The sequence below is a fragment of the Streptomyces sp. NPDC037203 genome (assembly GCF_055605065.1).
In genome coordinates this window covers 347,266-403,144 of record NZ_JBVJUC010000006.1, presented here as the reverse complement: position 1 = coordinate 403,144, position 55,879 = coordinate 347,266, and the positions used below count along the sequence as shown (strand labels likewise).

The window sequence follows — 55,879 nt, the reverse complement described above, 5'->3', positions numbered from 1 at the left end:
ACCCGCGCCCGCTCGCGCACCTCGTCGGTGAGCAGCAGCTCGCGGCAGGGCGGCGCCCACAGTCCGTGCTCGGCGATTTCGAGGGAGCGCTGGTCGGCGACCTTGAAGTAGCGGATCTCCTCGACGTCGTCGCCCCAGAACTCGATGCGCAGAGGGTGTTCCTCGGTGGGCGGGAACACGTCCAGGATGCCGCCGCGCACCGCGAACTCCCCGCGCTTCTCCACCAGCTCCACCCGCGCGTAGGCCGCCGCCGCGAGAGCTTGGACGACCTCGTTCAGATCGGCGTTCTGACCGGTGCGCAGGGCCACCGGCTCCAGGTCGCCGAGGCCCTTGACCTGCGGCTGGAGCACGGAGCGCACGGGCGCGACGACCACGGAGACCGGGCCGGTCTCGGGGTCGTCCGGGCGGGGGTGGGCGAGACGGCGCAGCACCGCGAGGCGCCGGCCGACGGTGTCGCTGCGGGGGCTGAGGCGCTCGTGCGGCAGCGTCTCCCAGGAGGGGTACTCCACGACGCCCTCGGGGGGCAGCAGCGAGCGCAGCGCCGCCGCCAGGTCCTCCGCCTCACGGCCGGTCGCCGTGACCGCGAGCACCGTACGGCCGCTGTCGCGGGCGAGGCCGGCGAGAGCGAAGGGGCGGGCCGCAGGGGGGCCGACGAGGTCGACGTGCGTACGGTTGCCGTCCGCGGCCGCCGTGATCGCTTCGGCGAGGGCGGGGTCCTTGACGACGGCGTCGAGCAGACCGTGCAGGCTCATGGGGGCTTTCCGTCCGGGGTGGGCAACGCAAGCAGCCCGGCGCGGGGCGCGGCCGGGGGTGTCCAGCGTACGACGCCGCCGGGGTCGGCGCCGGTGCCTGTGGACAACCCCACCATCCCGGACGGACGGACACCCGGTACCGGGAAGTCCTCAGGACTCCTCGGTACCGGGTGCTCCCCCGCAACCCCCGTATGCGGTGGTCGTCGGACCGGCCGGTGGCGGCTAGTCCGTGGCGATGGCGTTCAGCACGTTCATACGGCCCGCGCGGAAGGCCGGGACGAGGGCGGCGAACAGGCCCACGAAGGCGGAGCCGATGAAGACGGCGATGATCGTCGGCCAGGGGATGTCCAGCACGTCGAGCCCCTGGAGGGCGAGGAGCTGCTGGGCGGTCGCGCCCCAGCCCATGCCGAGGCCCAGGCCGAGCAGGGCGCCGAAGACGGCGATCACCACGGACTCCAGGCGGATCATGCGCCGCAGCTGGCGGCGGGAGAGACCGATGGCCCGCATCAGGCCGATCTCCCGTGTCCGCTCCACCACCGACAGGGCCAGGGTGTTCACCACGCCGAGGACCGCGACGATGATCGCCAGGGCCAGCAGGCCGTAGATCATGTTGAGCAGCTGGCCTATCTGGTCCTTGAGCGCCTTCTTGTAGTCGGTCTGGTCACGCACGGTCAGCGCCGGGTCGGCGTGCACCGTCCGCTTCAGCGACGCGTAGGCGGCCGCCTCCTGCCCGCCCTTGGCGGTGGCGAACACGAGCTGGTCCAGCGGCATCCGGTCGGCCGGCACGTACTTCGCGACGGTCGGGATGGACGCGTACATCGCGCCCTTGTCGATCACCGCGTCGTCGCTGGTGATGGCGCGGACCGTCAGCCTGGCGGCCCTGCCGTCCTTGAAACCGACCGTGACCGTGGAGCCCACCCTGATCCCGTGCGCCTTGGCGAAGCCCTCGAAGACGGACATGGAGTCGGGCCGGTAGGCATCGGCGAGATCACCGGCGACCGTCTTGGTGCGCACGTCCTTCGCGTAGGTGGCGTCGGCCGCGTTGATCGTCTCCCCCTTGGAGACCTTGCCGTCCGGCGTGCTCAGCGTCGCGTCGAGCAGCTTGTACTCGGTGACCCGCTCCAGGCCGGGCGTCGCCTCGATCTGCCGCACCATCTGCGGCTTGACGAAGCTGAATTCCTGGTCGCCCTGGACGATGAAGTCCGCGCCGACGGTCTTGTCCAGCTGGTCGGTGGCCGAGGCCACCATCGAGGAGCCCACCACGGACAGGCAGGCCACCAGGGCGAGGCCGATCATCAGGGCGGCGCCGGTGGCACCGGTGCGGCGCGGGTTGCGCAGCGCGTTGCGCTCCGCCATCCGGCCGACCGGACCGAAGACCCGCAGGATGATCGCGCCGAGGACCCGGACCACACCGCCGGCGAGCAGCGGGCCGATCACCACGAAGCCGACCAGGGTGAGCAGCACACCCAGGCCCAGCAGCCCCGAGCCGGGCTTGGCCTCGTCGGTGGTCGCGGCGGCGTACAGGCTCCAGCCGCCGGCGCCGGTGAGCACCAGACCGAGCACGGCGCGCACCGCACCGGACCTGCCGTCGGCCGGGGTGCCGGCGTCGCGCAGGGCCGCCATCGGCGAGACCTTCCCGGCTCGGCGGGCGGGCAGATAGGCCGCGAGAACGGTGACCACGACACCTAGCAGCAGGCCGAGCGCGGGCGTGGTCCAGGCGACCGTCAGGTCGTCGGTGGACAGCTCCATGCCCATGCCGCTCATGAGCTTCATCAGACCGACCGCGATCCCGACGCCCGCGCCGACGCCGAGCGCGGAGCCGATCACACCGAGCAGCAGCGCCTCGACCAGCACGGAGCGGTTCACCTGCTTGCGGGAGGAACCGATGGCGCGCATCAGGCCGATCTCGCGGGTGCGCTGGGCGACCAGCATGGAGAAGGTGTTGATGATCAGGAAGATGCCGACCAGGAAGGCGATTCCGGCGAAGCCGAGCATCGCGTACTTCATGACGTTCAGGAAGCTCTCGACGCTCTTCTGGTTGGCGTCGGCGACCTCCTTGGCGGTACGCACCTTGTAGCCGTGGCCGAGGGCGGCCGTCACGTTCTTCTTCAGCTGGTCGTTCGTCACGCCGCGGGCGGCGGTGACATTGACGTCCGTGTAGACACCGGTGCGCCCGATCAGGGTCCGCTGGGCGGTCCTGGTGTCCAGGTAGAAGACGGCCGCGCCGGGATTGGTCACCTTGAAGGCGACGATGCCGGACACGCGGGCGTGGTGCGTGCCCACGACCGAGATCATGCCGATGTCGTCGCCCAGCCTCAGATGGTGCTTGGCGGCGGTGTCCTTGTCGACCATCACCTGGCCGGGGCCCTTGGGCGCCGCGCCCGTGGTGATCTCCATGGTGCGGGCGTCGTTGCCGTTCCAGCTGCCCACGATGGTCGGGCCGCCGCTGGTCGGCGACAGCTTGTCCTTCCGGCCGTCGATCACGGTCACCGAGGTGGAGAAGACCGTGCCCTCGGCCGACCGCACGCCGCGCGCCCCCTGGACGGTGGAGACGACGGAGGCCGGCATGACCGGCGGCTTGCCGGTGCGGGAGGTGGTCTGGCCGGTGTCGGAGGCGCCCTGAGCGCTGACCGTGACATCCGAGGAGGTCGCCTGGAACAGCTTGTCGAAGGTGGTGTTCATGGTGTCGGTGAACACCAGCGTGCCGCACACGAAGGCGACCGACAGCAGGACCGCGACCGCCGAGAGCGCCATGCGGCCCTTGTGCGCGAAGAAGTTGCGCATCGAGGTTCTCAGCACGGTCATGACGTGCGCCCCCGCGCGTCGAAGTCCTTCATGCGGTCCAGGACCTGATCGGCCGTCGGCTGGTGCATCTCGTCCACGATGCGGCCGTCGGCCAGGTACAGCACCCGGTCCGCGTACGAGGCGGCCACCGGGTCGTGGGTCACCATGACGATGGTCTGGCCGAGTTCGTCCACCGAGCGGCGCAGGAAGCCCAGCACCTCGGCGCCCGCGCGCGAGTCCAGGTTTCCGGTCGGTTCGTCACCGAAGATGATCTCCGGGCGGGCGGCGAGCGCGCGGGCCACGGCGACGCGCTGCTGCTGGCCGCCGGACAGCTGCGTCGGCCGGTGCTTGAGCCGCCCGGCGAGGCCGACGGTCTCCACGACCCGGTCCAGCCACGCGCGGTCGGGCTTGCGGCCGGCTATGTCCATCGGCAGCGTGATGTTCTCCAGCGCGTTCAGCGTCGGCAGCAGGTTGAACGCCTGGAAGATGAAGCCGATCCGGTCCCGGCGCAGCTGGGTGAGCTTCTTGTCCTTCAGGCCGGTGATCTCGGTGTCGGCCAGATGGATCCGACCGCTCGTCACCGTGTCGAGGCCCGCGAGGCAGTGCATGAGCGTGGACTTGCCGGACCCCGAGGGGCCCATGATCGCGGTGAACTGACCGCCGGCGATGTCCACGTCGACGTGGTCCAGCGCGACGACACGGGTCTCCCCGGATCCGTACGCCTTCACGACCTGCCGCGCCCGCGCGGCAACGGCCGTCAGCCCTCCAGTGCCCCCGTGCCTGGGAATGGTCACAGCCGATGTCACGGTATGTCTCCTATATCGGTCGGCAAGTGCGTGTGCGACGCCCCGGAGTTCCGATGCGTGCGGTTCCGGCCACGCGCCGAGCGGTGCTGCCCGCGTCATCGGCGGGCTGCTGCCCCGCCTCCTCCACGGTGCGGTCCGCGTCATGCGTGGTCGCGGCTACGTCCATGAGTCTCGCGCCCGACGAGGGTGCGGCGCGCTGGTGCACAGCCCCCTCTTCGGCAGGGGGAAAACCCCACCCCTCCGTTCGGGCCGGCCACCCCCCAGCGGCGTAAAGCCAGCTTAAGGAAGTCTCCTGCCGCGGCTCGTCCTCCGCCGGGACGAGCCCTCCCCGAGCCCTGATACGGAGATACCCCTAGGGGATCCCCGCCCCCGGACGGACCCCTTCTCGGGGTTCGCCTCCACCCACGGGCGGGCCCGTCTCCACCCCGGCCGCTACTCCACGACCGCCTGACCGGTCAGCGCCGTCAGCTTGCTGCGCACATGGTCCATGTGGGCCTGCACGTCGTCCCAGGTCGCGCTGTGTTCGCGCAGGACCCGTTCGGTCTCGTGGGCGATCCGGTCGGCGCGGGCACGGGCCTCGGCGGCGATCGAGGCCGCGCGGGCGTGCGCCTCCTCCTCGCACCGGCGGCCGTACTCCTCCGCCTCCCCCAACGCGCGCCTCGCGGCGGCCACTTCCTCCTCCGCGAGGGCCACAAGCCCGGCCTCGTGCGCGTCCGCGGCCGCCACCGCCTCGGCCTCCGCGCGCTCCGCCGCGGCCAAGCGCTCGGCCTGATCGCGGGACTGCCCGGCCAGCAGGTCGCCGGTGCGGCGGCGTACCGTGCGCAGCTCCTCCAGTGCCTCCTTGCGGGCCGCTTTCACCGCCCGCCGCGCGCCGACGCGCAGCTCGTCGGCCTCCGCGCGGGCGGCGAGCAGGACCCGGCAGGCGTCTTCGTCGGCCGCCGCGCGCACCGCGTCCGCCGCCTCCTGCGCGGCCAGGCGCACGCCCTCCGCGTCCGCCGCCGCCCGCGCGACCAGCTCACGCGCCTCGCACCGCGCACGCTCCCGCAGCTGCCGCGCCTCCTCCAGCGCGAGCTGGAACAACCTGCGCGCGCCCTCGTCGAGCGAGTCGTACTCCTGCGGCCCGAGCCCGGAGACCACCTCGCGCAGCCGCGCGGCCTCCGCCGCCATGTCCTTGGCCAGCACGGTCAGCCGCGCCGCGCGCTCCCACGCGGCGTCCCGCTCCCCGGACAGCGCCTCCAGGTACGCATGGACCTGCTCGGGCCGGTAACCGCGCCCCCGGACGGTCGTGAAGCCGTTCGGCGGCATCCATGCGCAGCTCACCTCGGGAACCCCTCTCCGACCGACATGTACGACAGCAGAGTTCGCGCACATCGTGACGGATCGGGCTCACCTGTTCATAACGCGACACTCCGCCGCCGTGTCACAGGCGGAGTGCCGCGGTCCGCCACCCCGGAGTGTTCCCGCGGGCCCGGCTACAGCAGCCCGTCCCACATCTGCTCCAGCAGCACCGACCACCAGCTCTCCGGCGAACCCAGCGCCGCCGGGTCCAACGCGGCCAGCTGCGCCTGGAAATCGACGGTCCAGCGGCCCGCCTGCTCCTGGTTCAGCCCGTACCGCAGCCGCCACATCCGGCCCAGCAGCGCAAGGCAGCGCACGAACTCCGGCAGCCCGGTGTTCACGAACTGCGGCGGCACCGGCGCACCACCCGGACCGGCCTCCACCGGCACGGCCACGATGTTCGCCGTCCCGTACTGCACACACAGCGCCTTGCCGAAGTCCGTGCCCATCACCAGGTACGACCCCGCGTCCGCCGCCGGCTGCACCCCGCGCTCCGCCGCCAGCTCCGCCAGCGTCGGCACCGGACGGCCCGGCTGCGCCTGCGCCCAGAAGAACGGGCCCATGTCCACCGGCAGCCCGGCCACCACCAGGGTGTGCGCCACGATCGGCGGCACCCCCTGCCGGGACACCGCCTGCTGCTCGAACCGGAAGACCCCCGGCCCGAACGCCGCCGCCAGCTCCTGCCCGGCGGCCTCCGGCGGCACCGGCGGCGCGGCCTGCACCGGCGGCAACGGCGCACGCACCGGCGCGGGCCGCGCGGGACCGTCCGCCACCTGGTGCAACTCGCCCTGATGCGCCAGAAGTTGCGCCATCCCCTGCTGCCGGCTCGCATGGTCGGTGCCGTACGGCGCGATGCTCGTGATCCGCGCCTGCGGCCACTGCTCCCGGATCATCCGCGCACAGTAGGCACCCGGCAGCTCGCACGACTCCAGCTCCGTGTGCAGCTCCAGCACCTGGCCCGGCGGCACGTTCATCGACCGCAGCTCATGGAAGATCTGCCACTCCGGATGCGGCGTACCCGGCGCCGAACGCCGGATCAGCTGCTGCTCCGAACCGTCCTGCGCCCGATACCGCAGCACGGCCTGGTAACCGGGGCCCACCGTCGGCTGCCCGGCCTGCGGATACCCGTACGCCGCGGGCTGCCCCGGCACGGGGGCGCCCATCTGCGGCGGGGCCATCGGCGGCGGGCCACCGGGCACCCCCGCGGGCATGCCCGGAACACCGGGCGCGGCCGGCGGCGGGGGCGGGGGCACACCGGGGCCGCCCACGGGAGGCGCCGCCAGCATGGTCTCCGCCTGGTGTACGGCACCACGCGCACCCGGCGCCGCGGGGGCACCGGGCATACCGGGAGCGCCGGGAGGCTGCGGGGCGCCGGGAACCGGGGGCATGCCGGGGGCCGCGGGTGGCTGGGGCGCGCCGGGGACGGGGGGCATGCCGGGGGCACCCGGACCGCCCTGCGCACCCGGAGCACCGGGCATACCCGGCGCGTGCGGAACACCCGGCGCACCCGGCATCCCCGGAGCCGCCGGAGGCTGCGGAGCACCGGGGCCCACCGGACCGGGGGCGGCCAGCATCGTGGCCGCGTGGTGCACGCCGCCCGCGGGGGGCGCGGGCGGCCTGGGCGCACCCGCCGTACCGTCCTGCCCCTCCGCCCGCTCCGCGTTCTCAGCGTTCTCCGCGCTCTCCGGGACGACCGCGGACACGAGACGCGTCGGCACGTAACCGCCGCCCGGCGACGCACCCGGCGCACCCGGCGGCGGAGGCGGCGCGCCCACCTCGCCGCGCGCCCTCTTCGGCGGCGCGGCCTTGCTCGTCGCGGCGTCCGCGATGTCCCCGGCGTTCGGCGCACCCGGATGCGGGATGCCGCCCGGCACCGGGGCCTCGGGGCCTGCCGGGGCCTGCGGATAGCCGTAGGCCCCGGCGCCCGGAGAAGGCGGCGGGGGCGGCGTACTGCCCAGCGGCGCGCCCGGCGCACCACCCGGCGCGCCCGGCTCGTTCGGCAGGTCCAGCGCCGGTGCGACCGCCGTGCGCGGCAACTGACTGCCGCCCGACATCAGCGCCGTCTTCGCGTCCGGTACGGAGACCGGCGGCGCGTCCTCGCCGGAACCGCTCAGCGGCGGCGCGAACACCGTGGCGGGCAACGGCACCGAACGGTCGTCGTCCTCGCCCGCGCCCCCGTTCGTGTCCGTACCCGCCCACGGGGTCGCCCCCGCCGGCACGTCCGCGGGAGCGGGAACCGGAGCGGGAGGAGGAGTGGGAGCACCCACCGAAGGAGCCGAAGGAGCCGAAGTCACCGAAGAGTCCGCGGAAGCCGCCACCGGCACCCCGGCACCCTCCGACGCACCGGAACCGTCCGACGCACCGGAATCCGCCGACGCCTGCCGCCGCTCCCCTATCCCCAGCTTGTCCGCCGCCTCCTGCAACCACTCCGGCGGAGTCAGCAGGAACGACGTCTGATTCAGATCCAACCGCGCCGCCGGCGCCGGCGCCGCGTCCACGGGACCGTCGGAACCGCCGTACTCCTCCTCGTACCGGCGGATCACCTCACCCACCGGCAGCGCCGGCCACAACGTGGCCTCACCGCTGTCCCGCGCGATCACCAGCCGCTGCGCGCCCGCGTCCGACCGCGGCCCCTCCGCCCGGTCCTCGCCCCACACCACGAACCCCAGCTCGAACTCCCGCACCCGCACCTCACGGTGCTGGTACGCGGGCACATCGCCGTTGATCCACTCCTCGGCGCGCTCCTGCGCCTGCGCGTACGTCACCATCGCCGTCAGCTCACTCCCCCACCGGACCGGACACCGGGACGACACGCGCGAAACCGCCGTCCACCATCAGATTCGCCACCGTCTCCAACTCCGGCGGATTGCCCGCCAGACGGGACAGGAACGCGTCGAAGTCGTCACCGCACGGCAGCAGCAGACGCTCCACCCGCTCCGCCGGCGGCCACGAGGGATCCGCGTCCCGCACATCGTCGTACGCGCAGAACCACACCGAACCGAGCCGCTCGCCGCGCACCTTCACCGCGAGCAACCCGCCCTGCACGAACGACACCCCGAGATAGTCCTTCGTCAGATGGTCACGCAGGCACTTGTTCACATAGACCAGGTCGTTGACCGCGGCCTCGTCCCGCACCGTGAAGAACGGCTGGTCCAGCAGCAGCCCCAGCTCGGCGAGGAGCGCCGTACCCACCGGAGCACAACCGCCCGCCGCCTTCAGGAAGTCACGGTAGGCACCCGGCAGCCGGTACCCCAGATCCTCCTCGACCCCCTGCACCTGCGCCTCGGTCACCGCCACCCCCGACTTCGGCAGACCGAAATGCGCGGGCCGCGTCTCCTGCAACGGGCGCGTCCCCCGCTTTCCGTGGTCCACCGGAGCCGTCGCCACCCCGCCGTGATGCCGCAGCAGCGCCTTCACATCGACCGGCACCAGTTCGAGACGCCGCGTGCCCGCCACGTGATGCCACGTCCAGCCATGCGGCGTCGCCACATCCGGCACCGTGTCCCACCACTCGTGCCCCGCCGCCGCCAGCGCCGCGTTCGCCGACACGTAGTCCGTCAGCCGCAACTCGTCGACGCCGAAACCCTCCGGCGGCTCCGCGATCTCCACCGCCACCCGCGCGTACGGCGAGAAATCCGGGAAACCACGCTCGTCGACCCGCACCCCGCCGGGATGCCGCGCCGCCCGCACCGGATCCGGGAAATGCACGACCTGCCCCGCGTACGCCGCGTTCGGCGGTACGGCCTGTCCCCCCTGGCGGCCGGGAGGAGCCCCCAGCCCGAGCCGACCTGTCGTCATGGCGGTTGCCCCCTGGGCGTTCTCTTGGGCCTGAACGGCGATGTCGATCGCGGATGCCGACAGCCTAAGCGGTACCCGCACCCCGGTCACCGGCCCACCGCACCCCCCGCGGCCCGCGCCCGCCGCCCCCACCCCCACCTCCGTGACCAGCCGTCACCCCACCGTGACCGACCCCACCCATCACGGGCGTGTCGCACCGCCCCAGCTTCCGCACCACCCACGGCATTTGGCACCCTGTGTCCTTCGGGGGACAGCACGGGGAGGGAAAACCGATATGAACACCTTGCAGACCGGAGGTACCGACGTGCGCGCCGGCGACCCGCGCATCGACTGGAGCGGCACCGACACACCCCCCGCACCCACCCTCCGGCAACGCCGCGACGGCATCCTGCCCACCGTCGCCGCCGCCCTCTCCGTCCACGGCACCACCCTCACCGGCACCGCCGCCCGCGGCGAGGAACCCCCCACCCTGCACCCCCTCGTCCAGGACTTCCTCGACACCCTCCCCAGCGCCCAGCGCGACCGCTTCACCGGACGCTGCGCCGAAACCATCCTCATCTCCCGGCACCTCGCCGCCGCCGACGCCACCCGCAGCAAACGCGCCTCCCGCAGGCCCATGACCAACGGCGAAGCCCGCAAGGCCCTCAAACACGCCAAGCTCACCGCCCGCCGCATACGCGAGGACGGCGACCCCCTGCACGGCAGCTTCGCCACCCCCTGCCGCGCGTGCACCGCCCTCACCTCCCACTTCGGCGTCCGCGTCGTCGACCCCACCACCAAGGACTGACCACCCGGCCGCCGCGGGCCACCCCGCACCACCCGTCAACACGACGAACGACACGACGAACAAAGGGCAGATGCACCCCGACCGCACCTCCACCACGCGCTTTTCCGTCCCCGTCGACGCCGCCCTGCGCGCCGCCGGCTGGCAACCCGGACGCTGGGACATAAAGCAGGCCGAGATCTGGGCCGACACCCTGCGCGAACACACCTCACCGGCCGGCCACCGGCACACCGTCTTCCCCGCCGCCGTCGAAGCCTGGGCCGAATTCGGCGGCCTGCACATCGCCCCCGGCGGCAGCGGACGCCAGATCGCCCCCGCCACCCTCCACCTCGACCCCCTGCACGGCCGCCACCTCGCCCGCACCCTCGGCGACCTCGGCCGCGCCCTCGGCACCGAACTCTGCCCCCTGGGCATCGAGACCGACACCGCCGCCGCCCTCGCCATCGACACCGAAGGCCGCGTCTACGCCCTCGACCACACCGGCGACTGGTACCTCGGCCCCGACATCGACCACGCCCTGGCCACCCTCGTCACCGGAATAGAACCGGTACGGCTCACTGCAGGCTGACACGGGAAAGACCGGGAAGGATCAGGGGGGGGCCGGGGAGGGGCGGGGCCCGCGGGACGGGCAGAGGAAACCCCCGGCCCGCCCGCCCCCCTTACGCCTCCTCCCCCACGACCTACCCCTACGCCGCCGGAATCACCGCCGACACCCGGAAGCCCCCCTCCTCCGTCGGACCCGACACGAACACCCCGCCCAGCGCCAGCACCCGCTCCCGCATCCCCACCAGACCATTGCCACCCGACGGCAACCCCGCCGCCGACGCCGAACCCGGCTCCCCCGGCGGCTCGTTCTCCACCTGCATCGCGATCTCCGACACCCGGTGCGCCAACCGCACATGCGTCTTCGCCCCCGCCGCATGCTTGTGCACGTTCGTCAGCGCCTCCTGCACCACCCGGTACGCCGTCTGCTCCACCTCCGCCGGGTACGACCGCGCCTCCCCCTGAACCGACAGCTCCACCACCATCCCCGCGGCCGCCGACTGCCCCACCAACTCCTCCAGCTCCGACAGACACGGCCCCTCAGCGGACTCCTCGGCCACCCGCGAAGCCGCCGCCGCGGCAGCCGCGGCCGCCTCGCCCACCGCCGCCAACGGCACCCCCGCCGCCGCACGGCCCGCGCCCTGGTCCGCCTCGCCCGCCCGCAGCACCCCGAGCATCTCCCGCAACTCCGTCAACGCCTGCCGGCCCATGTCCCCCACCAGCGCGGCATTGCGCACCGCCTTCTCCGGATCCTTCCGCGCCACCGCCTGCACCGCCGCCGCGTGCACCACCATCAGACTCACCCGGTGCGCGACCACGTCATGCATCTCCCGCGCGATCCGCGTCCGCTCCTCGCTGCGCGCCCACTCGGCCCGCTCCTCCGCCCGCTCCGCGAGCAGCTGAAGCTCCCGCTCCAGACTGTCCGCCCGCTCCCGCAGGCTCTCCATCAACCGTCGCCGCGCCCCCACATACAGCCCCAGCAGCACCGGCGGAGCCGTCAGTCCCAGCGCCGTCGCCACCGCGGCGAACGGCACGAACCAGTCACCGAGCGTGAGATCGCCCCGCGCCATGTCCTGCCGGACCCGCACGAACGTCACCACCGCCGTACCCGCCAGCGACATCCCCGCCAGCGCGCCGATCACCCGCCGCGGCACCTCCGCCGCGGCCAGCGTGTACAGGCCGACGATGCCCAGCAGGAAACCCATCTGCGCCGGGGTCACCGCGATCGCCACCAGCACGACGGCGACCGGCCACTTGCGCCGCACCAGCAGCACCACGCCGGCCACCACACCGAACAGGACACCCGCCCAGACCGGGATCCCCGCGTCGCGGGCGAAACCGATCCCCTCCGCGCCGCACTCCAGCGCGGACGCCAGCGCCAGCGCGCCGTCGAACACCGCGCTGCGCCGGCGCGGCCACCACCAAGGGCCGGTCAGCGCCCTGGCGTGCTCTTCCCCCGTCATGGTCATGCGTCCAGCCTACGGGCGGCAGGTGCGGCTTTTCCGGTGACTTTCGCCTACCTCCACACACCACGCTGCGTAATCGATCGGCATCGAAACCTCCCCCTTTCCCTCGAACTGGTGAACCCTCCGCGTTCGGTCCCGGAATCTCTCATTCCGCCCGGACGGTATGCCCATGGCACACACCCACGGCAAATACGCCGACTTCGAGGACCTACGGAAACAGGCGGTGGCGCTGCGGCGAGCGGGCCACAGCCTCCGCCAGATCCGCGACCGGCTGAAGATCTTCAACAGCGACCTCCTCAGCCAACTGGTCAAAGACGAACCCCCACCCGCCTGGACCCAACGCCCGAACGCCAAGGACGACCTCCGCGAACGGGCCAGGGAGCTTCGACTCCAGGGCTGGACCTACAACGAGATCCAAGCCGAGCTCGGCTGCTCCAAGAGTTCGGTCTCCCTGTGGGTACGAGACCTGCCGCATCCCGAGCCGAGGTGCACGCCGGAAGAACAGCGGGCCCGGATGAACGCGGGGCTGGCGAGACTGCGGGCGTCCCAGGAAGAAAAGAGGGCGGCGACGAGGCAAGCGGCGGCGGCCGCGATCGGCGACCTGTCGGACCGGGAGCTGTTCATCGCGGGCGTCGCTCTCTATTGGGCGGAGGGCGCCAAGTCCAAGCCCCACCGCCGCGCCGAGGTCCTTCAGTTCATCAACAGCGACCCAGATGTGATCAAGCTCTTTCTGCGCTGGCTGGACCTACTGGGGGTGACGCGGGACCGTCTCACCCTTCGCGTCCGCATCCACGAAACCGCGGCCGTCGAAGCCGCCGAGAAGTACTGGGCAGACATCGTCGGCATCGACGTGTCCGCATTCAGCAGGGCCACGCTGAAGAAGCACAACCCGCGAACCGTCCGGAAGAACACGGGTGACAGCTACCGCGGTTGCCTCGCGATCCATGTCAGGCAGAGCGCCGCCTTGTACCGTCGCATGGAAGGCGCTTGGTACGGCATAGTAGGAGGCGCCGTTCGGCAGCCGGACTAAATGTCCGGTTTAGTCGAATATGTTCCCCCGTGGTGTAATTGGCAGCACTGTGGCTTTTGGTGCCATCTGTCCGGGTTCGAGTCCTGGCGGGGGAGCAACTGCCAAGTTTGGGTCCTGACCGGCCGACGCCCCCTCAGGCCCCGCCCCCATATCCCCCAAACCCTGCCCCGGTATCCTGCGGCTGTTCCCACCCTCAGAGCCGAAGGGCAAACCGTGAGTGCCATCCGCCCGGCAGCCGTCGTCGTTCTCGCAGCGGGTGAGGGCACCCGTATGAAGTCGGCCACACCCAAGGTGCTGCACCAGATCTGCGGCCGCTCCCTCGTGGGCCATGTGCTCGCCGCCGCACGCGAGTTGAAGCCCGAGAACCTGGTCGTCGTCGTCGGCCACGCCCGCGAGCAGGTCACCGCGCACCTCGCGGAGACCGACCCGGCCGCGCGCACCGCCGTGCAGGAGCGGCAGAACGGCACCGGACACGCCGTGCGGATGGGTCTGGAGGAACTGGGCGGGGCCGTGACCGGGACCGTCGTCGTGGTCTGCGGGGACACCCCGCTGCTCACCGCCGAGACCCTCCAGCGGCTCGCCGAGACCCATCGCGCCGACGGCAACGCCGTGACCGTGCTGACCGCCGAGGTCCCGGACGCCACCGGGTACGGGCGGATCGTGCGGGACGAGGCGACGGGCGCGGTGACCGCGATCGTGGAACACAAGGACGCGAGCGCGGCCCAGCGGGCGATCCGGGAGATCAACAGCGGGGTGTTCGCGTTCGACGGCCCGCTGCTGGCGGACGCGCTGACGAAGGTGCGCAAGAACAACAGCCAGGGCGAGGAGTACCTGACCGACGTGCTGGGGATCCTGCGCGAGGCGGGGCACCGGGTCGGGGCGTCGGTGGCGGCCGATCACCGGGAGATCGCGGGGATCAACAACCGGGTCCAGCTGGCCGAGGCGCGCCGGATCCTGAACGACCGGCTGCTGACGCGGGCGATGCTGGACGGCGTGACCGTGGTGGACCCGGCGACCACGTGGGTGGACGTGACCGTGACGTTCGAGCAGGACGCGGTGGTGCATCCGGGCACGCAGCTGACCGGTGCCACGCATCTCGCCCGCGGTGCGGAGGTCGGTCCGAACAGCCGGCTGAAGGACACCAAGGTGGGCGCGGGGGCGCGGGTGGACAACACGGTGTCGGACGGCGCGGTGGTGGGCGCGGAGGCGAGCGTGGGGCCGTACGCGTATCTGCGTCCGGGGACGCGGCTCGGTGCGAAGGGCAAGATCGGGACGTACGTCGAGACGAAGAACGCGCGGATCGGCGAGGGCACGAAGGTGCCGCATCTGTCGTACGTGGGCGATGCGACGATCGGTGAGCACACGAACATCGGCGCGGCGAGTGTGTTCGTGAACTACGACGGGCAGGACAAGCATCACACCACGATCGGGTCGCATTGCCGTACGGGTTCGGACAACATGTTTGTGGCACCGGTCACGGTCGGGGACGGGGCGTACACCGCCGCCGGGTCCGTGATCACGAAGGACGTGCCGCCCGGTTCGCTGGCCGTGGCCCGTGGTCAGCAGCGGAATATCGAGGGTTGGGTGGCTCGGAAGCGGCCGGGGAGTGCGGCGGCGAGGGCTGCCGAGGAGGCTTCCCGGCCGGGCGGTGGCGAGGACTGACCGGAAACGGGTGCGTCAAAGTCGGCGTACCGTGATAAGTGCACATCCGCACGTGTGCACCCGCACCCTTACCAGTTGATTCGGCCTCTCACGCTCGGACGGGAGGCCGTCGAGCGGTCGGCTGGGTTGAGACAACCTCTGAGGAGACTGTGCTGTGACCGGGATCAAGACGACCGGCGAGAAGAAGATGATGTTCTTCTCCGGCCGCGCCCACCCCGAGCTTGCCGAGGAGGTCGCCCAGCAGCTGGGTGTCGGGGTCGTCCCGACGAAGGCCTTCGATTTCGCCAACGGTGAGATCTACGTTCGTTACCAGGAGTCGGCGCGTGGTGCGGACTGCTTCCTGATCCAGAGCCACACGGCTCCGATCAACAAGTGGATCATGGAGCAGCTGATCATGATCGACGCGCTGAAGCGTGCGTCGGCCCGCTCCATCACGGTGATCGTGCCGTTCTACGGTTACGCCCGTCAGGACAAGAAGCACCGGGGTCGTGAACCGATCTCGGCGCGTCTGATCGCGGACCTGATGAAGACGGCGGGTGCCGACCGGATTCTGACCGTGGATCTGCACACGGATCAGATCCAGGGCTTCTTCGACGGGCCGGTGGACCATCTGTTCGCGCTGCCGCTGCTGGCGGACTACGTGGGTGAGCAGGTGGACCGGAACAAGCTGACGGTGGTGTCGCCGGACGCCGGCCGGGTGCGGGTGGCGGACCGCTGGTGCGACCGGCTGGGTGCGCCGCTGGCGATCGTGCACAAGCGCCGGGACAAGGACGTGGCGAACCAGGTGACCGTCCACGAGGTCGTGGGTGAGGTCGAGGGCCGGGTGTGCGTGCTGGTGGACGACATGATCGACACCGGTGGCACGATCTGCGCGGCGGCGGACGCGCTGTTCGCCCATGGTGCGGAGGATGTCATCGTGACGGCGACGCACGGTGTGCTGTCGGGTCCGGCGGCGGACCGGCTGAAGAACTCGCGGGTGAGTGAGTTCGTGTTCACGAACACGCTGCCGACGCCGGCGGAGCTGGGCCGGGAGCAGGACAAGATCACGGTGCTGTCGATCGCTCCGACGATCGCGCGTGCGGTGCGTGAGGTGTTCGAGGACGGTTCGGTGACGAGCCTCTTCGACGAGCAGTGAGGTTTCTGCAGGCGGGCCGTCGCGGCTAGCTGAAGATCCTTTTGGTGCGGCCTCCGGGTCCGGGTAAGCTTCTGGCGTTGCTCGGCGAGGGAGGCCGTACGCGTGCGTACGGCGGTCCGTTATCGACGCGCTCTTCGTAGCAGGCCGTTCGTGGCCGGGTGACCACGTCCGTTCCCTAGTTACTACGAGGAGTGATTCACATGTCCGAGGTGAAGATCGCCGCTGAGTCCCGCAGCGAGTTCGGCAAGGGTGCGGCGCGCCGCATCCGCCGTGAGAACAAGGTTCCGGGTGTGCTGTACGGCCACGGTTCCGACCCGCTGCACCTGACCCTGCCGGGCCACGAGCTGCTGCTGGCGCTGCGTACGCCGAACGTCCTGATCTCCCTGGACATCGACGGCAAGACCAACGAGCTGGCGATCCCGAAGTCGGTGCAGCGTGACCCGCTGAAGGGCTTCCTGGAGCACGTCGACCTGCTGCTGGTCAAGCGCGGCGAGAAGGTCACGGTCGAGATCCCGGTGCACACCGAGGGCGAGCTGGCTCCGGGTGGCAACCTGCTGGAGCACGTCCTGGCCGCGCTGCCGGTCGAGGCCGAGGCCACGCACATCCCGGAGTCGGTCACCGTCTCCGTGGAGGGCCTGGAGGCCGGTGCCTCCGTCCACGCCAAGGACATCAAGCTGCCCAGCGGTGTCTCGCTGGCCGTCGAGGAGGACGCCGTCGTCCTCCAGGTCCTCCAGGCCCAGGCCGAGGAGGCCGCGGGCGAGGAGGCCACCGAGGGCGAAGAGTCCGCGGAGGCCTGAGCCCCGGCTCGGCCGTCAGGTGTTCAGCCGTCGCTTCCCCTCGCGGGGAGCGGCGGCTGGCGTGTATCGAGGAGAGATGGACGTGACCATCCCCGCCAGTGATCCCTGGTTGGTTGTCGGGCTCGGGAATCCCGGCTCGGAGTACGCGATGAACCGGCACAATGTCGGCTTCATGGTGGTGGACCTGCTCGCGCAGCGGATCGGGGGGAAGTTCAAGCGGGCGGGGAAGGCGCAGGCGCAGGTGCTGGAGGGCCGGATCGGTCCCGCGGGTCCCGCGAACCGCCGGGTGATCCTGGCGAAGCCGATGTCGTACATGAACCTGTCCGGTGGCCCGGTGAACGCGCTGAAGGACTTCTACAAGGTGCCGGTGGCGAATGTCGTGGCCGTGCACGACGAGCTGGACATCGACTACGGCACGCTGCGGCTGAAGCTGGGCGGCGGGGACAACGGGCACAACGGTCTGAAGTCCATGACGAAGGCGATGGGTCCGGATTATCACCGGGTGCGGTTCGGGATCGGCCGTCCTCCGGGTCGTATGCAGGTGGCGGACTTCGTGCTGAAGGACTTCTCCGGCGCGGAGCGCAAGGAGCTGGACTACTTCGTGGACCGTGCGGCGGACGCGGTGGAGGCTCTGGTGATCGAGGGCCTGGAGCGGGCGCAGAGCACGTACAACTCCTGACTTGTACGGCTATGCCGCGGGGCGGAGTTGACCGGCCGTGGCGGGATGGCCAATGATCCCGGCCATGCCTGCCACCGCCAGTCGTTCCGCCGCCCGGGTGTCCGTGTCCGCCTTGCGGTTCGGGCGGGTCGCGGTGATGGGCGCGGTCGCCGCGCTGATCGTGTTCGCGGGGGTGTGGGGTTCCTGGGGGAACGCGCAGCATGTGCTGCTGCCCAAGGGGCGCGAGCAGGGCACGGTGAAGGTGACCGCGTGTGCGGGCGGCAGGTGCAGCGGGGCGTTCACGCCGACGTCGGCGGGGGCGCGGGCCCGTGCGCGGGTGGAGATCGCGGAGCCGGTCGCGGTGCGCAAGGGGCGGGTGTACGCCGTGGTGCTGAAGCCGGGCGGTTCGGACGCGGTGCGTTCGGGGCCGGCCGGGATCCTGTACGCCTGGGTGCCGCTGGGCGGCGCGCTGCTGCTGGCCTCGGTGGTGGTGGCGGGCGGGATGCGGCTGTCGCGGCTGGCGTGGGGGCTGGGTCTCGCGGGTGTGGGGCTGCTGACGGCGGCGTTCGTCGCGGTGCAGTGAGGGTGCGGGAATCGAGGGTGCCCCCGAGGTCGTACGGCCTCGGGGGCACCCTTTCGCGGTGGTGGGTCAGCCGGTGTTGCGCAGGCCCGCCGCGACGCCGTTCACGGTGAGGAGCAGGGCGCGGGCGAGCAGCGGGTCGGGTTCGCGGCCGGCGGCGGCTTCGTCGCGCTGGCGCTTGAGCAGGGCGACCTGGAGGTAGGAGATGGGGTCCAGGTAGGCGTCGCGGATGGCGAAGGTCTGCTTGAGGACGGGCTGGGCGTCGAGGAGTTCGTTCTCGCCGGTGATGCGCAGGACCTCGCGGACGGTGAGTTCGTGCTCGGCCTCGATGGTGTCGAAGACGTGCTTGAGGTCGTCGGGGACGAGGGTGTCGACGTAGTGCCGGGCGATCCGCAGGTCGGTCTTGGCGAGGGTCATCTCGACGTTGGAGACGAAGTTGCGGAAGAAGTGCCACTGTTCGTGCATCTCGTCGAGGACGCCGTCGAGGCCGGCCTCGCGCAGGGCCTTGAGTCCGGAGCCGACGCCGAACCAGCCGGGGACGATCTGCCGGGACTGGGTCCAGCCGAAGACCCAGGGGATGGCGCGCAGTCCGTCGAGGGAGACGCCCGAGCCGGGGCGGCGGGAGGGCCGTGAGCCCAGGTGCAGGTCGGCGAGCTGGTCGACCGGCGTGGAGGCGAGGAAGTACGTCGGCAGGTCGGGGTCCTCGACCAGGCGGCGGTAGGCGGCGTGGGCGGCGTCGGAGACGACGTCCATGGCGGCGTCCCAGCGGGCGAGGGCCTCGTCGGACTGGCGGGGCGCGGTGTGCAGGGCGGATGCCTGGAGGGTGGCGGCGACGGTGAGTTCGAGGTTCTCCCGTGCGAGGGAGGGGATGAGGTACTTGTCGGAGATGACCTCGCCCTGTTCGGTGACCTTGATCTCGCCTTCGAGGGTGCCCCAGGGCTGGGCGAGGATGGCGTCGTGGGAGGGGCCGCCGCCGCGGCCGACGGTGCCGCCGCGGCCGTGGAAGAGGCGCAGGCGTACGCCGTAGCGGTGGGCGACGTCGCGCAGCCGGCGCTGGGCGCGGTGGATCTCCCACTGGCTGGTGGTGATGCCGCCGAACTTGGAGGAGTCGGAGTAGCCGAGCATGACCTCCTGGACGTCGCCGCGCAGCGCGACCAGGCGCCGGTAGGACGGGTCGGAGAGCATGTCCTCCAGGATGGTGTCGGCGGCGCGCAGCTCGTCGGTGGTCTCCAGGAGCGGGACGATGCCGATCTCGGCCCAGCCGGCGTGCAGGTCGATCAGTCCGGCCTCGCGGGCGAGGATGGTGGCGGCGAAGACGTCGTCGGCGCCCTGGCACATGGAGATGATGTAGGACTCGATGACCTCGGGCCCGAAGACGTCGAGGGCCTTCTTGACCGTGGTGAAGACGCCGAGGGTCTTGGCGCCGGCGGCGTCGACGGGGGCCGGGGTGGGGGCGAGGGGCCGGCGGGAGCGCAGTTCCCTGGCGAGGAGCTTGGCGCGGTACTCGCGGGGCATGTCGGCGTAGCGCCAGGATTCCTCGCCGAGCCGGTCGAACAGCTGGCCGAGGGCGTGGTGGTGGGCGTCGGCGTGTTCGCGGACGTCCATGGTGGCGAGCTGGAGGCCGAAGGCGGCGAGGGTGCGGATGGTGCGGGCCAGCCGGCCGTCGGCGAAGAGGGCGCCGCGGTGCTGGCGCAGGGAGTCCTGGACGAGGCGCAGGTCGGCGAGGAGTTCGGCGGTGCCGAGGTAGTCGCGGCCGTCCTCGTGGGGGGTGCCCTTGGCGAGGCGCTGCTTGGTGTTCTCCAGCTTCTGCCGGATGCAGGTGGCCTTGAGGCGGTAGGGCTCCTCGGCGTTGAGGCGCTTGTAGCGGGGGCTGATCTCGGGCAGCCGGTCGAGGTCGGCGCGAAGGGAGTCGAGGAGTTCCTCGGTGGCTCCGGTGTAGCGGATGGAGTTGGAGAGGAGTCCGCGCAGTTCGTCGATCATCTCCAGGGCGTCGTTGATGCCGTGTTCGTGCTGGAGGATGAGGACGTCCCAGGTGACCTGGGGGGTGACGTTGGGGTTGCCGTCGCGGTCGCCGCCGATCCAGGTGCCGAAGGTCAGGGGGCGGGTGTCGTCGGGCAGGCGGACGCCGACGCGTTCGAGTTCGGCGGTGAGGTCCTCCAGGACGTCGCCGACGGCGTCGGCGTGGAGCTCGTCCAGGTAGTAGATGGCGTTGCGGGCCTCGTCGGCGGGTTCGGGGCGGACGACACGCAGTTCGTCGGTCTGCCAGACCAGGTCGATGTTCTCGGCGAGGCGGGTGTCGTGGCGGCGGCGGTCGGAGTCCAGGACGGGGGTGTCCAGGAGGGCCGCGATGCGCCGGAGCTTGTTGAGGACGGAGCGGCGGGCGGCTTCGGTGGGGTGGGCGGTGAAGACGGGCCGGACGTTGAGGTGGTGGACGGTGGCCCGCAGGTGTTCGGGGTCGGCGTCCTTGAGGCGGTCGGCCGTCCGGGCGATGAGGCCGCCCTCGGCGGCGCGCCGGGCGCGCAGTTCGCGGCCCCGGTGCACCTGTTCGGTGATGTTGGCGAGGTGGAAGTAGGTGGAGAAGGCGCGTACGAGCTTGGCGGCGGTCTCCAGTTCGGTGCCGCGCAGCAGCTCGGCGGCGGCCTCGCCGTCCTCGCGGGTGAGGCGGCGGACCTTCTCGACCAGTTCCAGGAGTTCGGGGCCTTCCTGCCGGACGAGGGTTTCTCCAAGGAGGTCACCCAGGCGGCGGATGTCGGCGCGCAGCTCGGTGTTCGTCGTGGTGGTCTGGTCGTCGGCACTGCTCACAGGTGCGGCTCCTTGCAGTGTTGAAGCGTCACGGGGAGGTACCCGGCCGTCTGCCGCGCGGTCTGTGCCGCATACGGGCCGGAGCGTCCGGGAAGGAAACTTCAGCGGACCGCGCTGTCCGACCGATTCCAAGGATAGGTGTCGATGGGGACGCGCAGGATCTCAGGGCACTTGCCGCCGCTCGGCACGCTGCCATACTTACGATGCCGTAGGTTACGGGACCGTAGGGATGTGTGGACTCCCCGCGTCCGGTTCCGGCTGCCCGGCACACCCACCCCCGACCCTCGACCCCCCAGGGGACGCGTATGACCTCACATCCCGATGTGATCGAAGAAGCCCGCAAGGCCGACGCCACTTCCCTTCCGCCGGCCACGCTGGGCGGTGAGAAGAAGCGGTCGATCGAGCAGATCACGCTGCTGCTGTTCATCACCGTTCCGTTCCTGGCACTGGTGGCCGCGGTGCCGCTGGCCTGGGGCTGGGGGGTGAGCTGGCTCGATCTGGGCCTGCTGGTGTTCTTCTACTACCTCGGCTGCCACGGCATCACGATCGGTTTCCACCGCTACTTCACCCACGGTTCGTTCAAGGCGAAGCGGCCGCTGCGGATCGCGCTGGCGATCATGGGGTCGCTGGCCGTGGAGGGGCCGCTGGTGCGCTGGGTGGCCGATCACCGCAAGCACCACAAGTTCTCCGACGCGGAGGGTGATCCGCACTCTCCGTGGAAGTACGGCGAGACGGTTCCGGCGCTGCTCAAGGGCCTGTGGTGGGCGCATATCGCCTGGATGTTCGACGAGGAGCAGACCTCGCAGGAGAAGTACGCGCCGGATCTGGTCAAGGACCCCGCGCTGCGGACGATCTCCCGGCTGTTCGTGCTGTGGACGGCGCTGTCCCTGCTGCTGCCCGCGCTGATCGGCGGTCTGGCGACGATGTCCTGGTGGGGAGCGTTCACCGGATTCTTCTGGGGTTCACTCGTGCGGGTGGCGCTACTGCACCACGTGACGTGGTCGATCAACTCGATCTGCCACGCGGTGGGCAAGCGGCCGTTCAAGTCGCGGGACCGTTCGGGCAATGTGTGGTGGCTGGCGGTGCTGTCCTGCGGGGAGTCCTGGCACAACCTGCACCACGCCGACCCGACCTCGGCGCGGCACGGAGTGATGCGCGGGCAGCTCGACTCCTCGGCCCGGTTCATCCGGATCTTCGAGCAGCTGGGATGGGCGTACGACGTGCGCTGGCCGTCACGCTCGCGTATCGATTCGCGCCGCAGCGACGCGGATGGCCGCTCCCGGCGCCGGAAGGACACCGCCGAGGCGGCATGATGGAGGCCGTGGCGACCGATTCCAGCAGCAATCCAGGCACTGACAAGCAGCGGCGGACCCGCCGGACCCGTATGACCGGTGCCGAGCGCCGCCAGCAGTTGCTGGAGATCGGTCGCACCCTCTTCGCGGCGAAGGGGTTCGAGGGCACCTCGGTGGAGGAGATCGCGGCCAAGGCCGGGGTTTCCAAGCCGGTGGTGTACGAGCACTTCGGCGGCAAGGAGGGGCTGTACGCGGTGGTGGTCGACCGCGAGATGCGGCGGCTGCTGGACATGGTGACCGGTTCGCTGACGGCCGGTCATCCGCGCGAGCTGTGCGAGCAGGCGGCGTTCGCGCTGCTCGACTACATCGAGGAGTGCACGGACGGTTTCCGCATCCTCGTCCGCGATTCGCCGATCCCGCAGTCGACGGGCTCCTTCGCGTCGCTGATCTCCGACATCGCCACGCAGGTGGAGGACATCCTGGGCCGCGAGTTCAAGTCCCGCGGCTTCGATCCCAAGCTCGCCCCGCTGTACGCCCAGGCCCTGGTCGGCATGGTCGCGCTGACCGGCCAGTGGTGGCTGGACGTGCGCCGCCCGAAGAAGGCGGAGGTGGCGGCGCATCTGGTGAACCTGGCGTGGCACGGCCTCGACGGGCTGGAGCAGCGGCCGCGACTGATAGGCCACCGCAAGGCATAGGCGGCGCGGCCGGGGCCAGGGTCCTTCGTCCGGATCAGGCGAGCCCGGCGTGATCCGAACGAAAGACCCTAGCGCGGCTGAAGGAATTCCAGGCGGTTGCCGACCGGGTCCCGCGAGTAGAAACGCAGATGGCCGGGGAGGTTGTCGTCCCAGGTCACAGGCGCGCCATGGGCGGCGAGGCGGGCGGCGTACGCCTCGATGTCCCGCACTTCGAGACCCGGATGGGCCTTCTCGGCGGGGCGGAAGTCTTCTTCGATGCCGAGGTGGAGGCGGACGGGGCCGGCCTCGAACCAGCAGCCGCCGCGGGCCGCGAGCACCGGCGGTTTGGGGACCTCGGTCATACCGAGGACACCGGCGTAGTACGAGCGCAGCGCCTCCTCCGATCCGGGCGGCGCCGCGAGCTGTACATGGTCGACGGCCACCAGCATGGTCAGTCCTCCTTCACGGCGACGGCGAACAGGCGGCGAAAGGGCAGGACGGTGCCGTAGGGCTCCCTCGGGTAGGCCGCGCGCAGCAGGTCGCGGTAGGCGGTGAGGAACGCCTCCCGCGCCTCGGGGTCGTCGGCGAGCGCGGTGAGGACGGGCCGCAGGCCGGTGCCCTTCATCCAGTCGAGAACCGGGTCTTCGCCGTGCAGGACGTGCAGGTACGTGGTCTCCCAGACGTCGGCGGCGCAGCCGAGGCGGGCGAGGCGGTCCAGGTAGGCGGCGGGGGTGTGCACGGAGTCGGTGCGGCGCGGCACCCCGGCGAGCCGGTCGCGCCAGCGCGGGTCGGCGGCCAGTTCGCGCAGCAGGACGTGCTGCCGGGCGTCGGTGTTGGCCGGCACCTGGAAGGCGAAGGTCCCGCCGGGGGCGAGGGCCGCGATCCAGTCGGCGAACCGGTCGAGGTGGCCGGGCACCCACTGGAAGGCGGCGTTGGACACGATCAGGTCGTACGGCTCCTCGGGTGTCCAGGTGCGGGCGTCGGCGTGTGCGAAGTCCAGCCGTCCGCCGCCGGGGGTGGGGCCCTCGTGCCGGGTGTGGGCGGTGTCCAGCATCTCGGGCGAGTTGTCGTACCCGGTGATGTGCGCGGTGGGCCAGCGCTCGGCGAGGGTGGCGGTGACGTTGCCGGGGCCGCAGCCGAGGTCGGCGATGCGGGGCCGGGCGCCGGGCAGGGCGGGGACGCGGGCGAGGAGGTCGGCGAAGGGGCGGGCGCGGTGGCCGGCGTGCCGGAGGTACTGGCCGGGGTCCCAGGTCGGTGTCGTCATGGTGACCACTTTCCCGCTCCAGGTCTCTCGATGTCAAGATACTCGCGCTGGAGATACTCGATTCCAAGAGACTTCATGTCGACACAACCACTACACTGATCTCATGGAGGACGAGGTCGATCGGCTGGTCGCAGCGTGGCGCCGGGAGCGTCCGGACCTCGATGTGGAGCCGCTGGAAGTGCTCAGCCGGGTGAGCCGGCTCGCCCGGCATCTGGACCGCGCCCGCCGGCTCGCGTTCGCCGAGCACCATCTGGAGCCCTGGGAGTTCGACGTGCTGACCGCGCTGCGGCGCGCGGGCACGCCGTACCAGCTCTCCCCCGGACAGCTGCTGACCCAGACCCTGGTCACCTCGGGCACGATGACCAACCGGATCGACCGGCTGGCGAAGAAGGGCCTGGTCGAACGCCTCCCCGACCCCAGTGACCGCCGCGGTGTGCTGGTGCGGCTGACCGACACCGGCCGGGACCGCGCCGACGAGTCCCTCGCGGGACTGCTGGCCCAGGAGCGGGCCATCCTCGGCGAGCTGTCCCGCGCGCAGCGGGCGGAACTGGCGGGTCTGCTACGCCAGTTGACCGCCCCGTTCGACAACATCCCCGGCTAGGTCCACCGGGCCCACTCCGGCCCTGCGGGCGAGGGCGACGGCGGCCAGGGTGGAGTGGACGCCGAGTTTGCCGAGGACGTTCTGCATATGGGTGCGGACGGTGTGCGGGGACAGGAACAGCCGTTCGGCGACGGCCTTGCGGCCCAGGCCCGCGACCATGCAGCGCAGCACCTCCCGCTCCCTCGGGGTGAGGGACTCCACCAGGCGTTCGCTCTCGCTGCGGTGCCTGCGGGCGGCGGTCAGCTCCTTGAGCACGCCGGTCAGCAGGGCGGGCGGCAGGTGCGTCTCGTCGCGCAGCACGCCCCGGATCACCGCGAGCAGCCGCGACAGGGAGCAGTCCTTGGCGACCCAGCCGCTGGCGCCGGCGCCGAGCGCGAGGGCGGCGCGGCGCGGATCGTCCTTCCCGGCGAGGACCACGGTGCGTACCGCGGGCTGGACGGCGCGCACCCCCGCGACCAGCGAGAGCCCGTCGACCAGGCCCTCTTCGTCCGCGTCCCGCACGGGCACCGGGGAGCGGCCGCCGGTGGGCCTGCCGCCCAGGTCGGCGTCCACCAGCAGGACGTCGTAGCGGCGGCCCTCGGCGGCGGCCCGCTCCAGGCAGCGCAGCGCGGCCGGGCCGCTGCCCGCGGCGGCGACCTCGACATCGGGCTCGGCGGCCAGGGCGGCGGCGAGCGACTCGGCGAAGATGCGGTGGTCGTCCACGACCAGGACTCGGATACGAACCACAGAACCCCCTGAACGGCACCAGTCCCCACCGGTCGCTGGATCTCAGCGTACGGATACCGGCACGCAGCGGAAGGAGATTTACAGAACTGGCCGTCCGGCGCGTTTATGGTGTGCCGCATGTTTCGTATCGAGGCGGAAGTCGACAAGGCACGACAGGACTTGCTGCGCACCCGGCTGCTGGACACCAACACGGCGGCCTCGCCGGTCCTCGCCGCCCTGCGCGGCACCCCCGCCGAGCGCGAAGTCCCGCTGCACGTCTGGGCCCTCGATCCGGCCGGCGCCCTCGCGGGCGGCCTGGTGGGTCACACCTGGACCGCCTGGCTGCACGTCACCTACCTGTGGGTGGACGCCCCGCACCGCGGCACGGGCCTCGGCACCCACCTCCTGGCCCGCGCCGAACGCCTCGCCGCCGACCGCGGCTGCACCGCCGCCCGCCTGGAGACCTGGGACTTCCAGGCCCCGGCCTTCTACCGCCGCCAGGGCTACGACGTGGTCTGCGAGATCCCCGACTATCCGCCGGGAATCACGGAGTACACCCTGGTGAAACGGCTCGTCTGACGGGGGATCACGCCGGGGGCCGCCGCGTCAGACCACCCGGCGCGCCCCCGCCGACGGCACCGCCTCGAAGATCCGGGGGGTCGTGAACGCCGCTGCCGTGAAGGCCTCTTCCAGGGCTTTGGTGAGGGTGGGGACCTCGGTGGACTCCGTGAGGACGATGGCCGAGCCGCCGAAGCCGCCGCCGGTCATACGGGCGCCGAGGGCGCCGTGCGCGAGGGCGGTGTCGACGACCAGGTCCAGTTCCGGGCAGGAGATGCGGAAGTCGTCGCGCAGCGAGGCGTGGCCCTCGGTGAGGACCGGGCCGATGGCGCGGGGGGTGCCGGCGCGCAGCAGGGCGACCGTGCGCTCGACGCGCTCGTCCTCGGTCACGACGTGGCGGACCAGACGGCGGATCTCCTCCTCCTCGCCCAGCTGGGCCAGTGCCGCGTCCAGGTCGGCGTAGGCGATGTCGCGCAGGGCGTCGACGCCGAGCAGGGCCGCGCCCTTCTCGCAGCCGGCCCGGCGCTTGCCGTACTCGCCGCCGCTGTGGGCGTGCTTGACCTGCGTGTCGACCACCAGGAGGCGCAGGCCCTCGGCCGCGAGGTCGAAGGGGATCTGCCGCTGGGACAGGTCGCGGGTGTCGAGGAAGAGGGCGTGGCCCGGCTCGCAGCACGCGGCGGCTGTCTGGTCCATGATGCCGGTCGGCGCGCCGACGTAGACGTTCTCGGCGCGCTGGCACAGCCGGGCGAGCTGCCAGCGGGCGAGGCCGAGGCCGTACAGCTCGCCGAGGGCGAGGGCGATCACGACCTCCAGGGCGGCGGAGGAGGACAGGCCGGCGCCGGTGGGCACGGTCGAGGAGAGGTGGATGTCCGCGCCGGTGACGGCGTGGCCCGCCTCGCGCAGGGCCCAGACGACGCCCGCCGGGTACGCCGTCCAGTGCGGGTCGCTGCCCGGCGCGAGCGCGTCGAGGCGCAGCTCGACGACGCCCCCGGCCATGTCCGCCGAGTGCAGGCGCAGCAGGCCGTCGGCGCGGCGGGAGACCGCCGCGAGTGCCTGGTGGGGCAGCGCGAACGGCATGACGAAGCCGTCGTTGTAGTCGGTGTGCTCGCCGATCAGGTTGACCCGTCCCGGCGCCGCCCACACGCCCTCCGGGCGCGCTCCGTACAGCTCGGTGAAGCGCTCGGCGACCTGCTGTGCCCCCACTAGTCCTCCTCGGCCAGGTTCTGCGCGAACTCCCAGGCGTCCGCGACGATGCCCGCGAGATCCGCGCGGGTCGGGTTCCAGCCCAGTTTCTCGCGGGCGGTGTCCGCGGCGGCGACCAGGACCGCCGGATCGCCGCCCCGGCGCGGGGCGGCGACCTCGGGGACCGGGTGCCCGGTGACCTCGCGGACGGTCTCGATGACCTCGCGCACGGAGAAGCCGTTGCCGTTGCCGAGGTTGCAGATCAGGTGCTCGCCGGGGCGCGCGGCCGTCAGCGCCAGCAGGTGCGCGTCGGCGAGGTCGGCGACGTGGATGTAGTCGCGCACGCAGGTGCCGTCGGGGGTCGGGTAGTCGTCGCCGTAGACGGAGATGGCCTCGCGGCGGCCCTGCGCGACCTGGAGGACGAGCGGGATGAGGTGCGACTCGGGGTCGTGGCGCTCGCCGTACGCGCCGTACGCGCCCGCCACGTTGAAGTAGCGCAGCGAGACCGCCGCGAGGCCGTGGGCGTGTGCCTCGCCGGTGATCATGTGGTCGACGGCGAGCTTGGACGCCCCGTAGGGGCTGGTCGGGCGGGTCGGGGCGGACTCGGTGATCGGGACCTGCTCGGGCTCGCCGTAGGTGGCGGCGGTGGAGGAGAAGACGAGGGTGCGCACGCCCGCCTCGCGCATCGCGCCGAGCAGCGCGAGGGTGCCGGCGACGTTGTTGTCCCAGTACTTCTCGGGCCGCACCACGGACTCGCCGACCTGCGAGAACGCGGCGAAGTGCAGCACGCCGTGGTAGGAGGCGTCGAGCCACTTGGCGGCGTCGCGGATGTCGCCCTCGACGAAGGCGGCGCCGGCCGGGACGCCCTCGCGGAAGCCGGTGGAGAGGTTGTCGAGGACGGTGACCTCGTGTCCGGCCTCCAGCAGATGCTGGGCCACCACGCTGCCGACGTAACCCGCGCCACCCGTCACCAGGTACTTCATGAAGTCGCTACCTCTCGCAGTCGCTCGGCCGCGCGTTCCGGCGGCACGTCGTTGATGAACACGCTCATGCCGGACTCGGAACCCGCGAGAAACTTCAGCTTGCCGGAAGTGCGGCGGATGGTGAAAAGCTCCAGATGGAGCGCGAAGTCCTCCCGCGTCACCCCGCCGAGACCGGCGAGCGGGCCGAACGGCGCCTGGTGCCAGGCGGCGATGTACGGCGTCGGCGGCTCGCCGGGCCCGAAGATCCGGTCGAAACGCCTCAGGAGCTCCAGATACAGGCCGGGGAACTCGGCGCGCGCCGCCTCGTCCAGCGCGAGCAGATCGGGGACGCGGCGCTTGGGGTACAGGTGGACCTCGTACGGCCAGTGCGCCGCGTACGGCACGAAGGCCACCCAGTGTTCACCCTCCAGGACGACCCGCTCACCGGCGCGTTCGCTCTCCAGGACGGCGTCGAACAGGTTCTCCCCGCCGTGGGCCGCCCGGTGCTCGGCGAGCGAGCGGAGCATCTGCGCGGTGCGCGGGGTGGTGAAGGGGTAGGCGTAGATCTGTCCGTGCGGGTGACCGAGGGTCACACCGATCTCGGCGCCGCGGTTCTCGAAGCAGAACACCTGCTCGACACAGGGCAGCTGCGACAGCTCCGCCGTGCGGTCGGTCCACGCGTCCAGCACCAGGCGCCCCTGCTCGGGGGTGAGGTCGGCGAAGGAGGCGTCGTGGTCGGAGGTGAAGCAGACGACCTCGCAGCGCCCGGAGTCGCCGGCGAGCGAGGGGAAGCGGTTCTCGAAGACGACGACGTCGTACGAGGAGTCCGGGATCTCGCTGAGCCGCTCGCCCTCGGTCGGGCACAGCGGGCACTGGTCGGCCGGCGGGTGGTAGGTGCGGCCCTGCCGGTGGGAGGCGACGGCGACCCGGTCGCCGAGCAGCGGATCGCGGCGGATCTCGGAGGTGGTGGCCGTGCGGTCCAGCGGGCGGCGGTCGACGGCGTCGCGCACGGTGTCGTCCCGCAGGTCGTAGTAGATCAGCTCGCGACCGTCGGCCAGCGAGGTCGGGGTCTTCTTCACGCCGGACTCCTCTCAACAGAATCAAACATAACAGACCACAACCCGACACAGAATCAGATCATCACAATCGAACAAAGATCACCATCACAACTGTTCATTTTCTAAATACACAGGCGTAGGTTCCGCTCTGATCAGTTCGCGCAACGAAGCGAGTTCTTATGCAAACGTCCACATACGCGCATACGTATCTGGCGGCGGCCGAGCTACGGCTCCCGACCAACTGGCTGGACTACACGATCCTGGCGATCTACTTCGTCGTCGTGCTCGGCATCGGCTTCGCCGCCCGCCGGTCGGTCAAGACCAGCCTCGACTTCTTCCTCTCCGGACGCTCGCTGCCCGCCTGGATCACCGGCCTCGCCTTCATCTCGGCGAACCTGGCGGCCACCGAGATCCTCGGCATGGCGGCCAACAGCGCCCAGTACGGTGCCTACACCGTGCACTGGTACTGGATCGGCGCCATCCCCGCCATGGTCTTCCTCGGCCTGGTGATGATGCCGTTCTACTACGGCAGCAAGGTCCGCTCGGTCCCCGAGTTCCTGCTGCTGCGCTTCGACAAGGCAGCCCATCTGCTCAGTTCGATCCTGTTCGCCTTCGCCGCGATCCTGATCGCCGGCGTCAACCTGTACGCCCTCGCGATCGTGGTCGAGGCGCTGCTCGGCTGGCCGCAGTGGGTGGCCATCGTGGTCGCCGGCGCCTTCGTGCTCGCGTACATCACGCTGGGCGGCCTGTCCTCGGCGATCTACAACGAGGTGCTCCAGTTCTTCGTGATCCTGGCCGCGCTCATCCCGATCACCATCCTCGGGCTGCGCAAGGTCGGCGGCTGGGGCGGGCTGACCCACAAGCTCGCCGAGACCCACGGGCACAACTTCACCACCGCGTGGGGCGGCACCGGGATCGGCAGCAGCAACCCGCTCGGCGCGAACTGGCTGACGATCGTGCTCGGCCTCGGCTTCGTGCTCTCCTTCGGCTACTGGACCACCAACTTCGCCGAGGTGCAGCGGGCCCTGTCCGCGAAGAACCTCTCGGCGGGGCGCCGCACGCCGCTGATCGCCGCGTACCCGAAGATCTTCATCGTCTTCCTCGTGATGATTCCGGGCCTGGTCGCGGCCGCGCTGGTGCCCGGTATCGGCACCAGCGGCTCCGGGCTCCAGTACAACGACGCCATTCCGTACCTGATGCAGGAGCTGCTGCCCAACGGTGTGCTCGGCATCGCGGTCACCGGTCTGCTCGCCGCGTTCATGGCCGGCATGGCGGCCAACGTGTCGTCCTTCAACACCGTGTTCACCACGGACATCTGGGCGAAGTACGTGGTGCGCGGGCGGGAGGACGCGTACTACGTGCGGTTCGGCCGGTGGATCACCGTGATCGGCGTCTGCGCGTCGGTGGGCACGGCGTTCCTCGCGTCGTCGTTCTCGAACATCATGTCCTACCTCCAGACCCTGTTCTCCTTCTTCAACGTGCCGATGTTCGTCGTCTTCATCATCGGCATGTTCTGGAAGCGGGCGTCGGTCAAGTCCGGCTTCTGGGGGCTGCTCGCGGGCACCATCACCGCGATGGTCAACTACTTCGTCCTCTACAAGAAGGGGATCATCTCCATCCCCTCCGACCAGGGCGCCAACTTCGTCTCGGCGATCGCCGGGTTCGTCGCCGGCGCGGTGGTGATGGTCCTGGTGTCGCTGTTCACCAAGCCGAAGCCCGCGCAGGAACTCCAGGGCCTGGTCTACGGCACCCGGTCGCCGGGGATGTCCGAGCCGCCGGCGCCCGGTGACGACGCGTGGTACCGCAGGCCGGCGCTGCTGGGCTGGGGTGCGGTCGTGCTGGCCGCCGTCTGCTACATCCCGTTCTCGTTCTGACGCGGGAGGATCGAGGGAACATGTCCGAGAACTCCGAACACCATTACACCGAGGGCGACATCGCGCGCGAGGTCACCGAGCTGGAGACCAAGTCGGCGACGGCGTCCAGCATCTTCGATCTGCGCCGGATCATCGGCGGGCTTTTCGTGGTCTACGGCGTGATCGTCACGATCGCCGGGATCACCGATTCGCGGTCCGCGATCGACAAGGCCCAGGGGGTCAACATCAACCTGTGGACCGGGATCGGGATGCTGGTGCTGGGCGTCTTCTTCCTGGTGTGGCTCAAGCTCAGGCCCGTGGTGCCGCAGCAGGAGGATTGAGCCCCCTCGGCGGCGCGGGCCGCAGCGGGGCCGGGGACTACGACCCCGGCCCCGCCTGGTGGTTCAGCGGCCCCGCACGGTCCAGCAGCCCCGTGCGCGCGGCCAGCGCCGCCGCCTCCAGGCGCGACCCGACACCCAGTTTCATCAGCACCCGCTGCACATGCGTCCGCGCCGTGCTCGGTGCTATCCGCATGCCGGAGGCGATCACGCGGGTGTCCTCGCCGTCGGCGACCCGCACGAGGACCTCGACCTCACGCGGCGTCAGCACGCTCAGCAGTCGCTGGGCCTCGTCGTCCGGCTGAGCGGCGGGGTTCAGCAGTTCCCCGAACGCCTCCTTGAGGAGCGCCGGGGCCACCGCCGACTCGCCCGCCCGCGCCTTCAGGAGCGCGCGCTCGACCCCCTCGATGCGCTCGTCGTGCCGTACGTACCCCGACGCGCCGGCCGCGAACGCCGCGGCGATCCCGCGCGGCGAGGGCACCGGACCGAGCACCACCACCGCCACCTGCGGCCGCTCCCGCTTGATCTTCGCCACCGGGTCGAAGGCCCCCGGCTCGGCCGGGGCGCCCGTGCCCAGCAGGCACACCTCCGGCGCCCGCGCGATCACCAGATCCGCGGCGCCCGCGGCGGGCGCGGCCGAGGCGAGCACCCGGTGCCCGCGCAGTTTCAGCGCCGATGCCAGCGCCTCCGCGAGCAGGCGATGGTCGTCCACGACCATGAGCCGTACTCCCATAGAGAAACCCCCCAGTCCCGCCCATGGATGCCCCACTATGGACGTCCACCGGCCCGAAGGACAGAGGGCCCCCCGGCACCCCGCCCCTGTGCATGCCCCCGGAAGCTACACGCTTGTTCGACGCCATGGCGCCCCTGGACAGCAGAAGTGCCCCGGACCGATGACATCCGGGGCACCGCTGACGACATCACCCGTCCGGGTGATCTGGTGGGGGCGGTCAGCCGTCCGTGCCGAAGGCCAGCACCAGGTACGACGCGTCGTCGCCCGCAGCCGCCTTGTCGACGAAGACGTCGGACATGTACAGCCGGCCGTTCCCGAAGAGGATCTCCGCGTAGTCCGGCAGCATGCTGTCCTCCGCGCGCCGTGAGCTCTCCGTGGCCGGGTTCTCCAGGAGCTTGGTCTGCTGGAAGGTGGAGCCGTCGATGCTGACGATCTGTCCGCCCTTGTCGTACGGCGGCTTCTTGTAGGCGATCAGGTTGGCGCCGTCCATGCGCAGCGGCGACAGCAGATAGCCGTCCCCCGCCTCGGCACGCTGGCCGGTGGGCTTGCCGGTGGCCAGGTCGAAGGCGACGACCTCGTTGGTGGTGCTGGAGGAGGTACCGCTGCCGTCGTGCTCCTCCGTGGGCACGAACAGCTTGCCGCCGCCGACGACGACCTCGTGGCAGTCCTCGATGCGGGTGATGCCGTCGCAGCGGCCGCCGTAGGTCTTGCCGGGCGCGGAGATCCGGGCGAGCAGCTTGCCGGTCTTGCCGTCGATGGAGAAGTAGTCGGAGATGCCGCTGCCGTCGCCCGCGCTGTCGCCGACGTCGGCGGCCACCACCAGCGGGTCGGTGGAGACGACCGAGGCGTACTCGATGCCCGGATCCATCTTGTACTCGGAGAGGACCTTGCCCGACCGCGGGTCGATGGTCTGGATGGACAGCCGGGTGTTGTCCGACTCGCCGCAGCTGCGCACCGCGACCAGCTTGGCGCCGCCGCCGTATCCCGCGTCGTAGCAGTCCTCGCCCTGCTTCGGCTGCCACAGCGGCTTGCCGGAGTCGATGTCGAAGGCCGCGCCGCCGTTGCTGTCGCCGAGCGCGACGGTGTGCTGGGAGACCGTCACGTTCTGGTAGTTGATCGGGTAGTCACCGACCTTGACGGTCTTCGTCCACAGCTTCTTGCCCGCGTCGAGGTCGATCGCCGCGATGTCGGAGCAGCCGTCGTACTTCTTGTTCGTCGGCTGGTAGGTGATCGCGGTCCTGTCGTCGGCGGTCATGTGCCGGCTGGCCGCGCAGACCGGGCCGGGCAGCTTGACCGTCCACAGCCTGGTGCCCTTGGCGGGGTCGTAGCCGACGATCTCGTCCACGCCGGTCTTGGCGTACACCTTGCCGGTCAGCCAGGAGCCGGAGGTGCTCACCGTGTCCTGCACGGAGGGCGAGGGGACCTGGAAGAGGACCTTGGCGGCCGGGTTCGCCGGTGCCTTCTCCTTGCCGCCGGTCGAACCGCCGGAGCCCTTGTCCTGGCCGCCACCGCCGGCGCCGCCGGAGGAGGCGGTGTCCTGCTTGGTGCCGCCGTCACCGGAGCCCGCGTACCAGATGCCGCCGACGACGATCAGCGCGATGACGACGGCCGCCGCGATGACGATGTACAGCGCGCTGTTGTTGCGCCCGCCGCCACCGCCCTGCTGCTGCATCGGCATGGTCGGGGGCTGGCCCGGATAGCCGTAGCCCGGCTGCCCGGACTGCTGCATGGGCTGGGTGGGCATGGCGTACGGGTTCTGCTGCGGCGCCCCGTAGGGGGCGGCGGGCTGAGCGCCGTACGGGTTCGGGGGCGCGGCGGGGTAGCCGTAACCGGCCGGCGGGGCCGGCTGGGGGTAGCCGTAGCCGGGGGGCGGCTGCTGCGGATAGCCGTAGCCGGGGGCCGGCTGCGGGGGGCCGGCCGGCGGGGCCGGCTGGTCCTGCGGCGGGGGCTGCTTGTCCGGCGGGGGCGGCGGGGTGGGCGGGGTGGGCGGGGACGACGGGGGCGGCGGGCCGAAACCCCCCTGCTGCGGGGGCTGGTTCGGCGGGGGCGGGGGCGGCTGGGTCATGGCTGGGGTACCTCGGTGACACTCGGAAAGGCCGGACGGCGGACGGAAGGGAGGAGAGCCGGGAAACGGGCCGGGCTCAGTTGCCGAAGGCCATGATCAGCTTCTCCTTCGCCTCGTCGCTGCCGTTCAGCCGGCCGGACGAGATGATGAAACGACCGTCGGCCCAGTCCACGACGCCGTTGTAGAAGGTGTCCTCGATCTCCGCGGTGCCCTTCGGATTCTGCAGCAGCTTCGTGGTGGTGTGGGCGGAGCCGCCGGTCGGGATCGAGACCACCTGGCCGCCCGCGTCGTACGACGGCTGCACATACGCGATGAGCTTGCCGCCCTCGGTCTTCACCGGGGCCATCGGCTCGTCCGCCGGGGACTTGACCCGCCACTTCGCGGTGCCGGTGGAGAGGCTGATCGCGACGATCTCGTTGGCGGTGGACGTGGTGTCCGTGGGCAGGTAGAGCGTGTCGGCGTCGGCCGCGACGCCCTGGCAGCCCTGGAGGTCGCGCTCCAGGATCGCCCAGCCGCAGCTCGGGGAGAACTTCTCGTCGACCTTGACCTGCGAGCGGAATTTCCCGTCCGCGGTGAAGGTGGAGATGTTCCACACCTTCTTGTCGCCGTTGGTCAGATAGACCACGAGCGGGTTCATCGAGTACACCCGGCTGACCTGCCAGCCCTTCTTCAGGGGCTGGGTCCACCGCACCTTGCCGGTGGCCGGGTCGAGTTCCTGGAGCTCGTCGTGCTCACCGCTGGTCGAGGCCCCGCAGGACGCCACCTGGACGAGCCTGCCGGCGCCGCCCGCGTACCCGGCGGGGAAGCAGGCGTCGCCGTAGCGCTTCTTGTCGTACAGCTTCTTGCCGCTGTCGATGTCGTAGGCGGTGCCCGACTCGGAGCGGCCCACCATCAACGTGCTGCCCGCCATGCTGAGTTCGACGTTGAGCGCGCTGTCGAACAGCCCGCCGTCGGCGACCTGGGCGCTCCAGCCCTTCTTGCCGGTGGCGAGGTCGAGCTGGACGAGCTGGTTGCACTTGGCGTTGTCGCTGGTGCCGTTCATGTACGCCACGACGACCTTGCCGTCGTCCGACTTCTGCGGGGTGACCGCGCAGATCTTCTGCGGGAAGGTGACGGGGCCCCAGGGAGAGGAGCCGTTGCCGGTGTCGTAGGCGAAGACCTGCTTGTACGCCGCCTTCACCACGGTGTTCCCGGCGATCCACATGCCGGGGGCGTCGGCGCCCTCGCCCGGCGCGTCCGGGGCGGACTTGTACCAGAGGACCTTCGCCTCGCCGGGCGCGCGGCCCTTGTTGAGGTCCTCGGGGTCGTCGCCGCCGGTGGACGAGGAGGAGGCCGAAGGAGTGCCGTACGAGGTCGGCGCGCCGCTGCCGCTCTGCTCGGCCACGGGCTTCTTCTTGCCGTCGCCGCCGCTGGTGACGGCGTAGACGGTGCCGGCTATGACGAGCAGCGCGGCCGCCGCGGCGCCCACGATCAGCGCCGTCTTCTTCTTGCTGCCGCCGCCGGGGGGCGGGAAGGGGGCGCCGGGCGCGGTGCCGGGGACGCCGGGGTACGGCGGCTGCGGCGGGAAGCCGTAACCGGGCGGGGCCTGCTGCCCGTAGGGGCCCGGCTGCGGGGGCTGCTGCGGGTAGCCGTAGGGGCCGGGGGCAGCGGCGGTGCCGTAGGGGCCGGGGGCAGCGGGTGCCGCAGGGGCTCCGTAGGGGCCGGGCTGCTGCGGGTAGCCGTAACCGGGCGGGGCCGGGGGTGCGGGGGGCGGGGAGGGGGCGGTCGGCGGCGGGGCGCCGAAGCCGCCGTTTCGCGGCGGCTCGTTCCCCGGATCCCGCGGGTCCGCCGAGCCCTCCCGCTCCCTCGGGTCTCTCGGGTCTCTGGGATCTCTCGGATCCTGCGGTGCTCCGAAGCCGCCGCTGGGCGACTGGTCGGGCGGCTGAGTCATCAGCGCTCTCCCCCTCGTTCACTGATTTTTAGCCACGCCCTGAGGTTCTCTACGGACCCAAGGCCGTTGTGCAGACGGTTCTCAGAACGCTCTTTCTATCACTCGGCACGGACAGCACTACGGGCCGGATCCGCCCTGTTCCCAAGGGAGAACCGGCCCGTGATGCCTCCGTTACGCGCCTTCACGCCCCCTTCACGCGGCGCACGCGCGGCCCGTCGGGCGCCGGGGGCGGACCGCCCGCCGCCCTGGCTGATTCACGGCGGGCGAACCGCTACGCGTCCTCGGCCAGCTCCAGCCAGCGCAGCTCCAGTTCCTCGCGCTCACCGGCGAGTTCCCGCAGCTGGGCGTCCAGTTCGGCCACCTTCGCGAAGTCCGTCGCGTTGTCCGCGATCCGGGCGTGCAGCGTGGCCTCCTTCTCGGAGACCTTGTCCAACTGCCGCTCGATCTTCTGGAGTTCCTTCTTGGCGGCGCGCTGGTCGGCGGCGCTGCGCTCCTGGGTGGCCGGCTTGGGCGCCGCGGCGGCGGTGCGCTCGGCGACCGCCTCCTCCATCCGCTGCCGCCGCTCCAGGTATTCGTCGATGCCGCGCGGCAGCATCCGCAGCGCGCCGTCGCCGAGCAGCGCGAACACCCGGTCCGTGGTGCGCTCCACGAAGAACCGGTCGTGGGAGATGACGACCATCGAGCCGGGCCAGCCGTCGAGGACGTCCTCGAGCTGGGTGAGGGTCTCGATGTCGAGGTCGTTGGTGGGCTCGTCCAGGAAGAGGACGTTGGGCTCGTCCATCAGCAGCCGCAGCAGCTGGAGGCGGCGCCGCTCACCGCCGGAGAGGTCGCCGACCGGCGTCCACTGCTTCTCCTTGGTGAACCCGAAGGTCTCGCAGAGCTGACCGGCGGTCATCTCGCGCCCCTTGCCGAGATCGACGCGCTCGCGCACCCGCTGCACGGCCTCCAGGACCCGCCAGGTGGGGTCGAGTTCGGCGACCTCCTGGGAGAGGTAGGCCAGCTTGACCGTCCGGCCGACGTTGACCCGGCCGCCGACCGGCTGCGTCTCGCCCCCGGTGCGGGCGGCCTCGGCCATGGCGCGCAGCAGCGAGGTCTTGCCGGCGCCGTTCACCCCGACCAGACCGATGCGGTCGCCGGGGCCGAGCTGCCAGGTGACGTGCTTGAGCAGCACCTTGGGGCCGGCCTGGACGGTGACGTCCTCCAGGTCGAAGACCGTCTTGCCGAGCCGGGAGGAGGCGAACTTCATCAGCTCGCTGCTGTCGCGGGGCGGCGGCACGTCGGCGATCAGCTCGTTGGCGGCCTCCACCCGGAAGCGGGGCTTGGAGGTGCGGGCGGGCGCGCCGCGGCGCAGCCAGGCCAGCTCCTTGCGGATCAGGTTCTGCCGCTTGGCCTCTTCGGTGGCGGCGATGCGCTCGCGTTCGGCGCGCGCGAAGACGTAGTCGGAGTAGCCGCCCTCGTACTCGTACACATCGCCGCGCTGCACGTCCCACATGCGGGTGCAGACCTGGTCGAGGAACCAGCGGTCGTGGGTCACGCAGACGAGCGCCGAGCGGCGGTTCTGGAGGTGCCGGGCGAGCCAGGAGATGCCCTCGACGTCGAGGTGGTTGGTGGGCTCGTCCAGGACGAGCAGGTCCTGCTCCTCGATCAGCAGCTTGGCCAGCGCGATGCGGCGGCGCTCGCCACCGGACAGCGGGCCGATGACCGTGTCCAGGCCCTTGGGGAAGCCCGGCAGGTCCAGGCCGCCGAACAGCCCGGTCAGTACGTCCCTGACCTTCGCGTTCCCGGCCCACTCGTGGTCGGCGAGGTCGCCGATCACCTCATGGCGGACGGTGGCGGCGGGGTCGAGCGAGTCGTGCTGGGTGAGGACGCCGAGGCGCAGTCCGCCGGAGTGGGTGACGCGGCCGGTGTCGGCGTCCTCCAGCTTGGCGAGCATCCGGATCAGCGTGGTCTTCCCGTCACCGTTGCGGCCGACGACCCCGATCCGGTCCCCCTCCGACACACCGAGCGAGACGCCGTCCAGCAGGGCACGGGTGCCGTACACCTTGCTGACGTTCTCGACATTGACCAGGTTGACGGCCATTTCACTCCTGCTCGCGGGGCGGTATCGACGTGCGGCTCCGCCGCGTGGGTCAGCCTTCTAGCGTAGGGCCTCCGGAGCCGGCGTCGGCGCGCGAGGGGATGGTCACCCTTTGTGATGACGTGATCGGGAATGGGCCGCTACCGTGGAGGGCAGGCAGCAGGATCCCGTCCATGGGAGGAACCATGACCGCCGAGTCCGTAGAGCACCGAGGCCGGTGGCCCGTGCCGCCGCAGGACGGCTACACCGTGGACGACCTGTTCACACTGCCGGATCTCCCGCCGCACACCGAGTTGATCGACGGGAGCCTGGTTTTCGTGAGTCCGCAGCGCTACTTTCACTTCGCCGCGATCGACCTGCTGGTCAGCGGTCTGCGCCGCACTCTGCCGTCCAGCATGAAGGTCGCGCGCGAGATGACCGTCGTGCTGGACCGGCGCAACGGTCCCGAGCCGGATATCTCCGTGGTCCGGGCCGAGGCCCTCACCGGCCGGCGTCAGACTCGCTTCGAGGCGGCCGATGTACTGCTCGCCGTCGAAGTGGTGTCACCTGACTCCGAGGCCCGCGACCGCGACGCCAAGCCGAGCAAGTACGCCGCGGCAGGCATCCCCCACTTCTGGCTGGTCGACATGGCGGGCGAGGACGACCACCCCGTCGTCCAGGTCTACGAACTCGGCAAGGCCACCGGCACGTACGCCCTGACCGGCATCTACCACGACCACGTCAAGATCAGCGTGCCGTACGACATCGACCTGACCGCGATCGACGCCCTCTGACGCCCTAAAGGACCGTCGCCCCCGGTACCGGGCCCGCCGCCGTCCGTGCCGTGCGGCAGGTGCCGGAGGCGGAGAGGGCCCCCGCGACCTTCTCGGCCGCGGCGGCGTCCCGCGTGAGGAACGCGGTCGTCGGGCCCGAGCCGGAGACCAGGCAGGCGAGGGCGCCCGCCGCGCGGCCCACCGACAGGGTGGTCGCGAGTTCCGGGAAGAGGGACAGCGCGGCCGGCTGGAGGTCGTTGGCGACGGTCGCGGCCAGCGCGTCGGCGTCGCCCTTGGCCAGCGCGTCCAGCAGCTCCCGCGCGGCCACCGGCTCCGGGATCTCCCGGCCCCCGGCCAGCCGGTCGAACTCGCGGAAGACCGCCGGGGTGGACAGCCCCCGCCCGGCCATCGCGAACACCCAGTGGAAGGTGCCGCCGACGTCGAGGCCGGTCAGCCGCTCGCCACGGCCGACGCCCAGCGCGGCCCCGCCCACCAGAGCGAACGGCACGTCACTGCCCAACTCGGCGCAGATCGCGAGGAGTTCGGCCCGCGAGGCACCCGTACCCCACAGCGCGTCGCACGCGAGCAGCGCGCCCGCGCCGTCCGCGCTGCCGCCCGCCATGCCGCCGGCGACGGGGATGTCCTTGTCGATGTGGATGTGCACCTTCGGCTCGATGCCCCGGCGCGCGGCGAGCGCGAGGGCGGCGCGGGCGGCGAGGTTGGTGCGGTCCAGCGGGACCTGGGCGGCGTCCGGGCCCGCGCAGGTGACGCGCAGCTCCTCGGCGGGGGCGACCGTGACCTCGTCGTACAGGCCGACGGCGAGGAAGACGTTGGCGAGGTCGTGGAACCCGTCGGGGCGGGCGGCGCCCACCGCGAGCTGGACGTTGACCTTGGCGGGGACGCGGACCGTGACGCTCACTGCGCTCCTTGGACTGTGCGGCTGTGCGGGCGGCCGGCGTCAGGCGCCGGTCGCGGCGTGCTCGGCGATACGGGCGAACTCCTCGACCGTCAGCGACTCGCCGCGGGCCTGCGGCGAGATCCCGGCGGCGACCAGGGCGGCCTCGGCGGCGGCCGCGGAACCGGCCCAGCCGGCGAGCGCGGCCCGCAGGGTCTTGCGGCGCTGCGCGAAGGCCGCGTCGACCACCGCGAAGACCTGCCGCCTGGTGGCCGTCGTCGCGATCGGCTCGGTGCGGCGCACCAGGGAGACGAGCCCGCTGTCGACGTTCGGCGCGGGCCAGAAGACGTTGCGGCCGATGGCGCCGGCCCGCTTGACCTCGGCGTACCAGTTGGCCTTCACGGACGGGACGCCGTACACCTTCGAGCCGGGGGCGGCGGCGAGCCGGTCGGCGACCTCGGACTGCACCATCACCAGGGTGCGCTCGATGCTCGGGAAGGTGTCGAGCATGTGCAGCAGCACCGGGACGGCGACGTTGTACGGCAGGTTCGCGACGAGTGCGGTCGGGGCGGGGCCCGGCAGTTCGGTGACGTGCATCGCGTCGGAGTGGACCAGCGCGAAGCGGTCGGCGCGGGCGGGCATGCGGGCGGCGACGGTCGCGGGGAGGGCGGCGGCGAGCACGTCGTCGATCTCCACGGCGGTGACGCGGTCGGCCACCTCCAGCAGCGCGAGGGTGAGCGAGCCCAGTCCGGGGCCGACCTCCACGACGGTGTCGTCGGGGCGGACCTCGGCGGTGCGGACGATCCGGCGGACCGTGTTCGCGTCGATCACGAAGTTCTGGCCGCGCTGCTTGGTGGGGCGGACACCGAGCGCGGCCGCGAGCTCGCGGATGTCGGCGGGGCCGAGGAGGGAATCAGGGGCGGGGCTACTCACGGGACAAGGGTACGGGGCGGTGGGAGCCGCCCCTGACAAGCGCCCCGCCCCGCGCACCCCCGCAGGTCCGGCAAGTCTCCGACGCCCCCGCTCGCCCCGGCGCTCCCGCACCGTCTCGGGCGTCGCCGCCCGGTCTCAGCCGTGCAACCGCTCCCCGCAGTGCGGCCAGGGGCTCTCCCCCCGCCGCGCGTACAGCTTCTTCGCCCGGTACGTCTGCTCCGACTCCGGCGCGTCCTGGGGCAGCCCGGTACCCCCCAGCGTGTGCCACGTGTGCGCGTCGAACTGGTACAGCCCCCCGTACGTCCCCGAAGCGTCCACCGCGTGCGGGTCGCCCCCGGACTCGCACACCGCGAGCCCGTGCCAGTTCAGCGCGTCCACCCCCGCGGCCGAGCGCGGCAGCGCCTTGGTGCCGACCTTCACCACCTGCCGAGTCGGCCGCCGCACCACCTCCGTCCCCTCCCGGCGCGGCGCCTGACGCACCCCGTTGACCGTGCGCAGCAGGTAGGTGATCCGCCGCAGTCCGGGGCGGCCGGGGCGGGCGACGACCTCGGTGCCCCGGAGCAGCGAGGGGTCGTACCGCCGCTCGACCCGGAAGGGGATCTCCTCCTCGCGGACCTCCCGCCCCCCGGTCACCCGCAGCACCGTGACGGTCTGCCCGTCGCGCGGGAAGCTGCCGGCCGGGGCGGAGAGCGTGTCCTCGGGGCCCAGGGCGACCCCGGCTTCCTCGACCGCCTCCCCGACCGTCGCCGCGTTGGTGCGGAGGGTGCGGGCCCGGCCGTCGGCCATGACGGTGACCGCCCGCTCGGTGCGCACATCGAGCGCGAGCCCGGCGCGGCCGATGCTCTGGGAGCGCGAGGCCGACAGATACGCGCCCTCGGCGCGCACCCCCAGCTCCCGCAGCGCCCCGTCCACCGTGCGCGCCGTCGTCCACACCTGGTGCCGCCGGCCGTCCAGGGTGAGCCGCACGGGACGGCCGTAGCGCACCGCGATCGCGTCGCCGGCGGCGAGCGGGGTGCCGGGGGCGGGCGCGACCAGGTCGTGCTCGCCCACCCGTACACCCTCCTCGGCGAGGAGCGTGTCCACGTCGTCGGCGAAGGTGTGCAGCGCCCGCGGCCGGCCGTCGATGTCGAGCCGGATCGCGCGGTCCTGGGCGACGAAGGCGGTGGTGCCGCCGGCCAGGAAGGCCACCACCAGCGCCTGCGGCAGCAGCCGGCGCACCACGGAGTCCGGCCGCTCGGCCGCCCGCGCCCCGCGCCGGCGCGCACGCCGGCCACCGCGCCGCTCCGGCGACGCACCCGTCTCCAACCGCCGTTTGCTGCTCACGCCGACACGCTCCAGAGAGGCCGAAAGGTCCGGATCGGGGGCAGAACCTAGCGGAGCCTTCGTCACTCTCCAAAGCGGCGCGGCTACTCAGCGTTACGAAAGCGGGGTCAGGCCGAGTAGTCGAAGGCGCGCGCGGTGTTCGCGTTCAGGGCCGTCGCCAGCGCGTCTTCCCCGATGCCGCGTACGGCGGCCATCGCGCGCACGGTGACCGGAACGAGGTACGGCGCGTTGGGCCGTCCGCGGTACGGCGACGGGGTGAGGAAGGGCGCGTCGGTCTCCACGAGGACCAGTTCCAGCGGGGCGACGGCGAGGGCGTCGCGCAGGTTCTGGGCGTTCTTGAAGGTGACGTTCCCGGCGAAGGACATGAAGTAGCCCTCGCGGGCGCAGATCCGCGCCATCTCGGCGTCGCCGGAGTAGCAGTGGAAGACGGTGCGCTCGGGGGCGCCCTCCTCCTCGAGCACGCGCAGCACGTCGGCGTGGGCCTCGCGGTCGTGGATGACGAGCGCCTTGCCGTGCCGCTTGGCGATCTCGATGTGCGCGCGGAAGGACCGCTCCTGGGCCTCCTTGCCCTCGGGGCCCGTGCGGAAGTAGTCGAGGCCGGTCTCGCCGACGCCCCGGACGTGGGGCAGCGCGGCGAGCCGGTCGATCTCGGCGAGCGCCTCGTCCAGCGCGGCCTGCCCGCCCGGCTCCCTGGCCCCCTTGCGGGACCACCCGTCGGGGTCGCCGTGGACGATGCGCGGCGCCTCGTTCGGGTGCAGCGCGACGGCGGCGTGCACGTTCTCGTACGTCTGCGCGGTCTGGGCCGCCCACCGGGAGCCGTCGATGTCGCAGCCGACCTGGACGACCCTGGTGACGCCGACCGACGCGGCCTTCGCCAGGCCCTCCTCGACGGTGCCGGACTGCATGTCGAGGTGGGTGTGGGAGTCGGCGACGGGCACCCGCAGGGGTGCGGGCAGCGGCGGGGCCGTGTTCTTGTCGTCCGGGGAGCCGCTCGGGCCGGCGTTCGAAGGCATGCCCCGATCCTACGAAAGGCGCAGGGCCCCGGCCCCCGGCGGCCGGGGCTCCCCCCGCGGGCTCAGCCCGCCTTGCGGTGGAACGGGTGCAGCAGGTCCGACAGGTGCCAGTGGTGCTGCGTCCCGCTGCCCCCGGCCGCCCCCTCGGCAGCCGGCACCCGCGGCACCTCCACCGGCCCGGCCAGCGGCGCGCTGTGCTGATGGCGCGCGCCCGCCTGCCGGACCGACGACACCTGTCCGGCACGCATGATGCGCAGCACGTGACCATCGCAGTTCTGGCAGCGGGGGCTGCGCAGCGGCGACGGCACTATGCGCCCGTCGGCCACGTACAGCACGAACTGCTGCCCGTCGGCGTCCGTGTGGTGCTCTATCTCGTACGACTGCTCCCAGCCGTGCCCGCAGCGCATGCAGGCGAATGAATACGACTCGTGAACGACGGCTGTGGCCGTACCGCGGAGGCCGGTCTGCCCTGCGATCTCACTCATGCCAGCTCCTCGTTTCCGCTGGACCGGCACCCCTGAGCGGGGTCCCTTCGACCAGTGGACGCCTTCGCCGGCGCGAACGCAGCAGGGCTGTCGAGTGTTGGAGGCGATTTGAGTCTTCCTTGCCGAAACGCCCCCGTGGGCCGCCCTGGCGCTTTGCCAACGGCGACAGCCTTTTGCCGCCCATTGGCCGAGTCGCTCATCCGAGGAGATCGCTGCTCAGAGGGCGTTTTTTACTCAGGCCACCCGCCCGGTCAGCCCCCTCAGCGAGCGGCTTGCTTCGCTGCCACAACGGCGTCGAACACCACCCTCTTCGGCAACCCCGCCTCCACCGCCACCGCCGCGATCGCCTCCTTGCGCCGCTCCCCGGCCTCCTCGCGCACCCGCACCCGGCGCACCAGTTCCGCCGCGTCGAGTTCCTCCGGGCCGGTCTCGGGCGCGCCCTCGACCACGACCGTGATCTCCCCGCGCACCCCCTCCGCAGCCCAGCTCGCCAGCTCGGCCAGCGGGCCCCGGCGCACCTCCTCGTACGTCTTGGTCAGCTCCCGGCAAACCGCGGCCCGCCGCTCGGCGCCGAAGACCTCCGCCATCGCGGCGAGGGTGTCGTCGAGGCGGTGCGGGGCCTCGAAGTAGACCAGCGTGCGCCGCTCGGCCGCGACCTCGCGCAGCCGGGAGAGCCGTTCGCCCGCCTTGCGCGGCAGGAAGCCCTCGAAGCAGAACCGGTCGACGGGCAGCCCGGACAGGGCGAGCGCGGTGAGCACGGCGGACGGGCCGGGCACGGCGGTGACCCGGATGTCCTGCTCGACGGCCGCCGCGACCAGCCGGTAGCCGGGGTCGGACACCGAGGGCATGCCGGCGTCCGTGACGAGCAGCACCCGCGCCCCGCCGGCCAGCTCCTGGACCAGCTCGGGCGTGCGCGCGGACTCGTTGCCCTCGAAGTACGACACCACCCGGCCGCCCGGTGCGACGCCGAGCGCCTGGGTGAGCCGGCGCAGCCGCCGGGTGTCCTCGGCGGCGATGACGTCCGCGGTCTCCAGCTCGCGCACCAGCCGGGGCGGCGCGTCCGCGATGTCGCCGATGGGGGTACCTGCGAGGACAAGGGTTCCAGTCACGCCCCCATCCTCGCAGGGGTCCCCGAGCCTGAGGAAAACGACCGCTTCGCGGCCCGCGCCGCCGCGTGCACGGGACTCGCACAGCACCGTTCCCTACGATGGCGCGGTGACCAGTACCGCGTCCTCCATGGATCTGAGGCAGGGCCAGGCGCCGCACGAGCAGCGGCCGGCGTGGCAGCAGCGGCTGCGCCGGTTCGGGTACGCGCCGGCGAAGGACGTGCCCGAGGGCGACGTGCGCGGCCGGCTGGTGCCGCCGTACCCGCAGCCCGCTCCCCGGCTGTGGCGGGCGCTCGGCGTGCCGCCCGTCCTCGCCGACCGGATCACCCGCTGGTCCGGCTGGCTGGGACCGCTGCTGGTGACGCTGGTGGCGGGCGTGCTGCGGTTCTGGAACCTGGGCAGCCCGCGGGCGGTGATATTCGACGAGACGTACTACGCGAAGGACGCGTGGGCGCTGGTCCACCGGGGCTTCGAGGTCAACTGGGACAAGAACGCCAACGACGTGGTCCTCCAGACGCACGGGCATCTGGCGATCCCGGCGGACGCGGCGTACGTGGTGCACCCGCCGGTCGGGAAGTACGTGATCGGGCTCGGCGAGCTGGTGTTCGGGTTCAACCCGTTCGGCTGGCGGTTCATGACCGCGCTGCTGGGCACGCTGAGCGTGCTGATGATCTGCCGGATCGGGCGCCGGATGTTCCGTTCGACGTTTCTGGGCTGCCTGGCGGGCGGGCTGCTCGCGGTGGACGGGCTGCACTTCGTGATGAGCCGCACCTCGCTGCTCGACGGTGTGCTGATGTTCTTCGTGGTGGCCGCGTTCGGCTGTCTGCTGATCGACCGGGACACGTCACGGGCGAGACTGGCCGCCGCGCTGCCCGTGGGGCCGGACGGCCTGGTGCGCCCGGACGCGCGCGTCGCGGACTCCGCCCGGCTCGGCGCCCGCCCCTGGCGCTGGGCGGCCGGCCTGATGCTGGGCCTGGCCATCGGCACCAAGTGGAACGGCCTGTACATCCTGGTCGCGTTCTGCGTGATGGCGGTGCTGTGGGACGTCGGCGCCCGCAAGGTGGCCGGCGCGGCGCGCCCCTACCGCGCGGTCCTGAAGCACGACACGGGGATCACCTTCCTGGCGACGGTCCCGGTGGCCGTCGCCGTCTACCTGCTGTCCTGGCTGGGCTGGATCCTCTCCCCCACCAACGGCACCGGCGGATACTTCCGCAACTGGGCCCTCACCGACGGCCGGGGCGGCACCTGGACCTTCCTGCCGGACTGGCTGCGCAGCCTGTGGCACTACGAGCACGAGGTGTACGAGTTCCATCTGCATCTGGACTCCCCGCACACCTACCAGTCCAATCCGTGGAGCTGGCTGGTGCTGGGCCGCCCGGTGTCGTACTTCTACGAGTCGCCCTCCCCCGGCACCGACGGCTGTCCGGCGGACGCGGGCCAGAAGTGCGCCCGCGAGGTGCTGGCGCTCGGCACGCCGCTGCTGTGGTGGGCGGCCTGCTTCGCGATCGTGTACATCCTGTGGCGCTGGGCGTTCCGCCGCGACTGGCGGGCCGGCGCCATCGCCTGCGGCATCGCGGCCGGCTATCTGCCCTGGTTCCTCTACCAGGAGCGGACGATCTTCTTCTTCTACGCGGTCGTCTTCGTGCCGTTCCTGTGCCTGGCCGTGGCCATGATGATCGGCGCGATCATCGGCCCACCGGGCTCCGGCGACACCCGCCGCGTGATCGGCGCCACCTCGGCGGGCGTCCTGGTCCTGCTGATCACCTGGAACTTCATCTACTTCTGGCCCCTGTTCACCGGCACGGCGATCCCGATCGACTCGTGGCGGGCGCGGATGTGGCTGGATACGTGGGTGTAGCTCCGAGCCCGTGGCGAGGCACCGTGTCGTGCGCTTTCGGGCAGCGACGGTGCCCGCCGGTGCCTGGCGCCGCCGTGCGGGGAGCCGGTACCAAGGAGCGGCCATGCCTCGCACCGGAAGAGGGACGATGCACGCTCAGGACAACGCCAGACAGACCGGCTCCGGGAAGGCCCGCGCCACGACCCGGAAGCCGGCGGACGCCGGGACGCCGTTGCTCGCCCTCCAGCGCTCCCACGGGAACGCGGCGGTCGTGCGGATGCTGGGCGCGGACAAGGGCGCACGGGACGTGCAGCGCGCGGTCGAGCAGAACCGGCCCCTGATCACCCACCAGAACCCGGACGACGACTGGACGGCCGACGACGCCACACCGGCACGCGCGGACGGGCTCGTGCTCAGCGGTCACGGCGCCTGGCACGCCCGTGACGACTACTTCCGGGTGCCCGCGGGCACGCGGGTGCACTTCTACACGCAGCACGGCATGGTGCTCCCCGACGATCTGGGCGGGGACGTGGAGGGCGGCCGGGAGCGGCGCGGCAACGTGGAGCAGGGCGCGCACCGGGGCGCCTCGCGCACCGTGGTGGGCGGGCGGAGCCTCCAGAACTACACGATCTCCTACCCCAGCGGGCTCACCATCCGGGGCGATCCCGCGATCGCCACTCCGGCGGCGGCCGGTGGCTACGACGTCGAACTCAGCCCCGGCTCGCAGAACGCCGCCGTCATCCACGTCGCCACGCTGACCGACCCGCAACTCGCCGGTCACTCCATCGTGTTCGACGGGGATGTGCTGCTCAGCGACATCCTGACCCGCGGCATGGGCGATGTGCACTTCGCCGCGTGCCGCTTCGTGGAGACCAACCGGCCCGGCACCCGCAACCAGGGCCGGCCCCCGAACCACAACTACCAGGGCGATCCGGGCGAGGACGGCGGCCTCTACAACCCCTGAGACAACCCCCGGCCGGCCGGCCCACTTATGATCATGGGCATGTCCGAACTGCGTGAGCGTGCCGCGCGCCGGCGGCTGGCGCCCGGCGAGCAGCTCCTGGCGTACGCCTCCGTCGTCCCCGCGGCCAGTGCCAAGGGAGTGAGCGTGAACCTCGGCGGAGTACTCGCGAACGATCTGATGAGCCAGGTCGGCGCGCAGGGCGGAATGGCCGGCGGCATCGCGTCGCAGCTGCCGCCGACGTCCGGGGCGCTGCTGCTGCGCGTCACGGACCAGCGCGTCGGGCTGGTGAAGCCGCTGGACGGCACGCCGGTGTGGGAGGTGCCCAGGACCTGGGTGGCGCGGGTCGAACGGCGGCCCCGGCTGCAGTTGATGGCCCGTTTCCGGTTGCACTACGCCGACGGTTCCTGGCTCGCCTTCCTCACCATGCGCCGCCGGAACATCGAGCGGTTCCGCGCCCTCCTGGGCTGAATCCCCCGGTCCGATTGTCGCAACCCTGCTACGGAATGACCGGACGCGTCACCCGTCCCGGCCGGGACTTTAGGGTGAATGCCGTCGTTGGGGAGTCGAGGGGCCGGGGGACCCCCCGCGAGGGTGGAGGAAAACAGGCTGTGGGCAAGAGAAGACGGGTCGCCGAACGGCGCACGACCCCTCCCGGCGTGATAGGCGCGGTGATCGCCCTGGCCGTCTGCGGCGCCGGACTCACCGCCTACGCGCTGTACGACGGCGGTTCCGCGGCCGGCGAGACGGGCGCCGCCGCGTCCCACCGGAAGGTCAGGACCGGCCCGCTCAGCGCGGCCGAGGTGCGCACCGCCGCCACCGCCTTCCTCACCTCCTGGCAGCACGGCCGGGTCGCCGACGCGGCGGCCGCGACCGACGATGCCCCGGCGGCCGGCGCCCTGCTCACCGGCTACACCAAGGACACACACCTCGCGGACGTCACGCTCACTCCGGGCACCGCCACGGGCGCCAAGGTGCCCTTCTCCGTCAAGGCGACGGTGCGCTACAAGGGCGTCGAGAAGCCGCTGGCGTACGGCAGTTCGCTCACCGTCGTACGCCGGGCGAGCGACGGCAAGCCCCTGGTCGACTGGCACGCCTCGGTCGTCCACCCGGATCTGCGCGACGGCGACACGCTCGTCACCGGCGCCTCCGGCACCCCGCCCGTCACGGCCCTGGACCGCGACGGCGGCAAGCTGACGGCCGCCGAGTACCCGTCCCTGGGGACGGTGCTGGACGGGCTGCGCGAGAAGTACGGCAAGAAGGCGGGCGGTACGGCGGGCGTTGAGCTGCGCGTGGCGCGCGGCGAGGCGTCGCGGAAGGCGAAGCTGTCCGACAAGACGCTGGTGACGCTGAGCCGGGGCACTCCGGGCACGGTGAAGACCACCCTGAGCCCGGCCCTCCAGGCGGAAGCCGAGGCGCAGGTCGGCAAGCAGAAGCACGCCTCCGTGGTCGTCCTGCGGCCCTCCACCGGCGAGATCCTCGCGGTCGCCAACAGCGAGCACGGCTTCAACGTCGGCTTCCAGGGCTCCCTCGCGCCCGGCTCCACGATGAAGATCGTGACCTCGACCATGCTGTTCGAGAAGAAACTGATCACCCCGGACGCCTCGCACCCCTGCCCCAAGACGTACAAGCTGGCGGGCTGGACGTTCCACAACGACGACGACTCCGAGATCAAGAAGGGCACCTTCAAGACCGCCTTCGGCGCCTCCTGCAACAACGCCTTCATCGATTTCGCGCCCAAGCTGTCCGACAGCGATCTGACCAAGGAGGCCCAGCAGGTCTACGGCCTCGGCATGGACGACTGGGCCATCGGCGTGCCCTCCTTCGACGGCTCCGTCCCGGTGCAGAGCGGCGCGCAGATGGGCGCCTCGCTGATCGGGCAGGGCGGGGTGCGGATGAACCCGCTGAACATGGCCTCCGTCGCGGCCACTGTGCAGTCGGGCCGCTTCCGCCAGCCGTACCTGGTCTCCCCCGAGGTGGACCACCGCACCCTGGCGACGGCCGCGCGCACCATGTCCGCGAAGACGCAGGCCCAGCTCAAGGAGGTCATGAAGTTCACGGCGGACTACGGCACGGCCGCCAAGGCGATGGCCGGCCTCGGACCGGACTACGGCGCGAAGACCGGCTCGGCCGAGGTCGACGGGCAGAAGAAGCCGAACGGCTGGTTCACCGCCTACCGGGGTGACCTGGTGGCCGCGGGCGTGGTGCAGGCCGGCGGGCACGGCGGCGACACGGCGGGCCCGATCGTGGCCGACCTGCTCCGCAAGGGCGGCGGCTGACCGGCCGGGTCAGTTGTGCACGGGCACGGCCGTGTAGGTCCGGCGCAGGAAGCGGATCAGCGCCTTGGAGTCGAACTGGAGCACGTCGACGCCCTGGTCGGAGTGGAACTCCACGACCGCCTGGACCCGGCCGCACGGCCACACCCGTACGGAGCCGCTCTCGGCCGGCGCCCGCAGTCCGCGCTCCAGCAGGGCGCGGGAGAAGCTCCACTCGTGGGTACCCGGAAGATCGATCCGGACCGAGCGCGGATCGTCGTCGGGGTCGTACCGCAGCCGCACCGGGACGGCCCCCGGATCCTCGTCATCCGTGACGACATGGGCGCGCGCGTACTGCTCGATCACAGACATGAGAACGCCCTTTCACACTCAGTGACCTATGCGAAAGCCGTTTTGCCCGGCTTCATACGCTTCCTCCCAATGTCGCACATTTCCTCCGAAGCGCTTCCGGAGCGTGGAGGCGAGTACCTGGCACTTGCAAAGTGTTTGCAACAGACGTCTAAAATCAAACGGTGCATGTACCTGACGGATTCATCGACGCCCCCACCTCCGCCGTCACCGGAGTGATCGCCGCCGGCGCGCTCGCGGTGAGCCTGCGCGGCGCCCGACGGGAACTCGGCGGAGAGAAAGCGGCCCCGCTGGCCGGGCTCGTCGCCGCGTTCATCTTCGCCGTGCAGATGCTGAACTTCCCCGTCGCGGCCGGCACCAGCGGCCATCTGCTGGGCGGGGCACTGGCCGCGATACTCGTCGGCCCGTACACCGGTGTGCTCTGTGTGTCCGTGGTGCTGCTGATGCAGGGCGTGCTGTTCGCGGACGGCGGCCTGACCGCGCTCGGCGTGAACATCACGGACATGGCGCTGGTCACCACCGTGGTGTCGTACGCCCTCTTCCGGGGCCTGCTCGCCGTGCTGCCGCGCGGCCGCCGCTCGGTGACCGTCGCCTCCTTCGCCGCCGCGCTCGTCTCGGTGCCGGCCGCGGCCTGCGCCTTCACCCTGATCTACGCGGTCGGCGGCACCACCGACGTCCCGATCGGCAAGGTCGCCACCGCGATGATCGGCGTCCATGTGCTGATCGGCGTCGGCGAGGCGGTCATCACCGCGCTGACGGTCGGCGCGGTGATCGCCGTACGCCCGGACCTGGTGTACGGCGCGCGCGGGCTGCGGCAGCGGCTCCGGCTGCGGGTGGACGGCGAACTGGTGGACGCGCCCGCCGTGCCCGTCTCCCCCGCGGCGGCGCCCGTCTCGCGGCGCAAGGTGTGGGTGACCGGGCTCGTCGCCTCCCTCGTCCTCGCCGGCTTCGTCAGCTTCTACGCCTCCGCGAACCCCGACGGCCTGGAGAAGGTCGCGCACGACAAGGGGATCGACACCAAGGCGAAGGAGCACGCGGCGGCCGGTTCCCCGCTCGCGGACTACGGCGTCAAGGACGTCTCCGACGCGCGCCTGTCCGGCGGACTCGCGGGCGTGATCGGGGTCGGGGTCACGGTGGTCGCGGGCAGCGCGGTGTTCTGGGCCGTGCGCAGGCGGCGCGGCGGCGCGGACGTCTCGCCCGCGGGCCCCGGTCTCTGAGATGGGCGCGGGCCACGCTCACCGCCTCTACCGGCACGGCACCTCGCCCGTGCACGCGCTTCCGCCGCACACCAAGCTCGCGGCCGCCTTCCTCTTCGTGCTGGTCGTGGTCTCCACCCCGCGCGAGGCGATGTGGGCGTTCGCGGTGTACGCCGTGCTGCTCGCGGCCGTCGCCCGGCTCGCCCGCGTCCCGGCCGGGTTCCTGCTGCGGCGGCTGCTGATCGAGGTGCCCTTCGTGGCGTTCGCGGTGCTGATGCCGTTCGTCGCGCGGGGCGAGCGGGTGCACGTCCTCGGGCTCTCGCTGAGCGTCGGCGGGCTGTGGGGCGCCTGGAACGTGCTCGCCAAGGGCACCCTCGGCGTCGCCGCCTCCGTGCTCCTCGCGGCCACCACCGAACTTCGCCAGCTCCTGCTGGGCCTCGAACGGTTGAGGCTGCCGCCGCTGCTGGTGCAGATCGCCTCCTTCATGCTCCGCTACGGCGACGTCATCACCGACGAGATGCGCCGGATGCGGATCGCCCGCGCCTCCCGCGGCTTCGAGGCGCGGGGGGTACGGCACTGGGGGGTGCTCGCCAAGTCCGCCGGCGCGCTGTTCATCCGCTCCTACGAGCGCGGGGAGCGCGTGCATCTGGCCATGGTGAGCCGGGGGTATGCCGGTTCGATGCCGGTCGTCGAGGAGGCCACCGCCTCCCCGGCGCAGTGGCGCCTCGCCCTCGCGCTCCCCTGTTCCGCCCTCGTCGTCTGCCTGTTGGGATGGACCCTGTGAATCCGGGATGGACCCTGTGAGTACGACCGGTACGACCACTGCCTCGCTGGAGGTCTCCGGCCTCGCCTTCGCCTACCCGGACGGCCACCAGGCCCTGTTCGGCGTCGACTTCACCATCGGGCGCGGCGAACGCGTCGCGCTGCTGGGGCCGAACGGCGCCGGCAAGACCACCCTGGTACTGCACCTCAACGGCATCCTCGACGGCGGCGCCGGGACGGTCACCGTCGCCGGACTGCCCGTCGGCAAGCGGCACATGGCGACGATCAGGCAGAAGGTCGGCATCGTCTTCCAGGACCCGGACGACCAGTTGTTCATGCCGACGGTGCGCGAGGACGTGGCCTTCGGCCCGGCGGCGGCCGGGATCAGGGGCGCGGAACTGGAGGCGCGGGTACGGGACGCCCTGGGCCGGGTCGGCATGGCGGAGTTCGCGGACCGGCCGCCGCACCATCTCTCCTTCGGGCAGCGGCGGCGCGTGGCGGTGGCGACCGTGCTGGCGATGGAGCCGGAGATCCTGGTCCTGGACGAGCCGTCCTCCAATCTCGACCCCGCCTCCCGGCGGGAGCTGGCCGACATCCTGCGCTCGCTCGACGTCACGGTCCTGATGGTCACGCACGACCTGCCGTACGCCCTGGAGCTGTGCCCGCGCTCGCTGATCCTCAGCGACGGCGTGATCGCGGCCGACGGGCCGACGGCGGACCTGCTCGGTGACGAGGAGCTGATGCGGGCGCACCGCCTGGAGCTGCCGTTCGGCTTCGACCCGCGGGTGGCAAAGGCAATGAAAACGGGCAGCTGATCTCACCGAGGAATCGCAGGCCCGCACCCGCTGTTGCACCCACTGTCGCAGGCGGTGAGTGGAAGGGAAGCGGGGACGTGAAAGGCGCGGAGGGCACGGAAGGCGCGGACGTGGTCGTGCACGGCACGGTGGCCGAGGGCTTCGAGCCGGTCAGGGAGGCGTTCGCGGCGAACTTCGCCCACCTCGGGGAGCGCGGCGCGGCGGTCGCCGTGTACCGCGGCGGACGGCGGGTGGTCGACCTGTGGGCGGGCACCAGGGACGTGGACGGAACGGCACCCTGGGAGCCCGGCACCGCCCAGATCGTGCGCTCGGCCACCAAGGGCGCCGTCGCCGCCGGGCTTCTGCTGCTGCACCAGCGCGGCGAGCTGGACCTGGACGCGCCGGTGGGCGCGTACTGGCCCGAGTACAAGGCGGCGGGCAAGGAGCGCACCCTCGTCCGCCATCTGCTGGCGCACCGCGCGGGCGTGCCCGTCCTGGACCGCCCGCTGACTCCGGCGGAGGCCGCCGACCCGGACCTCGGCGCGGCGGCCGTCGCCGCGCAGGCCCCGGTGTGGGAGCCGGGCACGGACCACGGCTACCACGCCCAGACGTACAGCTGGCTGACCGGTGAACTGGTCCGGCGGGTCACCGGGCGCCCGGTCGGCGCGTGGCTGGCCGACGAGATCGCCGGGCCGGTCGGGGCCGATCTGTGGCTCGGCCTGCCCGCGGCCGAACAGGGCCGCGTGGGGCGGGTGGGGGACATCGACGCGCCGCAGTCCGCGGGCGCCCTGAAGCTGCGGCCCAAGCGTGCGGTGTCCGCGGCCTACGCCGACCCGGACTCGCTCACCCGGCGCGCCTTCGCCGCGATCACCCCGCTCCCGGACGAGAACGACCCCGCCTACCGCGCCGCCGCCCTGCCCGCCTCCAACGGCATCGCGACGGCCGACGGGCTGGCCCGTGTCTACGCCTCGCTGATCGGCGACGTGGACGGCGGGGTCCGCCTGTTCACGCCCGAGACGCTGGAACTGGCCCGCGCCGAGCAGTCGGCGGGTCCGGACCGGGTGCTGGTGGTCAACACCCGTTTCGGTCTCGGCTGGATGCTGCACGGCAGCGCGTCCCCGCTCCTCGCCCCCGGCTCCTTCGGGCATCCGGGCCGCGGCGGCGCGCTCGCCTTCGCCGACCCGGAGTCGGGCATCGCGTTCGGGTACGTCACCAACGGCTTCCGCAAGAGCGTGACGGCGGACCCGAGGGCGCAGGCGCTGGTCCGGGCGCTGAAGGTGGCGCTGGGGGCGTGAGGCGGCCGAGGACGCACGCCGGCTCGTGACGGCGCGCGCCCTTTCGTGCCTCGGGGCTCAGACGTGGATCGGGTGCGACGTGCGCCCCGAGTCCGCGTCGATCTCCGCATGCGCCTTGTTCAGCAGCTCGATGGCGATCTGGTTGAGGGCGCGGGCCCCGGCGATCTCCTCGCCGACCCTGGGCTGGTCGTTGTCGATGTGGTGGCGGCTGGCGTGTCCGTGTCCCCGGATCTCGCTGCCGTCGGGCAACCGGACCAGGGCCGCCGCGCGCGTGTGCTGACCGTCCTCCTCGAACTCCAGCTCGACATGCCATCCGACAGCGGTGTGCATCGTGGTCCGCGTCTGCTGCATGGTCTGCGTCATGTCGGCCACCTCCGGGAAACACACATTCCGGCTGTCTCCAGCGTCCTCCCGACCACGCCCCGCGTCATCTCGGCGGCCGGGCTCAGTCTCCTTGCTCCTCCTCGAAACTGGCGAAGTACGCGGCGGCCATGTCCTCCTGGCCGTGACCACGGGCGGCCGCACGGGCGAGCCGCTCGGCGGTGGCCTCGGCGACGTCGAGGCGTACGCCGCTGCCCTTGCCCGCGGCCACGATCAGCCGGGCGTCCTTCTCGGCGGTGGTCACCGCGAACGACGCCGGGGTCAGCCTGTCCTCCAGCAGCAGCCGGGACTTGGCCCGCAGGTAGCCCATGTCGAGCGGGCCGCCGCCGATCAGCTCGAAGAACTTCTGCGGGTCGACGCCGAGGCCCTTGGCGAGGGCCAGTGTCTCGCCGGCGGCCGCGGTGACGGCGAGCACCCAGCTGTTGGCGACCAGCTTCAGCCGGCTGGCGCTGCCCGCGGCCCCGTCCGTGCCGGTCCACAGGGTCTTGGCGCCCACCGCGTCGAACACCGGCGTGACCGCCGCGCGCCCCTCCTCGGGCCCGGCCGCCAGCACGGTGAGCTGTCCGGCCTCGGCGGGCTCCTTGGTGCCGAGGACGGGGGCGTCGTAGAAGAGGAGTCCGTGCTCGCGGGCGAAGCCGGCCAGGTCGCCGATCAGCTCGGTCCCGGCGGTGGTGGACTGCGCCCAGGCGGCCCCCTGGCGCAATGCCGGCGCTGCCTCCCGCATGACCTCCAGCACGGTGTTGCCGTCGTAGAGCATCGTCAGGACGACATCGGCGCCCTCGACGGCCTCGGCGGGCGTGCCGGCGATCCGCGCCCCGTCGGCGGCCAGCGGCTCGGCCTTGTCACGGGTGCGGTTCCAGGCCCGCACCTCCAGCCCGGCCCGGCACAGATTGCGGGCCATGGCGGCGCCCATGATGCCGGTGCCCAGGACACTGACGATCGGCTTGTCGCTCATTGACGCTCCCTGAAGTCGCAGTAAGCCACGGTGCCCCTCCACCTTCCCCCACACCGCCAACCGACGCAGGAACCGGCTCGGCCGGGTCGGTGTGCGACACCGGCCCGGTACGACGACAGGCAGTCCGGCCGACGACAGGTGACGGCTGCAGGGAATTCAGCCATACAGGCTCAAATAGAAGTACGCCGCACTCTTCAGCCGCGCCTTACCTCAGAACATGCTCAGATACCTGGGCGACTACTTTGAGCATCCATCACTAATCGCATAGTGTCCGAGCATCGAACCGCAGGACCAGCGGTTGTACAGCAGGGGGAAACATGGGCATAGGCATGCGGCGAGT

At 71.9% G+C, this 55,879-nt stretch carries 51 protein-coding genes and 1 tRNA gene (2 of these 52 running past the window's edge); 25 read left to right on the top strand and 27 right to left on the bottom strand.

Annotated elements, in window-relative coordinates; genetic code table 11:
- The 6 genes from mfd to ACZ7EC_RS20095 form a co-directional block, all read right to left on the bottom strand.
- Positions 1–752 carry the start of a transcription-repair coupling factor gene (gene mfd, locus ACZ7EC_RS20120; protein WP_471064245.1) on the bottom strand. Its footprint begins 2,794 nt before the window's first position, so the window shows 752 of its 3,546 coding nt (coding positions 1–752); the start codon lies at positions 750–752; the stop codon falls past the left edge of the window.
- A 222-nt stretch (positions 753–974) separates the two neighbouring features.
- Entirely contained in the window at positions 975–3,557 is a 2,583-nt protein-coding gene (locus tag ACZ7EC_RS20115; RefSeq protein ID WP_471064243.1) for an ABC transporter permease, read from the bottom strand.
- Positions 3,554–4,342, bottom strand: a complete 789-nt coding sequence (locus ACZ7EC_RS20110; RefSeq protein WP_471064241.1) for an ABC transporter ATP-binding protein — start codon at positions 4,340–4,342, stop codon at positions 3,554–3,556. Before ACZ7EC_RS20110 ends, ACZ7EC_RS20115 begins: the two co-directional genes overlap by 4 nt.
- Positions 4,343–4,774: 432 nt before the next feature.
- A complete protein-coding gene (locus tag ACZ7EC_RS20105) occupies positions 4,775–5,662 on the bottom strand; it encodes a cellulose-binding protein (protein WP_471064240.1) in 888 nt (295 codons plus the stop codon).
- A gap of 152 nt (positions 5,663–5,814) precedes the next feature.
- A complete protein-coding gene (locus tag ACZ7EC_RS20100) occupies positions 5,815–8,448 on the bottom strand; it encodes an SUKH-4 family immunity protein (RefSeq protein ID WP_471064238.1) in 2,634 nt (877 codons plus the stop codon).
- A 10-nt stretch (positions 8,449–8,458) separates the two neighbouring features.
- Positions 8,459–9,478: an SMI1/KNR4 family protein gene (locus ACZ7EC_RS20095; protein WP_471064279.1), complete on the bottom strand. Its 1,020-nt coding sequence runs from the start codon at positions 9,476–9,478 to the stop codon at positions 8,459–8,461.
- 274 nt (positions 9,479–9,752) lie between these two features.
- On the opposite strand from ACZ7EC_RS20095, the gene ACZ7EC_RS20090 reads away from it, so the two are divergent.
- Together ACZ7EC_RS20090 and ACZ7EC_RS20085 are read left to right on the top strand one after the other, a co-directional pair.
- A complete protein-coding gene (locus tag ACZ7EC_RS20090) occupies positions 9,753–10,265 on the top strand; it encodes a YwqJ-related putative deaminase (RefSeq protein WP_471064236.1) in 513 nt (170 codons plus the stop codon).
- A 70-nt stretch (positions 10,266–10,335) separates the two neighbouring features.
- Positions 10,336–10,830: an SUKH-3 domain-containing protein gene (locus ACZ7EC_RS20085; protein WP_471064234.1), complete on the top strand. Its 495-nt coding sequence runs from the start codon at positions 10,336–10,338 to the stop codon at positions 10,828–10,830.
- A gap of 118 nt (positions 10,831–10,948) precedes the next feature.
- Here ACZ7EC_RS20085 and ACZ7EC_RS20080 read toward each other — a convergent pair whose 3' ends face one another.
- Complete coding sequence (locus ACZ7EC_RS20080) at positions 10,949–12,274, bottom strand: sensor histidine kinase (RefSeq protein WP_471064232.1); 1,326 nt, start codon at positions 12,272–12,274, stop codon at positions 10,949–10,951.
- 166 nt (positions 12,275–12,440) lie between these two features.
- Between ACZ7EC_RS20080 and ACZ7EC_RS20075 the strand changes: the two genes are divergently transcribed.
- The 7 genes from ACZ7EC_RS20075 to ACZ7EC_RS20045 all read left to right on the top strand — a co-directional run bounded on the left by ACZ7EC_RS20075 (position 12,441) and on the right by ACZ7EC_RS20045 (position 18,136).
- Positions 12,441–13,301 carry a terminase gpP N-terminus-related DNA-binding protein gene (locus tag ACZ7EC_RS20075; protein ID WP_471064230.1) on the top strand — a complete coding sequence of 287 codons (861 nt, stop codon included), beginning with the start codon at positions 12,441–12,443 and terminating at the stop codon, positions 13,299–13,301.
- A 23-nt stretch (positions 13,302–13,324) separates the two neighbouring features.
- A tRNA-Gln gene (locus ACZ7EC_RS20070) sits at positions 13,325–13,396 on the top strand.
- Between the two features lie 118 nt (positions 13,397–13,514).
- On the top strand, positions 13,515–14,963 hold the full coding sequence (gene glmU / locus ACZ7EC_RS20065) for a bifunctional UDP-N-acetylglucosamine diphosphorylase/glucosamine-1-phosphate N-acetyltransferase GlmU (protein WP_471064229.1): 1,449 nt from the start codon (positions 13,515–13,517) through the stop codon (positions 14,961–14,963).
- Between the two features lie 154 nt (positions 14,964–15,117).
- Complete coding sequence (locus ACZ7EC_RS20060) at positions 15,118–16,098, top strand: ribose-phosphate diphosphokinase (RefSeq protein ID WP_046427674.1); 981 nt, start codon at positions 15,118–15,120, stop codon at positions 16,096–16,098.
- A gap of 200 nt (positions 16,099–16,298) precedes the next feature.
- Positions 16,299–16,895 (top strand): 50S ribosomal protein L25/general stress protein Ctc, encoded by a 597-nt coding sequence (locus ACZ7EC_RS20055; RefSeq protein ID WP_471064227.1) that lies wholly within the window; start codon positions 16,299–16,301, stop codon positions 16,893–16,895.
- Between the two features lie 76 nt (positions 16,896–16,971).
- Entirely contained in the window at positions 16,972–17,574 is a 603-nt protein-coding gene (pth, locus tag ACZ7EC_RS20050) for an aminoacyl-tRNA hydrolase (protein ID WP_471064225.1), read from the top strand.
- A 52-nt stretch (positions 17,575–17,626) separates the two neighbouring features.
- Complete coding sequence (locus ACZ7EC_RS20045) at positions 17,627–18,136, top strand: hypothetical protein (protein WP_471064277.1); 510 nt, start codon at positions 17,627–17,629, stop codon at positions 18,134–18,136.
- A 66-nt stretch (positions 18,137–18,202) separates the two neighbouring features.
- Here the strand turns inward: ACZ7EC_RS20045 and ppc are convergent, their stop codons facing one another.
- The gene (ppc, locus tag ACZ7EC_RS20040; RefSeq protein ID WP_471064224.1) at positions 18,203–20,935 is read right to left on the bottom strand and encodes a phosphoenolpyruvate carboxylase; all 2,733 of its coding nucleotides are present in this window, start codon (positions 20,933–20,935) and stop codon (positions 18,203–18,205) included.
- A gap of 305 nt (positions 20,936–21,240) precedes the next feature.
- On the opposite strand from ppc, the gene ACZ7EC_RS20035 reads away from it, so the two are divergent.
- Both ACZ7EC_RS20035 and ACZ7EC_RS20030 read left to right on the top strand, forming a co-directional pair.
- The gene (locus ACZ7EC_RS20035; protein WP_471064222.1) at positions 21,241–22,248 is read left to right on the top strand and encodes an acyl-CoA desaturase; all 1,008 of its coding nucleotides are present in this window, start codon (positions 21,241–21,243) and stop codon (positions 22,246–22,248) included.
- Positions 22,245–22,922: a TetR family transcriptional regulator gene (locus ACZ7EC_RS20030; RefSeq protein ID WP_471064221.1), complete on the top strand. Its 678-nt coding sequence runs from the start codon at positions 22,245–22,247 to the stop codon at positions 22,920–22,922. The genes ACZ7EC_RS20035 and ACZ7EC_RS20030 overlap by 4 nt, the downstream gene beginning before the upstream one ends.
- A gap of 68 nt (positions 22,923–22,990) precedes the next feature.
- On the opposite strand, the gene ACZ7EC_RS20025 is transcribed toward ACZ7EC_RS20030, so the two are convergent.
- Both ACZ7EC_RS20025 and ACZ7EC_RS20020 read right to left on the bottom strand, forming a co-directional pair.
- Entirely contained in the window at positions 22,991–23,350 is a 360-nt protein-coding gene (locus tag ACZ7EC_RS20025; RefSeq protein ID WP_471064219.1) for a VOC family protein, read from the bottom strand.
- 2 nt (positions 23,351–23,352) lie between these two features.
- Positions 23,353–24,165 carry a trans-aconitate 2-methyltransferase gene (locus tag ACZ7EC_RS20020; protein WP_471064218.1) on the bottom strand — a complete coding sequence of 271 codons (813 nt, stop codon included), beginning with the start codon at positions 24,163–24,165 and terminating at the stop codon, positions 23,353–23,355.
- Between the two features lie 103 nt (positions 24,166–24,268).
- On the opposite strand from ACZ7EC_RS20020, the gene tamR reads away from it, so the two are divergent.
- On the top strand, positions 24,269–24,766 hold the full coding sequence (gene tamR, locus ACZ7EC_RS20015) for a MarR family transcriptional regulator TamR (RefSeq protein WP_471064217.1): 498 nt from the start codon (positions 24,269–24,271) through the stop codon (positions 24,764–24,766).
- Here the strand turns inward: tamR and ACZ7EC_RS20010 are convergent.
- Complete coding sequence (locus ACZ7EC_RS20010) at positions 24,725–25,492, bottom strand: LuxR C-terminal-related transcriptional regulator (RefSeq protein WP_471064215.1); 768 nt, start codon at positions 25,490–25,492, stop codon at positions 24,725–24,727. The two genes, tamR and ACZ7EC_RS20010, sit on opposite strands and share 42 nt — an antisense overlap.
- 105 nt (positions 25,493–25,597) lie before the next feature.
- Here ACZ7EC_RS20010 and ACZ7EC_RS20005 point away from each other — a divergent pair, with 105 nt between their 5' ends.
- The gene (locus tag ACZ7EC_RS20005) at positions 25,598–26,050 is read left to right on the top strand and encodes a GNAT family N-acetyltransferase (protein WP_471064213.1); all 453 of its coding nucleotides are present in this window, start codon (positions 25,598–25,600) and stop codon (positions 26,048–26,050) included.
- 27 nt (positions 26,051–26,077) lie between these two features.
- Here ACZ7EC_RS20005 and galK read toward each other — a convergent pair whose 3' ends face one another.
- Genes galK through galT form a run of 3 tightly spaced genes read right to left on the bottom strand, consistent with a single transcriptional unit; the run spans position 26,078 to position 29,252 of the window.
- Complete coding sequence (galK, locus tag ACZ7EC_RS20000; RefSeq protein WP_471064211.1) at positions 26,078–27,232, bottom strand: galactokinase; 1,155 nt, start codon at positions 27,230–27,232, stop codon at positions 26,078–26,080.
- Entirely contained in the window at positions 27,232–28,194 is a 963-nt protein-coding gene (gene galE, locus ACZ7EC_RS19995) for a UDP-glucose 4-epimerase GalE (protein WP_471064210.1), read from the bottom strand. The genes galK and galE overlap by 1 nt, the downstream gene beginning before the upstream one ends.
- Complete coding sequence (galT, locus tag ACZ7EC_RS19990) at positions 28,191–29,252, bottom strand: galactose-1-phosphate uridylyltransferase (protein ID WP_471064208.1); 1,062 nt, start codon at positions 29,250–29,252, stop codon at positions 28,191–28,193. The genes galE and galT overlap by 4 nt, the downstream gene beginning before the upstream one ends.
- A gap of 158 nt (positions 29,253–29,410) precedes the next feature.
- Between galT and ACZ7EC_RS19985 the strand changes: the two genes are divergently transcribed.
- Together ACZ7EC_RS19985 and ACZ7EC_RS19980 are read left to right on the top strand one after the other, a co-directional pair.
- Positions 29,411–31,105, top strand: coding sequence for a sodium:solute symporter family protein (locus ACZ7EC_RS19985; RefSeq protein WP_471064206.1), 1,695 nt, complete (start codon positions 29,411–29,413; stop codon positions 31,103–31,105).
- 20 nt (positions 31,106–31,125) lie between these two features.
- Complete coding sequence (locus ACZ7EC_RS19980) at positions 31,126–31,425, top strand: hypothetical protein (protein WP_471064204.1); 300 nt, start codon at positions 31,126–31,128, stop codon at positions 31,423–31,425.
- 37 nt (positions 31,426–31,462) lie between these two features.
- Here the strand turns inward: ACZ7EC_RS19980 and ACZ7EC_RS19975 are convergent, their stop codons facing one another.
- The 4 genes from ACZ7EC_RS19975 to ACZ7EC_RS19960 form a co-directional block, all read right to left on the bottom strand.
- Entirely contained in the window at positions 31,463–32,155 is a 693-nt protein-coding gene (locus tag ACZ7EC_RS19975; RefSeq protein ID WP_471064203.1) for a helix-turn-helix transcriptional regulator, read from the bottom strand.
- Between the two features lie 217 nt (positions 32,156–32,372).
- A complete protein-coding gene (locus ACZ7EC_RS19970) occupies positions 32,373–34,220 on the bottom strand; it encodes an outer membrane protein assembly factor BamB family protein (RefSeq protein ID WP_471064201.1) in 1,848 nt (615 codons plus the stop codon).
- 76 nt (positions 34,221–34,296) lie between these two features.
- The gene (locus tag ACZ7EC_RS19965; RefSeq protein ID WP_471064199.1) at positions 34,297–36,150 is read right to left on the bottom strand and encodes an outer membrane protein assembly factor BamB family protein; all 1,854 of its coding nucleotides are present in this window, start codon (positions 36,148–36,150) and stop codon (positions 34,297–34,299) included.
- Positions 36,151–36,421: 271 nt separating this feature from the next.
- The gene (locus ACZ7EC_RS19960) at positions 36,422–38,230 is read right to left on the bottom strand and encodes an ABC-F family ATP-binding cassette domain-containing protein (RefSeq protein WP_471064197.1); all 1,809 of its coding nucleotides are present in this window, start codon (positions 38,228–38,230) and stop codon (positions 36,422–36,424) included.
- 182 nt (positions 38,231–38,412) lie between these two features.
- On the opposite strand from ACZ7EC_RS19960, the gene ACZ7EC_RS19955 reads away from it, so the two are divergent.
- Complete coding sequence (locus ACZ7EC_RS19955; protein ID WP_471064275.1) at positions 38,413–39,000, top strand: Uma2 family endonuclease; 588 nt, start codon at positions 38,413–38,415, stop codon at positions 38,998–39,000.
- A 4-nt stretch (positions 39,001–39,004) separates the two neighbouring features.
- Here the strand turns inward: ACZ7EC_RS19955 and ACZ7EC_RS19950 are convergent, their stop codons facing one another.
- The 6 genes from ACZ7EC_RS19950 to rsmI form a co-directional block, all read right to left on the bottom strand.
- On the bottom strand, positions 39,005–39,898 hold the full coding sequence (locus tag ACZ7EC_RS19950; protein WP_471064195.1) for a 4-(cytidine 5'-diphospho)-2-C-methyl-D-erythritol kinase: 894 nt from the start codon (positions 39,896–39,898) through the stop codon (positions 39,005–39,007).
- Between the two features lie 39 nt (positions 39,899–39,937).
- Positions 39,938–40,807 (bottom strand): 16S rRNA (adenine(1518)-N(6)/adenine(1519)-N(6))-dimethyltransferase RsmA, encoded by an 870-nt coding sequence (gene rsmA, locus ACZ7EC_RS19945; protein ID WP_471064193.1) that lies wholly within the window; start codon positions 40,805–40,807, stop codon positions 39,938–39,940.
- A gap of 135 nt (positions 40,808–40,942) precedes the next feature.
- Complete coding sequence (locus ACZ7EC_RS19940; protein WP_471064192.1) at positions 40,943–42,130, bottom strand: ubiquitin-like domain-containing protein; 1,188 nt, start codon at positions 42,128–42,130, stop codon at positions 40,943–40,945.
- 107 nt (positions 42,131–42,237) lie between these two features.
- The gene (locus ACZ7EC_RS19935; protein ID WP_471064190.1) at positions 42,238–43,143 is read right to left on the bottom strand and encodes a TatD family hydrolase; all 906 of its coding nucleotides are present in this window, start codon (positions 43,141–43,143) and stop codon (positions 42,238–42,240) included.
- A gap of 62 nt (positions 43,144–43,205) precedes the next feature.
- Positions 43,206–43,628, bottom strand: a complete 423-nt coding sequence (locus ACZ7EC_RS19930; protein WP_471064188.1) for a hypothetical protein — start codon at positions 43,626–43,628, stop codon at positions 43,206–43,208.
- 260 nt (positions 43,629–43,888) lie between these two features.
- Positions 43,889–44,737 carry a 16S rRNA (cytidine(1402)-2'-O)-methyltransferase gene (rsmI, locus tag ACZ7EC_RS19925; RefSeq protein ID WP_471064187.1) on the bottom strand — a complete coding sequence of 283 codons (849 nt, stop codon included), beginning with the start codon at positions 44,735–44,737 and terminating at the stop codon, positions 43,889–43,891.
- 106 nt (positions 44,738–44,843) lie between these two features.
- Between rsmI and ACZ7EC_RS19920 the strand changes: the two genes are divergently transcribed.
- The 4 genes from ACZ7EC_RS19920 to ACZ7EC_RS19905 all read left to right on the top strand — a co-directional run bounded on the left by ACZ7EC_RS19920 (position 44,844) and on the right by ACZ7EC_RS19905 (position 49,811).
- The gene (locus ACZ7EC_RS19920; RefSeq protein ID WP_471064186.1) at positions 44,844–46,592 is read left to right on the top strand and encodes a dolichyl-phosphate-mannose--protein mannosyltransferase; all 1,749 of its coding nucleotides are present in this window, start codon (positions 44,844–44,846) and stop codon (positions 46,590–46,592) included.
- 103 nt (positions 46,593–46,695) lie between these two features.
- A complete protein-coding gene (locus tag ACZ7EC_RS19915; RefSeq protein WP_471064185.1) occupies positions 46,696–47,535 on the top strand; it encodes a putative adhesin in 840 nt (279 codons plus the stop codon).
- 39 nt (positions 47,536–47,574) lie between these two features.
- A complete protein-coding gene (locus ACZ7EC_RS19910; RefSeq protein ID WP_471064184.1) occupies positions 47,575–48,003 on the top strand; it encodes a hypothetical protein in 429 nt (142 codons plus the stop codon).
- Positions 48,004–48,143: 140 nt separating this feature from the next.
- Positions 48,144–49,811, top strand: coding sequence for a penicillin-binding transpeptidase domain-containing protein (locus tag ACZ7EC_RS19905; RefSeq protein WP_471064182.1), 1,668 nt, complete (start codon positions 48,144–48,146; stop codon positions 49,809–49,811).
- 9 nt (positions 49,812–49,820) lie between these two features.
- Here ACZ7EC_RS19905 and ACZ7EC_RS19900 read toward each other — a convergent pair whose 3' ends face one another.
- Positions 49,821–50,159 carry an SsgA family sporulation/cell division regulator gene (locus ACZ7EC_RS19900; protein WP_397985527.1) on the bottom strand — a complete coding sequence of 113 codons (339 nt, stop codon included), beginning with the start codon at positions 50,157–50,159 and terminating at the stop codon, positions 49,821–49,823.
- Between the two features lie 161 nt (positions 50,160–50,320).
- Between ACZ7EC_RS19900 and ACZ7EC_RS19895 the strand changes: the two genes are divergently transcribed.
- The 4 genes from ACZ7EC_RS19895 to ACZ7EC_RS19880 all read left to right on the top strand — a co-directional run bounded on the left by ACZ7EC_RS19895 (position 50,321) and on the right by ACZ7EC_RS19880 (position 54,203).
- Entirely contained in the window at positions 50,321–51,373 is a 1,053-nt protein-coding gene (locus tag ACZ7EC_RS19895) for an energy-coupling factor ABC transporter permease (protein WP_471064180.1), read from the top strand.
- 1 nt (position 51,374) lies between these two features.
- Positions 51,375–52,136 carry a cobalt ECF transporter T component CbiQ gene (cbiQ, locus tag ACZ7EC_RS19890; protein WP_471064178.1) on the top strand — a complete coding sequence of 254 codons (762 nt, stop codon included), beginning with the start codon at positions 51,375–51,377 and terminating at the stop codon, positions 52,134–52,136.
- Between the two features lie 7 nt (positions 52,137–52,143).
- Positions 52,144–52,929 (top strand): energy-coupling factor ABC transporter ATP-binding protein, encoded by a 786-nt coding sequence (locus tag ACZ7EC_RS19885; RefSeq protein ID WP_471064177.1) that lies wholly within the window; start codon positions 52,144–52,146, stop codon positions 52,927–52,929.
- Positions 52,930–53,039: 110 nt separating this feature from the next.
- Complete coding sequence (locus tag ACZ7EC_RS19880) at positions 53,040–54,203, top strand: serine hydrolase domain-containing protein (protein ID WP_471064274.1); 1,164 nt, start codon at positions 53,040–53,042, stop codon at positions 54,201–54,203.
- A 57-nt stretch (positions 54,204–54,260) separates the two neighbouring features.
- Here the strand turns inward: ACZ7EC_RS19880 and ACZ7EC_RS19875 are convergent, their stop codons facing one another.
- Both ACZ7EC_RS19875 and ACZ7EC_RS19870 read right to left on the bottom strand, forming a co-directional pair.
- Positions 54,261–54,566, bottom strand: a complete 306-nt coding sequence (locus ACZ7EC_RS19875) for a DUF1876 domain-containing protein (protein ID WP_471064175.1) — start codon at positions 54,564–54,566, stop codon at positions 54,261–54,263.
- Between the two features lie 82 nt (positions 54,567–54,648).
- On the bottom strand, positions 54,649–55,539 hold the full coding sequence (locus ACZ7EC_RS19870) for an NAD(P)-dependent oxidoreductase (protein WP_471064173.1): 891 nt from the start codon (positions 55,537–55,539) through the stop codon (positions 54,649–54,651).
- A 317-nt stretch (positions 55,540–55,856) separates the two neighbouring features.
- On the opposite strand from ACZ7EC_RS19870, the gene ACZ7EC_RS19865 reads away from it, so the two are divergent.
- Positions 55,857–55,879: the 5' end (the start) of a hypothetical protein gene (locus ACZ7EC_RS19865; protein WP_471064171.1), read on the top strand. Its footprint extends 640 nt past the window's final position; 23 of the gene's 663 nt are visible here — the first part of the coding sequence; its start codon is at positions 55,857–55,859; its stop codon lies off the right edge, out of view.

What these genes read in the sequence shown, in the direction of transcription:
- ACZ7EC_RS20115 (WP_471064243.1), bottom strand. Translation starts at nt 3,557, where the DNA reads ATGACCGTGCTGAGAACCTCGATGCGCAACTTCTTCGCGCACAAGGGC.
- ACZ7EC_RS20100 (WP_471064238.1), bottom strand. Translation starts at nt 8,448, where the DNA reads ATGGTGACGTACGCGCAGGCGCAGGAGCGCGCCGAGGAGTGGATCAAC.
- ACZ7EC_RS20095 (WP_471064279.1), bottom strand. Translation starts at nt 9,478, where the DNA reads ATGACGACAGGTCGGCTCGGGCTGGGGGCTCCTCCCGGCCGCCAGGGG.
- ACZ7EC_RS20090 (WP_471064236.1), top strand. Translation starts at nt 9,753, where the DNA reads ATGAACACCTTGCAGACCGGAGGTACCGACGTGCGCGCCGGCGACCCG.
- ACZ7EC_RS20085 (WP_471064234.1), top strand. Translation starts at nt 10,336, where the DNA reads ATGCACCCCGACCGCACCTCCACCACGCGCTTTTCCGTCCCCGTCGAC.
- ACZ7EC_RS20080 (WP_471064232.1), bottom strand. Translation starts at nt 12,274, where the DNA reads ATGACCATGACGGGGGAAGAGCACGCCAGGGCGCTGACCGGCCCTTGG.
- ACZ7EC_RS20075 (WP_471064230.1), top strand. Translation starts at nt 12,441, where the DNA reads ATGGCACACACCCACGGCAAATACGCCGACTTCGAGGACCTACGGAAA.
- ACZ7EC_RS20055 (WP_471064227.1), top strand. Translation starts at nt 16,299, where the DNA reads ATGTCCGAGGTGAAGATCGCCGCTGAGTCCCGCAGCGAGTTCGGCAAG.
- pth (WP_471064225.1), top strand. Translation starts at nt 16,972, where the DNA reads ATGGACGTGACCATCCCCGCCAGTGATCCCTGGTTGGTTGTCGGGCTC.
- ACZ7EC_RS20045 (WP_471064277.1), top strand. Translation starts at nt 17,627, where the DNA reads ATGATCCCGGCCATGCCTGCCACCGCCAGTCGTTCCGCCGCCCGGGTG.
- ACZ7EC_RS20035 (WP_471064222.1), top strand. Translation starts at nt 21,241, where the DNA reads ATGACCTCACATCCCGATGTGATCGAAGAAGCCCGCAAGGCCGACGCC.
- ACZ7EC_RS20030 (WP_471064221.1), top strand. Translation starts at nt 22,245, where the DNA reads ATGATGGAGGCCGTGGCGACCGATTCCAGCAGCAATCCAGGCACTGAC.
- ACZ7EC_RS20025 (WP_471064219.1), bottom strand. Translation starts at nt 23,350, where the DNA reads ATGCTGGTGGCCGTCGACCATGTACAGCTCGCGGCGCCGCCCGGATCG.
- ACZ7EC_RS20020 (WP_471064218.1), bottom strand. Translation starts at nt 24,165, where the DNA reads ATGACGACACCGACCTGGGACCCCGGCCAGTACCTCCGGCACGCCGGC.
- tamR (WP_471064217.1), top strand. Translation starts at nt 24,269, where the DNA reads ATGGAGGACGAGGTCGATCGGCTGGTCGCAGCGTGGCGCCGGGAGCGT.
- ACZ7EC_RS20005 (WP_471064213.1), top strand. Translation starts at nt 25,598, where the DNA reads ATGGTGTGCCGCATGTTTCGTATCGAGGCGGAAGTCGACAAGGCACGA.
- galE (WP_471064210.1), bottom strand. Translation starts at nt 28,194, where the DNA reads ATGAAGTACCTGGTGACGGGTGGCGCGGGTTACGTCGGCAGCGTGGTG.
- ACZ7EC_RS19985 (WP_471064206.1), top strand. Translation starts at nt 29,411, where the DNA reads ATGCAAACGTCCACATACGCGCATACGTATCTGGCGGCGGCCGAGCTA.
- ACZ7EC_RS19980 (WP_471064204.1), top strand. Translation starts at nt 31,126, where the DNA reads ATGTCCGAGAACTCCGAACACCATTACACCGAGGGCGACATCGCGCGC.
- ACZ7EC_RS19975 (WP_471064203.1), bottom strand. Translation starts at nt 32,155, where the DNA reads ATGGGAGTACGGCTCATGGTCGTGGACGACCATCGCCTGCTCGCGGAG.
- ACZ7EC_RS19970 (WP_471064201.1), bottom strand. Translation starts at nt 34,220, where the DNA reads ATGACCCAGCCGCCCCCGCCCCCGCCGAACCAGCCCCCGCAGCAGGGG.
- ACZ7EC_RS19965 (WP_471064199.1), bottom strand. Translation starts at nt 36,150, where the DNA reads ATGACTCAGCCGCCCGACCAGTCGCCCAGCGGCGGCTTCGGAGCACCG.
- ACZ7EC_RS19960 (WP_471064197.1), bottom strand. Translation starts at nt 38,230, where the DNA reads ATGGCCGTCAACCTGGTCAATGTCGAGAACGTCAGCAAGGTGTACGGC.
- ACZ7EC_RS19955 (WP_471064275.1), top strand. Translation starts at nt 38,413, where the DNA reads ATGACCGCCGAGTCCGTAGAGCACCGAGGCCGGTGGCCCGTGCCGCCG.
- ACZ7EC_RS19935 (WP_471064190.1), bottom strand. Translation starts at nt 43,143, where the DNA reads ATGCCTTCGAACGCCGGCCCGAGCGGCTCCCCGGACGACAAGAACACG.
- ACZ7EC_RS19930 (WP_471064188.1), bottom strand. Translation starts at nt 43,628, where the DNA reads ATGAGTGAGATCGCAGGGCAGACCGGCCTCCGCGGTACGGCCACAGCC.
- ACZ7EC_RS19915 (WP_471064185.1), top strand. Translation starts at nt 46,696, where the DNA reads ATGCCTCGCACCGGAAGAGGGACGATGCACGCTCAGGACAACGCCAGA.
- ACZ7EC_RS19910 (WP_471064184.1), top strand. Translation starts at nt 47,575, where the DNA reads ATGTCCGAACTGCGTGAGCGTGCCGCGCGCCGGCGGCTGGCGCCCGGC.
- ACZ7EC_RS19900 (WP_397985527.1), bottom strand. Translation starts at nt 50,159, where the DNA reads ATGTCTGTGATCGAGCAGTACGCGCGCGCCCATGTCGTCACGGATGAC.
- cbiQ (WP_471064178.1), top strand. Translation starts at nt 51,375, where the DNA reads ATGGGCGCGGGCCACGCTCACCGCCTCTACCGGCACGGCACCTCGCCC.
- ACZ7EC_RS19885 (WP_471064177.1), top strand. Translation starts at nt 52,144, where the DNA reads ATGGACCCTGTGAGTACGACCGGTACGACCACTGCCTCGCTGGAGGTC.
- ACZ7EC_RS19875 (WP_471064175.1), bottom strand. Translation starts at nt 54,566, where the DNA reads ATGACGCAGACCATGCAGCAGACGCGGACCACGATGCACACCGCTGTC.
- ACZ7EC_RS19870 (WP_471064173.1), bottom strand. Translation starts at nt 55,539, where the DNA reads ATGAGCGACAAGCCGATCGTCAGTGTCCTGGGCACCGGCATCATGGGC.